This window comes from Vibrio sp. 1CM8B, assembly GCF_023161685.1.
Lineage (GTDB): Bacteria > Pseudomonadota > Gammaproteobacteria > Enterobacterales > Vibrionaceae > Vibrio > Vibrio coralliirubri.
This window is the reverse complement of the sequence record NZ_JALNTU010000011.1, coordinates 57,672-115,342: the sequence shown is the minus strand read 5'-3', so window position 1 is coordinate 115,342 and position 57,671 is coordinate 57,672. Positions and strand designations below refer to the sequence as shown.

Sequence of the window (57,671 nt, the reverse complement as noted above, 5' to 3'; positions counted from 1 at the left end):
AATTTGATCGCCAGTATAGGAAACCTGACCACCACCAACAGACGTTACGTGATCAATTGGTTGAGAAATCGTTGTGGTCAGTGAAAGCTCAGCGTTATTTCCAACACTAACAACATCGATGTCGATGCGTAATACTTCATCGGTACCTTGAACACCAATGATAGAGTTCGTCGCCGCATCATAAGTAAACGTAACGGGTTGACCACTTGAGGTAATATCACTGTTTAGCTCTGTGAGTAGCGAAGCGAGAGACAGTGCTTCTGGAACAAAAGAATCAGGGGAGAGCGCTAAACTACCAGCAATAATCGTTTCGGCAGTTGTAATAGATTGGGGGTAGGTATTGCCAGAAATGGAGCCTTCAGTGAGCACTTCATTGATTGATTGACCGCCCGATGAACGGGTTATTGTTCTGAACTCTTCTCGGTCTTCATCAACCGTTTGTTCTGCTAGACCTGCGGTCTCAAAAAATGTCGACGGATGAGTTTCGGTGTAGTTGTAGTCAATCGTCACAAAGCCAGCGTTTGCAGAACCTAATCCGCTACCCGCAGCAGTTGCTTCTAAGATTTGGGTCGGGTCGGCACCACCTAAAATGGCTTCTTGGATAGCAGCAAATTCATCATCAAAATCTCCAGCATCGGCTTGCTGCAAGTCAAAATTAACTTCTCCAGCGATCGGAGCATCAGCCCACGCTAAGTCTTGATCAACACAGCCAACACAATTACTTGCCACCTCAGTGACACCGTTTGGGGTACCTAATAAAAGCTCTGCTTGGTTGGCAGTAATAACAATCTCGTTTTCACGAATAATATCGCCAACTGAAATTTTTCGTGCGCTTCCGTCAGACTTAACCGCAATGACTTCTCCACTCACTGCCTCTACAACTGCAGCTTGGCGCGAAACTTCAATACCCATATATCCCCCGAGGTCACAAAATGCTGTATTGCTCAACATCGTGAAAATGATAGTAATAACGGTTTCAGGCTTAAATTATATTCAGAACTTATTCTCTGCATTAACAATCAATTACGTAGACTGATGTATGTGATGAGTCAGTTCCGTTTCGCCTGTTTTTTTTATAGTTTACTTAACCTTAAGCCTAGTCTTCCTTATCCGAAATGTCATGTCTGTGCGAAGTGACTTCTTTTCACAAATCTAGGCATTCACTTTAGTTTGTTCATGGACTAAGCAAAAGTTTATAGGGTGTTGATTAATGTGCAATAAAATGCACACCTTAATTACACCTCAAATTTTTATAAATATATACAGTAATAAAGTTGATAAATCATTAGGATTTATAGGCAATTAATAAGGTCGAGATATACCTAAACCCCAAAGAAGAACTAAATCCCATATTTGAGACAAGGTTCAGCACAAAGCTGATGAGAAACCGTTCAAACGCCATATATGGCGTCAATTACATATACAACTGCTAGAGTATTGAATAGGTATGCAGGGACAATGAGTAGAAGTTGCAAATGGATATTTCGAGGAATCCAAAAAAAAGCCCACTAAGTTAAACCTTAGTGGGCTTTAAAATAAGTATATAGCGTTATGCTGTTAGCAATGACACACTATTATTTAGCAAGGCGATTTGCAGTCCAGACGTAAAGCAGCTCGAGAGCAATCGTCGCACCAGCCAATGCTGTAATCTCGCTTTGGTCATACGCTGGAGAAACTTCTACAACGTCCATACCAACCATGTTGATACCTTGCAAGCCACGGATAATTTTCAGAACTTTATCTGAATTCAAGCCGCCGCAAACCGGAGTACCTGTACCCGGAGCAAAAGCAGGATCCAGGCAATCGATATCAAACGTTAGGTAAACTGGCTTATCACCGACAATGCCTTTCACTTGAGCAATGATCTCGTCCACGCTCATGTCGTTCGCTTGCATCGCGTTAATAACGTTAAAGCCGTGCCCTTCCTGCTTGTACTCTGTACGAATACCAATTTGCACTGAATGTTCAGGCGAAATTAAGCCTTCATTTGGCGCATGGTAGAACATAGTACCGTGATCGTAACGACTGCCCTGACTGTAAGTGTCAGTGTGCGCATCGAAGTGAATCAGAGCCATCTCACCGTACTTCTTGCCATATGCTCTTAACAAAGGCAGCGTAATGAAGTGATCACCACCTAAACCTAACAGAGTTTTACCACTATTTAGAATCGCATCAGCAGCCGCTTCTAAACGTTGAGTTAAGTCTTCTGCATCACCGCAATCAAACACAAGGTCGCCAGCATCAATGACTGAGGTGTGTTCAAATACATTGAAGTCCCAAGGGAATTTTTTACCTTCCCACGCCAAGTTAACTGACGCACGACGAATCGCATCCGGTCCCATACGAGCACCCGGACGACCCGATGTCGCCATATCTAGCGGCGCGCCTAACACAACCACATCAGCATCGTTATCGATTGGGTTTTGCACCAATGGACGACGCATAAACGTCATCGCATTGGAGTACAGCGAGTAATCTGGTTTCGTAAATAGATCGTTCATTAAAAATCCTCAAGATAGGTGTAACCCATCAAGCCTTGCTCTAACTCTTCAAGTACGCTTTGTTGCTCTTGTGCTGGTACTTTCGCCGTGACCAAATCTTTGTAGTTCTGACGAATCAGATCCGTATCGATGTGAACATAACGCATCATGTCTTCAACCGTGTCGCCTTCGTTGATGTAATCGATGTTCGCTTCACCGCTTTCGTCAACGTTGACCACTACGCTGTGCGTATCACCAAATAGGTTATGCATATCACCCAAGATCTCTTGGTATGCGCCTACTAAGAAGAAGCCCATCAGGTAAGGTTCGTCTGGGTTCCATGCTGGAACTGGCAACGTTGTTTCAATGCCTTGGCCGTCAACATACTGGTCGATCGTACCATCAGAATCACATGTGATATCCAGTACTACCGCGCGTCGCTCATCCGCATTGTCCAATCCACTTAAAGGCAATACAGGGAACACCTGATCGATACCCCAAGCATCTGGCAACGATTGGAACAAAGAGAAGTTCACGAAGAACTTATCTGCCAAACGTTCGCTCAACTCATCCAAAATTGGACGGTGGTAGCGGTTCTTAGTGCTCATTCGAGAGCTAAGTTCGTAGTTAATTCGCAAAGACATCTGTTCTGCCCAAGCACGGTGCTGAAGGTTCAGCATGCCTGTCGCAAATTGGTTATGTGCTTCTGCGATATCACTTTGCGTGTCGTTGTAGATCTCAATCAGCGCGCGGTCATCATTACCTGCATCTAACTCCAAGAAGTTCTTCCACATGTTGTTTAGCAACAGTGGTGCGTCTGCTTCTGGCGCTGCCATATCTTCTGGCGAGTAGCTTTCGGTACCAATCACGTTAGTCACTAGTACTGCATGGTGCGCAGTCAGTGAACGACCAGATTCCGAAATAATCACAGGCTGTGGTTGATTGTAGAGCTTACAAATATCCCCTACTGTCATCACGATGTTGCGAGCGTACTCAAGCAAGCCGTAGTTCATTGAGTTTGAAGATTGGCTGCGTGTGCCGTCGTAATCGACCGCCAAACCGCCACCAACGTCTAAGAACTTCAGTTGAGCACCGATATCACGCAGTTCACAGTAAAAACGAGCCGCCTCACTCACACCATTTCGCACATCACGAATATTCGCCATTTGCGAGCCAAGGTGGAAATGCACTAGCTCTAGAACATCCAGTTGATCTTCTGCTTTCAAGCGTTCAATAACGGTCAATACTTGTGATGCAGACAAACCGAATTTCGACTTCTCACCACCACTTGCTTGCCATTTACCTGCACCTTGAGATGCAAGACGAATGCGTAGACCTAAACGAGGTTTCACGCCAAGCGCTTTCGCTTCAGAAAGAACAAGATCAAGCTCTGACAACTTCTCTAGAACGATGAATACTTTGTGCCCTAGCTTTTCGCCAATAAGCGCAAGACGGATGTATTCTCTGTCTTTGTAACCGTTACACACGATCACAGAACTCGCTTTTTGAGCCAGCGCCAATACCGCTAATAGTTCAGGTTTACTGCCCGCCTCTAGACCTAGTTGCTTCTGCTCTAATTGAGCTTGGCTTGCTAAGATCTCGTCAACCACTTCTTTCTGTTGGTTAACTTTAATCGGGTAAACAAGTAGGTAACGGTTATCGTACTGATATTCGTCGATCGCTTGGTTGAATGCGTTACAGATATTGTGCACACGTTGATGCACTATTTGAGGAAAACGCACAAGAGCAGGCAAACCAATATTTCGCTGCTCTAACTGTTTTACGATCTGACTTAGCGGAACTTGATGATCGGTTTCGCTCGGTGAAACATACACCTCACCGTTATCATCAATTCCATAAAAACCTTGGCTCCAGTGCTTTACATTATACTCAGCACGGATGCGTTCCAAATTAACCGAATTTTCCAATTCTAGAGACCTCACACTATAGGGCCATCGACAGAAGATACCTCTTTGGAATAGCGAGGTATAACCCAACAAAAAGCGTTCAAAAACGATTTGTTGGCTGCATTAACCGATATTATTAAGAGCGAGTCCAACCATTGATATTTGTGGTGACGATTACGTTTATTTATCGACAGATCGACTTAAAGTGACAGGTAAGGAATTACAAGGTTTTAGGGTAAAAAACAGGCTGAAGCGCATTAAATATAAAGCAATTTCTCACATTAAATTAGGGAAAAAAAATGTGCAGGAACCATAAGATTTTTAGTAAATTGAGTGAGGTTAAGTCAGAGTTGTGACAAATATAAGCACTTCACTATCTGAACTCTCGCTATCACCAACACAGCTTGTATCCTGTTACCTCATACCTATTGATGAGTGTTAAATCATGTCTGAAATGTACACGACCTACGCAAAGCAATACGACTCTGCTGCTCGCGATAATATTTATAATGCCCTATTAGAACGCCCATCAACCATAGCCTTACTTGATGATGTGAATGGGCTCGACATTGTCGACCTTGGCTGTGGATCAGGTATTTACGCACAATGGTTTATTGACCAAGGTGCAAACAAAGTCACGTGCACCGATCTATCTCAAGATATGGTCGACCTAGTGAACGGAAAACAGATCCCCAATGTGACCGCATACGCGCAAGATGCTGCGCTTGGTTTACCTAAAGAAGCTGATAACAGCGCTGATGTCATCGTGTGCCCATTAGTACTGCATTATATTGAAGATCTAAAACCTGTCTTTGATGACATTTATCGCGTTCTAAAACCGGGCGGCTACATCGTGTTTTCCACTCACCACCCATTTGCGGATTTCGAGTGCACCCTTCAGGTAACTACTTTGAGCGCGAATTCATTCAAGAAGAGTGGAACACGGTCGGCACACCCGTTCAGGTAAGCTTCTACCGCCGTTCATTAACCGAGCTTTGCCAAGCTGTCAGCCAATCTGGCTTGCTGATTTCACAAATCACTGAAGGGACAATCGACGAGAAGGCCAAGGTCATCTCTGAAGAAACGTACGAGCGCCTATCGAAAAACGTTAACTTCATCTTTATGCGTTGCGAAAAAGTGTCTGCCTAGCCCGCAAGTAAATCGCGTGTGTCTTTGATTGCGTCAAAGGCACTTTTTATCTTCCTAACCATCTCAACTCAGCACCCGCTCAACTGAACAAAAAATAAACTTTTCTCGTCCATACCTTGTATTCGATTCGATCTTCTTGTAATTTCAACTGACCAACCAATCGGTCAGCCTTCGAATTTAGGGGATACTATGAGCCATAATCTAGACCTTGAACCAAACACGTCGAGCACCAACGACATGGATCAAATGTTCAACCGACAAAAAGATCACTACCGCAATAACGTTAATCCTACGCTTGAGCAGAGAAGAGAAAACCTCTCAGTACTAAAAGCGTTGTTAATGCGTTATCAAGAGCAATTGATTGAGGCAGTATCTGAAGATTATGGCCATCGAGCAAAGCACGACAGCTTGATTGCTGATATCACCCCTTCTCTTCACCAGATCAATTACAGCGTGAAGAACCTTAAGAAGTGGTTGAAGCCATCGCGCCGCAAAGCTGGTTTGATGCTAACGCCAGCAAAGATCACGGTTCATTATCAACCTGTGGGCGTTGTGGGCATCATTGTTCCATGGAACTTCCCAGTCATGCTCTCGTTAGGACCTCTGATCACAGCGTTAGCAGCGGGCAACACTGCGATGCTTAAGATGTCGGAGTTTACTCCAGCGACCAATCGAGTTTTAAAAGCGATGTTGACCGAAGGCTTTAGTGAAGATCAGGTTGCGATTATCGAAGGCGAAGCTGACGTTTCCACTAAATTTAGCCAACTGCCGTTTGACCATATCCTATTCACAGGCTCAACCGCTGTGGGTAAACACGTTATGAGAGCAGCGGCTAACAACTTAACACCCGTTACCTTGGAATTAGGCGGCAAATCTCCAACTATCATTGCCCCTGACTTTGATGTGGCGGACGCTGTTGAACGTATCCTGTTTGCCAAGAGCTTAAACGCTGGCCAAATATGTGTAGCGCCTGATTACATCTTATTGCCGCGAGAAAAATCGGACGAGTTCATCACAGCTTATAAGCGTTATTTCAAGAAGCTTTATAAAGCCGGTATTGAGAGCAAAGACTTAACCTCAGTGATCAACATGCGCCAATACAATCGCTTGAAAGGTGTCATTGAAGACGCACAAGCCAAAGGCGCGGTTATTCACACGGTAACCGAACAAGCACAGGACGATGTAAACCACAGAATGACGCCGCACCTTCTCACCGAAGTGAACGATGAGATGCTCGCGATGCAAGAAGAGCTGTTTGGTCCTATTTTGCCTATCGTGCCTTATGATTCCATCGAAGAAGCAATAAGCTACATCACAGAGAGAGAACGCCCACTGGCTCTGTACCTGATGAGCCATAATAAAGAAACCCAAGACAAGTTTTTATCAGACACGCACTCTGGCGGCGTGTGTATTAATGATTCTTTGGTGCATGTGGCAGCAGAAGACGCGCCGTTCGGTGGCATCGGCCCTTCAGGCATGGGACATTATCACGGCATTGAGGGCTTCAAGACCTTTAGCCATGCGAAAACCGTGTTGACTCGAGGCAAAATCAACTTCACTAAGTTGATGCACCCTCCATATAACAACCCAATCAAAAAAATGATGTTCAAAGTACTCAATAGATGATCACCAAAAGACAAAAAATCCTAGATGCTGCACTCCTGCTCTTCTCTCAACAAGGGCTAGAGGGCACATCTACCGGACAAATAGCGAAAACAGCCGGCGTGGCAAAAGCGACGTTGTTTCACCACTTCGAGAACAAATCTCTATTGATTGATGAGCTGTTTCGCGAGCTGAAGCTAGAGCTATTCTCGACCCTTCAACCGCACACTGATGTGGCAGTAGAAGATCGCTACCAAGCCTTTAAGTTCATGTGGATCACAGGAATCGAATGGGCATTAGAGAATCCGGTTGCGATGAAGTTCTTTACCAATGTTCATTTCGACCCAACAACTCAAACTCGAGAAGTGATTGTTTCACAGATGTTCGCATCGCTAGACGAGATCATTTTGAAAGGGCAAGAAGATGGTGAATTGATGGTGTTGGACATTAACCTTGTTAGGCACTTCATCCATAGCCACTTTCTGATTTGTGCAAACTGGCTGATTGAACAAAGCGAGTCTCCACCAGAGCAAACATCGAAGTACATCAACGATAGCTTTAATATGTGTTGGCGAGCCGTTGGTGGGCAAACCAAGTAGCTTTAGCTCTAAGCCAAAGTTCTTAAGTTCTTAAGTTCTTAAGTTCTAGACTCAACTTATTTCCAATAATGATCACTAAAGCGCCACATAGGCGCTTTAATTATTTGAACACAATTTAATCACCTCAGCATATTGACTCAGAGTACGTTCTTTCAGTACCATCCCACCATCATTTCAAAAGAGAATAACGCCATAATGAAGTACTAACATCCTGACATCCGATTTATTTTTATAAAAATCATTTGGACACTCGGGGTTAGTGGGCGTTACTTCGTCATCTATTTTCGCGACAAATCAAGCTCTTAAAGATCCGTTTTTTGACAAACAAACATCTTTAAGATCAGAACTTCAAAGACAGAAATCAGATCAGCACTTTATTTCCTATCTTTGATTGGTACGCTACCTAAGTAACGTCTTTGGCGATCTATACATAGAATTCTGTATAGAAAAAGCGCCTCACCCCTTTTACTCGTTTACACGTAAAGGGAGGTATTTCTATGCCTACTATATTAGCCAACAATCTCTCATTCCAACTCGATACTGGTGAGTGGTTATTCAAAGAAATCACCTTTAATTTGAGCACACGCCTCACCGGCTTAGTCGGAAGAAATGGGGCTGGTAAGTCATTGTTGCTTTCATTGCTCGTTGGACAAAAACAGCCCACAACAGGCAGTGTTTCGCGCCAAGGTTCAATCGGCTTTTACTCTCAGTTACCATCAAAGCTACTGGATACCAACATCACCATCGCTGACTTCTTAGGGCTCACCGAAAAGTTAGAAGCATTAAGCGCCATAGAACAAGGTAGCTGTGAACTGCAGCACTTCAATATCATTGGTGATGATTGGGATCTAGAGGCACGTACCCAGCAGTTGCTAGGTACATTAAAGATCACTAGTGATTTGAACACGCCCTGTTGCTCTTTGAGTGGTGGACAACTCGCCCTGTTACAGCTTCATCAGCTGTTCGTATCAAATAACGACATACTGATCCTCGATGAGCCTTCGAACCATTTGGATAACGATGGACGCAATTGGGTACTCGAACAGTGCCAGTTGTTTGAAGGCAAAGTGCTTGTCGTCAGCCATGATCGAAGCTTATTGAGACAAATGGACGGGATCTACCACCTCAACAGCTTGGGCGTACGTTTCTATAAAGGAAATTATGATGATTACTTCAAACAAGTGTCTAGCCAAAGCGAAGCGCTAGAGAAACAGATTGCGCATCATCAGTCCGAAAAGAAACGACTCGAGCGTCAAGCTCAAGCCAACAAGGAAAAGGCGCAGCAGCGAGAATCTCAGGGAAACCGACTCAGAAAGTCAGGTAGCCAACCCAAGATCTTATTGGATGCGATGAAAGATAAAGCAGGACAAAGCCAAGCCGCATCTGCGACAAGCCAAAGGAATCTCATTGACCAAAACCAACATAAACTTCAGTCGCTTAAAGAACAGAAGGAACGACTAAAACCACAAGCTTTGTATCTACAGCAAAGTAATAGCAGTAAAAAGAGCTCTTTGTTAACCGTTGAGAACTGCCGCCTTGTTTACGGCTCAGGTGCGCCAATCAGTTTCTCTTTATCACAAGGGGAACGGTGTTATCTAACCGGTGCTAATGGGTGTGGAAAGTCGACACTGTTAAAAGCGATTCACGGTCAACACACCAATTATCAAGGCTCGATTAAGCGCTTGGGGGCGACCGTCTATTTGGATCAACACTTTGGTTTGTTAGACACCAACGAGACGATGTTCGATAGCTTAATGACGCACAGCTTTGGATTAACAGAGAGCGACGCGCGAACCCTACTAGCAAGAATTGGATTTAGGCGAGATTCGGTATATCGAAAAGTCGTTCACCTCAGCGGTGGCGAGAAAATGAAGTTGGCGATGTTGAACGTTAGTCATAAACAGGATGCCCCACTTCTTTTGCTTGATGAACCAGACAATCACTTGGACATAGACTCAAAGCAAATATTGGCGTCCGCTTTACGTGAATACCAAGGCGCGTTCATCTTGGTCTGTCATGATAGCGATTTTGTTGAAGAGGTCGGCGTTAGCCAAAACCATATACAGCTTTAACCTTCGTAAATTCGTTCACTTAGTTTAGTTAGGCGAGTATTCTTCCGGATACTCGCCTTTCTCGATTGAGACAAGTAAACTACGCGCCTCGAACATCTATTTATAAGGCTAAGGTTTGCATACTCTAGAACAATTAAAATCGGGGCAACTCAAAGGTATTAAGCGTTTAAAACTGTCAGAAGGTCTCACCGAGTTTCCTCTAGAAATCATAGAGCTTGCAGATTCTCTTGAGATCCTAGACCTTTCAGGTAATCAGCTGTTAGACCTACCAGCCGAGTTATCACAGCTGACTAACCTGCGTATCATCTTCGCGTCGAATAACCTGTTTACGCACCTGCCTGATGTTCTAGGGTCACTTCCTAAGCTTGAAATGGTTGGCTTCAAAACCAACCAAATCAAAACCGTTAGCGAGCAATCTCTGCCGACTCAACTACGTTGGTTAATCCTGACCGACAATGAGATTGAGATTCTACCTAGCTCACTAGGTGAAAGACCGCGACTACAGAAACTGGCATTGGCGGGTAACAAGATTCGCGTTTTGCCAGAAAGCATGGAAAACCTATCCAACCTTGAGCTAGTTCGCCTGTCTGCAAACCAGTTGACTGAATTCCCTGAATTCCTTATTAAGCTACCAAAACTGGCTTGGCTAGCATTTGCGGGTAACCCGTTTTGCAAACACCCTAGCAGCTTAGATAGCGTGCCTGCTGTAAGCTCGCAATGCTACTCACTGAATCAAGTACTTGGTCAAGGTGCGTCTGGCGTAATTTCACATGCTAACTGGTTGAACAGCGATTTTGATTTCCCACAGGAAGTCGCTGTAAAAGTATTTAAAGGTGAAGTAACAAGCGACGGCTACCCACACGATGAGCTCGAAGCTTGTTTGCAGGCTGGTCATCATAACAACCTAGTGAAGTCGATAGCTCAAGTCGATGAACAAGACTACCTCGCATTAGTGATGGAGCTTATCCCAAGCAGCTATTACAACCTAGGTTTGCCCCCTACTCTCGAAAGCTGCACTCGCGATACCTTCAACGAAGGCTTTGAGCTTTCAATTACTCAGATCAATAGCATTACTGAACAGATGATTGATGTGTTTGAACACCTTCATGCCAACAAAGTCTGTCATGGTGATCTATACGCTCACAACACTTTAGTGAACCAACAAGGTCAGATGATCTTTGGTGACTTTGGAGCGGCAACTATCTACGGTTACCTAACTGAAGAGCAACAACAAGGCATTCGCCGAATTGAGGCACGTGCATTGAAGTACTTTATTGAAGACCTACTGACGATTTGTACAAAGCAAGATCAAGACAGCGAGCTTTATACTCGATTGGCGAACTTCGAAGCTTAATGGCTTAATGGCGCGTTGATTAGAAGTAATCGGTCGAATTGAAAACAACAAAGCCAACATCACTGTTGGCTTTGTTATTCTTGGAACATCACTTATTTTCATGGGCAAGCAAGCTCGGCTAAAAAGGATTAACGCTCAGCCTGCACCAATTTCAGATAGGAATGCAGCTCACCATTTTTATATTCCACTGCAGAGTGAATATTAAGGTCAGCACGAGCCACAACAGCAAACTGGTAGCGATTCTCGCCCTTCAAAATCTCGACGTGTAACAAACCATCTTTTAGTTGCCACTGCCCTGTTGTTTCAAATCGGTCGAACAAACGATATTCAATCAAAGAACCGTCAGCATTGAAGTGCACTTCAGTGATGTAACCGCCGGGGCAACTCTTCACCCAAACTCGATTCTCGATATCTCTGACCGTAAAGTTACGCTTTGTGTCACGCCACGCTAGGAAGCCTTCGCTATCATAAAGAGCAATGTCGAGATCAGTTCTAGAGATTAACGGCTGCTCATTTTGCTCACGACAATAAAGTTGAAGCAGAATTTGCTGAACTGTTTCGCTCTGTAATTCACTCATTGTGACTTCCCTTTCTCATTGCTCTGCGTTAGACGTGGTATTGATCAACCAATTCTATTTAAAGCGGGCTACACAAGCTCGTAAGAAACAACATACAGCTGAGAGATACCTGGATAGATATCTTGAATCACGTCTTTCAGTACTTGCAGCGTCATGTTCTCTTGCTGAGCATGGAACTCACCTAAGTCATCAAATAGGATTGGTTCAACGCTGATGATCTTAAGATTACAGAACACACGGCCTTGCTCTAGCGTCGATACTTCCACAACACTACCTGGCTGGTAGTCACGTTCAGATTCATCGCGAATAGTAATCGTCTTCTTGCCAGAAAGGATGTCAGTTTCAAAACGTTCGAAGAACGTCATAGTGGTCGGTGCGGTCATTTATCTCGGTCGCTTAACATTTAAAGGTTAGGTAGATGTTTATATACCAGAATGCGTGTTCAAGCGAATAAAAATTAGATGCGGAAGTTCATCTCGTCATTCCCAAGACTGACGGAGGAAGGAGTTGGGAATCTCTAAAAGAGCCAAATTACAGGCAATAAAAAAGGAGAACCGAAGTTCTCCTTTTCTTAAACCTTTAAGCTAACTCTAAATTATAGAGATGCTTTCGCTTTTTCAACTAGAACAGCAAATGCTGCTTTGTCGAATACTGCGATGTCAGCAAGAATCTTACGGTCGATCTCGATAGATGCTTTCTTAAGGCCATTGATGAAACGGCTGTAAGATAGACCATTTTGACGAGATGCCGCGTTGATACGTGCAATCCAAAGTTGACGGAATTGACGTTTCTTGTTGCGACGGTCACGGTAAGCGTATTGACCAGCTTTGGTAACTGCTTGGAAAGCTACGCGGTAAACACGTGAACGTGCTCCGTAGTAACCTTTAGCTTGTTTTAGAACTTTCTTATGACGTGCACGAGCTTGTACACCACGTTTTACGCGAGGCATTATGCTTCTCCTAAACTAAACGAATTTATAAACTAAAAAGAATTAAGCGTATGGCATCATACGTAGAACTTGAGCAACTTCACATTTAGGAAGGATCGAGTTCGGACGTAGCTGACGCTTGTTCTTAGTAGTACGCTTAGTCAGGATGTGACGTTTACCAGCGTGCTTAAACTTAATACCACCAGCAGTTTTCTGGAAACGCTTAGCAGCACCTTTGTTGGTTTTCATCTTAGGCATGATGAATAACTCCGCATTGTTGAGTTGTTAATAACATAGTAATTAGGGCGAATAAAACCCCGCAACCTGAGGCTGCAGGGTTCAATTACTTGCAAAGCCGTTAATTACTTCTTTTTAGGGGCCAACACCATGATCATCTGGCGACCTTCAATTCTCGTTGGGAAAGATTCGACTACTGCAAATTCTTCAGTATCCGCTTTCAAACGATTAAGAACGTCAACACCGATTTCTTGGTGAGCCATTTCGCGGCCACGGAAGCGAATTGTTACCTTCACTTTGTTGCCGTCTTCTAGGAAACCAGTCAGGTTGCGTAGTTTTACCTGATAGTCTCCAATATCAGTTCCAGGTCGGAATTTAATTTCCTTGATCTGAACCTGCTTTTGCTTCTTCTTCTGCTCTTTCGCAGCTTTGCTCTTCTCGAAGAGGAACTTACCGTAGTCCATCACACGACAAACTGGCGGCTCGGCGTTAGGGCTGATCTCTACAAGATCCATACCAGCTTCATTTGCAGCTTCCATCGCTTCAGCGATTGATACTACACCAACAGCTTCGCCGTCTGCGCCAGTTAGACGCACTTCACGAACGCCACGAATGTCACCGTTTAAACGGTGCTGGTTTTGTTTGGCCGGTTGTTGGCCACGTCTTCCGCCTTTAATAGCTATTCCTCCAGATTGAGCTTACGGCTTGAAACCTCAGCTTGGATGTATGAAATAAAGTCATCCACTTTAAATTTGCCAAGGTCCTTACCTTTACGTGTACGTACTGCAATTTCGCCGGCTTCCATTTCTTGGTCACCACACACAAGCATGAACGGTACACGTTTCAAAGTATGTTCGCGGATTTTAAAGCCAATCTTCTCATTTCTCAAGTCTGCTTTGACTCTAAATCCACTTTTTTGCAGTTTTTTCGTAATTTCTTGTACATATTCAGACTGTTTGTCTGTAATGCCCATTACAACTGCTTGTTCTGGCGCCAACCACGTTGGGAAGAAGCCAGCGTATTCTTCAATAAGAATACCGATGAAGCGTTCTAGTGAACCTAAAATCGCGCGGTGGATCATAACTGGCGTGTGACGCTCGTTATCTTCACCTACGTAAGTAGCACCTAAACGTTCTGGTAATGCAAAATCGAGCTGCACTGTACCACATTGCCAAGCGCGGTCCAAACAATCATGCAAAGTAAATTCAATCTTAGGTCCGTAGAACGCACCCTCGCCTTCTTGAATCTCGTATGCAATGTCCATTGCCTCTAGCGCTTGCTTAAGGTCAGCCTCTGCACGGTCCCACATTTCGTCTGAACCTACACGCTGTTCTGGACGAGTAGATAGCTTAACAACGATGCTTTCGAAGCCGAAAGTTGTGTAAGTATCGTAAACCATTTCAATACAAGCTTTAACTTCTTGTTGAACTTGGTCTTCAGTACAGAATACGTGAGCATCATCTTGAGTGAAGCCACGAACACGCATAATGCCGTGAAGTGCGCCAGACGGCTCGTTACGGTGACATGAGCCGAACTCAGCCATACGTAGCGGTAGATCACGGTAAGATTTCAAACCTTGGTTGAAGATTTGAACGTGACCAGGACAGTTCATTGGCTTGATAGCGTATTCACGGTTCTCTGAAGAAGTTGTGAACATCGCTTCAGCGTACTTATCCCAGTGACCAGAGCGTTCCCAAAGAACACGGTCCATCATTAATGGGCCTTTAACTTCTTGGTAATCGTACTCAGTCAATTTTTGACGAATAAATACTTCTAGCTCACGGAAGATAGTCCAACCGTTGTGGTGCCAGAACACCATGCCTGGTGCTTCTTGCTGCATGTGGAATAGGTCAAGCGCTTTACCGATTTTACGGTGGTCACGTTTAGCCGCTTCTTCTAGACGCACAAGGTGAGCTTTAAGTGCCTTCTTGTCGTGGAATGCAGTGCCGTAGATACGTTGAAGCATCTTGTTGTCACTGTTACCACGCCAGTATGCACCCGCTACGTTAAGTAGAGTGAAGTGCTGGCAGAAGCTCATGTTAGGCACGTGTGGACCACGACACATATCGATGTATTCTTCGTGATGGTACAGGCCTGGACGATCGTCTTTAGAAACGTTCTCGTCCAAGATTTCAATCTTGTAAGTCTCGCCGCGAGCTTCGAATGCGTCGCGCGCTTCCTGCCAGCTAACTTTCTTCTTAACAACCTGGTACTTAGTCTTCGCTAGCTCTTTCATGCGCTTTTCGATCTTTTCTAGATCTTCTTGCGTTAGAGAATGCTCAAGGTCGATATCGTAGTAGAAACCGTTATCGATAGTAGGACCGATCGCCATTTTCGCTTCTGGAAAAAGCTGCTTAACCGCGTGGCCTAAAAGGTGAGCACAAGAGTGACGAACGATTTCAAGGCCATCAACTTCATCTTTAGCTGTGATGATTTCTAGGCTTGCATCGTTTTCGATAAGATCACAAGCATCAACACGCTCGCCGTCTACACGACCAGCAATGGTTGCTTTCGCAAGACCAGGACCGATTGATAGGGCAACATCTAGAGTTGATACAGGGTTGTCAAATTGACGCTGACTACCGTCAGGAAGAGTAATAATTGGCATTATTTGTCCTTTACAGTGGTGTTGCACACCAAGCAACACATGAAAATGTTTAATATATGTCTTTCAATCAACGGGTACGCTGATTGGGGATATATGCATAATAAATATACCCACATAGAAGCAAATACAGATGCCCCACTTGTGAGTAGCCGAACATTGTAACGAAATTATATGAAATGACAATGACAGAGCGAACCCGCAAGCTCTCCAACGGCTTCGTTTGGTAAGGTTAACCATGCTGTGGTGACTTACCTACTCTTCTAATCCTCTTGATTACCAAGCTACACCGACTAAACAACTGCACCCTACCTGTTCCGAGTTAACTCATACAACTTACCTCTTACAAACGAGTTATTTAGAACTAAGCTATATAGAAGCAACGGCATGCAGATGAGGTGCATATGGAGAAACGGGCTACTTGTATATCGCTCATACGACCTTTACCGCTAATAATAGCCGCCATGTTTTCTGCGCCAAACGCATGGGCCAACAAAGATTACGGCCCCTTCATCAGTTATACCCAAGCACCACTTCAGTCGGTTCGTCTCACCCCGTCGCTCCGTTCAGGCTTTCCTCTTGAAGAGAATAAAGTTGAAGTATTTACAGCCTTAACTGCCGCGAGTATCTGGGCTCACTCCCACGACTATCATTTAGACTATTATCAAAACCAACTTCAAACAGGCCTACGATGGCAATTGACCAAAGCATGGCAAGTTGAGCTCAATTACCGCTGGTTATACGCCGCCAATAATCATCTCGACAAAATCACTATTAACTTTCACGACCTATTTGGCATCGACCAAGCAGGTCGAGACCAGAAAGACAGACACCAGTTCGACATCTATGCACCAGACCATGGCGTCAATAATCGAGACTTCTCCGGCAACACATTGACTAGCGCTTTCACGCTCTACACCCAATATCAAATCATAGATATAGAAAACCACGGCTTATCTTTTGGCGTCTCCCTTTATCACAACAACGTCAGCCACGGTGCATTTAAGGGAAACAGCACCGAACAAAGCGCTCAACTCAACTATGCATACCAACTTGACATCAATACCTTCTATACAAGCTTAGGGTTAGCGAATCAGTCCAGTAGAGAAGCAGAGAATAGCTTTTCGCATAAGAAGACGACATGGTCATGGATGGGCGGTTATCAACTCACGCTATTTGAAAACCATGAATTGCACCTTGAATACCGTTGGTATGAAGGCGCAGAAGATGGTGACACTGAGTTTTCAGAAGCCGCGAATGAAATGATGTTTGGCTATCGCTATGTGATGCAACGCTCGGCAGTTGAGATATCCATAATCGAGAACATCTTCAACATGGATAATTCCACCGATGTTGCCTTCCAATTGGCCTATCGGCACCAGTGGTAAACCAATTTCAAGACGGGACAGATAGTAGAATCAAAAAAGCCGAACGGTTAAGTTCGGCTTTAGAAATCGTATTGTCTCTATTAATAGACAGAGCGACTACTAACAGATAGATAACTACGCACTCATGATTCTTGATACAGCGTTGCGAATGTCTGAGTCGGCAGCGTTAGCAGGTAAGCTGAATGAGATGTATTGGTCGCCACGGAAGCTCATTGAGCGGTCGATTTCTGCTAGGCAGTGAACCATAGAACCATCTACGATGAATGACAGCTCGATCTCTTTGTTATTCATAAAGCCGCCGCTGCGAAATTCAATCTCTTGGTAACAGCCAGAGCGAGAAGCAAAGCTGTTGCCTTTTAAGAAGCCCTTCTCTACGTCTGCTTTCACCATTGCCATGCCCGATGCTTCCACACCTTGGATAATTTTGGCGACTGTTGGCAGTGGATGAACGGAGATAAAGTCACGGTCTTTAGGATCAATCGCGAAGCCGATATCTAGGTTGGTTTCAACCCACACATGGCATTGATTCATTTGTGCGTTCAACATGGTGACTGGCGTTTCATCATTTAACTTAAGACGAAATGGCACCAATTTGGTTTCACCCGGTTGGATCACGAAAGGCTCTACGGCTTGAATACGACCCAGTGAAAAAGTTTCGTAGCTGGTGCTGTCTTCCGTTTCGACTTTTACTTCTGTGTTGAGAACCAAGTTAATCAGGTCGATTTGTTGCTCAACGTCGCCACCAACAATGTGAACATTGCCAGACAACTCTCCACCTTGGAAAACTTCAATATTATCTAAGACAGTATCAACTTTTGCTGCACCGATGCCCAACGAGGCCTTTAATTTCTTAAACATATTATTTCCCTTTCTAATTATCTGATTTACGAATAGTTATTGCGTGACAATTTGCGACACTTGCCTCACAGAATCAAGCAATTTGCCCCATCTATGTTGAATAAGGTCACATTGCCCGAGGAAATGTTGAAATCGTTAAAAAATCCGTTACTCTATTTGTATAGTCAAATAAGGTTTCATTATGTCGAAAGCGCCGCTCTACCTTCAGATAAAACAGTTCATAGACGACAAAATTACCAATGGTCACTGGCCGGTGGGATATCAAATCACCACCGAACTTGAACTCACCGAGCAGTTCAATGTGAGTAGAATGACGGTCAATAAAGCCATTCGAGATCTTGTGTCTGAAGGTAAGCTCATTAGGAAGCCAAGGCTGGGCACTTTTGTTTGTGAACCCGACGAAAAAGCGCAATCTCCGCTGCTTGATATCAACAACATCGCGCAAGAGATCAAAGACCGAGACCAAACGTATACTAGCCAAGTTATCAAGCACGATAGCATCAAGGCTGATGAAAGCACGGCTACACGGTTAGGTGTGATGATTAACGCAGAGGTGTTCTATAGTGAAATCATCCACTTTGCTGACAACACGCCAATACAATTGGAAGCGCGTTGGGTGAATTCTCAAGCCGCTCCAAAATACCTAGAGCAAGATTTTTCAACTTCCACCCCTAATGAATACCTTTCAAAAAGCTGCCCGTTAAGTGCTATCGAGCACACGGTTGAAGCCATTATTCCAGACTCTCAAATCAGAACGTCACTAAAGCTATCTGAATCAGAGCCTTGCCTTCTTTTGAATAGAAGAACATGGAGCAAAGAACGCCTCATCAGCTTTGCATTGCTCTACCATCCTGGCTCTAAGTACAAATTAAGCTCCAAGATACTTCTAGATTAAAGAACATCATCCCGATCGCCGATCACATTTTTGCAACATCAACTTGATTCGGGTCAGCGTTTAGCCTATTTATTTGTATATACATTTAATGTTTAGCAAAGATCTAGGTGATTATGAATTTGATCCTCAAAAACGCACGAGTGGTCTCCATGAGTTCGGGAGCCGACGGTTATCAGCCCTCTTCCCCTCAAGATATCGTTATCGAAGACGGTAAGATCGTGTCTATCTCTTGTTCAAACCATGAGGCTCATGCTTATGAGGTAGAACAACCGAGCGCTGATAACTCTGCGGATTACATCACCTATGATTGCAAAAACAAGCTCGTTACCCCGGGTCTGATTGATTGCCACACTCACCTCGTATTTGCAGGCAATCGCGCCAACGAATTTGAACAGCGTTTGAATGGTGTGTCTTACACCGACATCGCCAAGCAAGGCGGTGGGATTCTGGCGACAGTCACTGCAACACGCGCAGCCCAAGAATCTGAACTGGTTGAAATGGCACTACCTAGACTCGATGGACTATTAAGAAGTGGCGTAACCAGCATCGAAGTAAAATCTGGCTATGGTTTAACGCTTGAAGATGAGCTCAAGATGTTACGTGCAGCCAAAGCGTTAGAGAATCATCGCCGAATTAAGATCACCACCACTCTCCTTGCAGCACACGCAGTACCGCCAGAATACAAAGAACAACCAGATCGTTACATAGATCTGGTTTGCCAAGAGATCATTCCTAAAGCTGCAGAGCAAGGGCTCGCCGATGCCGTTGACGTGTTTTGCGAATCTATCGGCTTCAACCTAGAGCAAACCGAACATGTCTTTGCAGCTGCCAAAGCACATGGGCTAGCGATTAAAGGCCACACTGAACAACTTTCGAATATGGGTGGCAGCACACTTGCAGCTAAATACGGTGCACTCTCTGTCGACCATGTTGAATACCTTGATGAGACCGGAGTAAAAGCACTGGCAGAATCAGGCACAGTCGCCACCTTATTACCCGGTGCTTTCTACTTCTTGAAAGAGACTCAACAGCCACCTGTTGCTTTACTTCGTGAACACAAAATCCCAATGGCGATCGCGACCGACCTAAACCCCGGCACCTCCCCTTTTGCTGACTTAACGCTGATGATGAACATGAGCTGCACCCTGTTTGGTACGACGCCTGAAGAAGCGCTACGCGGTGTAACTTGTAACGCTGCCGCTGCCATTGGTGAGTCACAAACCAAAGGCAAAGTTGAAATCGGTTATGCCGCAGATTTGGCTATCTGGAACATCGACCACCCTGCCGATCTAAGCTATCAAGTCGGTGTTCCTCATCTGCATAAACGCATTGTTAATGGCGAGGTGTGTCATGACTCAATCTAAATCCAACGGTATCCAAGAGAACGCAACAACCATGCATAACTTTGTGTGGACAGGGCGTAATGATCTTGAAGATGGCGCACTCGGTACTCGCGTTCATCACATTACCAAGCAAGTACAAAGTAGTGGCTTAAGTGACGAGCTGACTGACAGCGCTATCGCCTTGGTTGGCTTTGCCAGCGATGCCGGTGTTGCAAGAAATAAAGGACGCGTAGGCGCGAAACAAGCACCTAACTTGATACGCCAAGCTCTGGCGAATATGGCTTGGCATAGTGACGCACGCATCGCCGATCTCGGTGATATCGAATGCAATGACGATCAATTAGAAGTAAGCCAAAAACAGTGTGCATCTGTGATTGCCAATGCTCTATCAACTAACAAAGTGATTACCCTTGGCGGTGGTCACGAAGTGGCTTGGGCATCTTTTCAAGGTCTCGCTGAGCACCTAGATAACATTCAATCAGAACACAAACCTAAGATCGGCATCGTTAACTTTGATGCTCACTTTGATCTTCGTGAATTTGAAAGCGACATCGCCGATGTTAAACCGAGCTCAGGCACGCCTTTTAACCAGATAAGTGATTACTGCCACATACATCAATGGCCGTTTCATTACGCTTGTCTTGGCGTTAGCGCGGCTAGTAATACCAAAGCGCTGTTTCACAAAGCTGACCAACTGGGCGTGTGGTATGAACACGACCGCAACATGACTCAAGTGAATCAAGTCGATCAACTGGTTAAGTTGCAACAATTCATCGCTGAGTGTGATTACCTCTATCTTACTATCGACCTCGATGTTTTCCCCGCAACTACTGCGCCGGGCGTCAGTGCACCAGCGGCAAGAGGCGTGAGCTATGAAGCGCTCGCTCCTTTTCTAGAACAGATTTTCCAACACAGTGAAAAACTCATTATCGCGGACATTGCGGAATACAACCCAGACTATGACGTTGATGGCCAAACGGCTCGATTGGCAGCTCGTTTATGTTGGGATATAGCCAGTGCAATGGCCAGCGACTAATCCAGCTATACCGATAACTACAACTACAACTACAACTACAACGATATAACGTGAAACAGAAGGAATTCCAAAATGACGGAACACCACAACAGTGACCCTCGTCTCGACACGACTCGCGAAATTCGCGCACCTCATGGCACCACTTTGCGCGCTAAATCTTGGTTAACAGAAGCACCGCTGCGTATGCTGATGAACAACCTAGACCCTGATGTGGCAGAACACCCGCATGCACTGGTTGTTTATGGCGGTATTGGTCGCGCTGCGCGTGATTGGAAATGTTATGACAAGATTGTGGAAGTATTGGAGCGTTTAGAGGACGACCAAACGTTACTTGTTCAATCAGGTAAACCTGTAGGCGTGTTCCCGACTCATAAAAACGCACCTCGCGTTCTGATCGCTAACTCGAACCTTGTTCCACATTGGGCGAACTGGGAACACTTCAACGAGCTCGATAAAGAAGGCTTGATGATGTACGGCCAAATGACAGCAGGCAGCTGGATTTACATTGGCTCTCAAGGCATCGTTCAAGGTACTTACGAAACCTTTGTCGCGATTGCGAAGAAGCACTTCCAAGGTGAAGCGAACGGTAAATGGGTTCTAACGGGTGGTCTTGGTGGCATGGGCGGTGCTCAACCTCTTGCTGCAACGATGGCTGGCTTCTCAATGATCGCCGTGGAGTGTGATGAATCACGAATCGACTACCGCTTACGTACTGGCTATGTAGACAAAAAAGCCACCAGCTTAGATGAAGCGATGGCAATGATTAAAGAGTCAGGCACGCCAATCTCTGTTGGCTTATTAGGTAACGCCGCAGACGTATTCCCAGAGCTTGTTGAACGTAATATCACGCCTGACGTGGTGACCGACCAAACATCTGCCCACGATCCTCTGAACGGCTACTTGCCGCAAGGTTGGACGATGGAGAAAGCCGCACAAGAGCGCACCATTGATGAAGCAAAAGTGGTGAAAGCCGCTAAACAATCGATGGCGATTCAAGTTCAAGCAATGCTAGATCTTCAGTACCGTGGTGCTGCAACCGTAGATTACGGCAACAACATTCGCCAAATGGCACTGGAAGAAGGTGTGGAAAACGCATTTGATTTCCCAGGCTTCGTTCCCGCATATATACGACCTTTATTTTGTGAAGGCGTCGGTCCGTTCCGTTGGGCTGCCCTATCTGGCGACCCAGAAGACATCTACAAAACAGACCAAAAAGTAAAAGAACTGATTCCAGATAACCCACATCTACACAACTGGCTAGATATGGCGCGTGAACGCATTCAGTTCCAAGGCTTACCCGCTCGTATTTGTTGGGTTGGCTTGAAAGATCGCGAACGTTTAGGCCAAGCATTCAATGAAATGGTTAAAAATGGCGAACTGAAAGCTCCGGTTGTTATCGGTCGAGACCACCTAGATTCAGGCTCAGTAGCAAGCCCGAACCGCGAAACAGAAGGCATGATGGATGGATCAGATGCTGTATCAGATTGGCCTCTATTGAATGCCCTTCTGAACACAGCTGGCGGCGCAACTTGGGTTTCTTTGCACCACGGTGGTGGCGTTGGCATGGGCTTCTCGCAACACTCAGGCATGGTGATTTGTTGTGACGGTAGTGAAGATGCATCACAGCGTATTGCTCGTGTACTTCACAATGATCCAGCAACCGGCGTAATGCGTCATGCAGATGCGGGGTACGATATTGCCAAGCAATGTGCCAAAGAGCAGAAGCTTGATTTACCTATGCTAAACGAAGAACTTCGTCGCCTTTAATGTCTGGAGAGAACATGTTGAATTTATTACTTAAGCCAGGACTACTAGGCCTATCTGAACTGCGTAAAATCAGCCGTAGCCCTGTGAGCCTGTCACTGGATCCTGCAGCAATCCCTGATATTGAAGCAAGCATGCAGGTTGTCGAGCAAGTGATTGCTGAAGATCGCACTGTGTATGGCATCAACACGGGGTTTGGCTTACTAGCAAATACCAAGATTGCGCCTGAAGATCTCGAAGTACTACAGAAAAGTATCGTACTTTCTCACGCAGCGGGCATTGGCAAATTTATGTCTGATGAAACCGTGCGTTTGATGATGGTATTGAAGATTAACAGCTTGTCTCGCGGTTACTCGGGTATCCGCCTCAAAGTGATTAATGCTCTTATCGATCTTGTGAATGCACAGGTTTATCCGTGTGTTCCACAAAAAGGATCAGTAGGTGCCTCTGGAGATCTTGCTCCCCTCGCCCACATGAGTACCGTTCTGCTAGGTGAAGGCCAAGCAAGACACAACGGTAAAATCATCACAGGCTTAGAAGCAATGCAGATCGCAGGTCTTGAACCAATCACACTTGCGCCGAAAGAAGGCTTAGCGCTGCTAAACGGCACACAAGCATCGACTGCATTCGCGTTAGAAGGTCTATTCGCAGCGGAAGACTTGTTTGCATCTGCAACAGTGTGTGGTGCGATGTCTGTTGAAGCAGCACTCGGTAGTCGCCGCCCATTTGACCCTCGAATTCACCGCGTTCGTGGTCATCGTGGTCAAATGGATGCCGCGCTTGCTTATCGCCATATGCTTGATCAAAAGAGTGAGATTGGTGAATCACACACTTGCTGTGAAAAGGTTCAAGACCCTTACTCGCTACGTTGTCAGCCTCAAGTGATGGGTGCCTGTTTACAGCAAATTCGTAATTCAGCAGAAACATTAAACGTTGAAGCGAACTCGGTATCGGACAACCCATTGGTATTTGCTGAAGACGGCGACATTATTTCAGGTGGTAACTTCCACGCAGAACCTGTGGCAATGGCAGCGGATAACCTAGCACTTGCGATTGCAGAAATTGGTAGCCTTTCTGAACGAAGAATGGCACTACTGATTGATAGCGCACTAAGCAAACTTCCACCTTTCTTGGTCGATAACGGCGGCGTTAACTCAGGCTTTATGATTGCTCAAGTAACGTCTGCTGCTCTGGCAAGCGAGAATAAAACACTGGCACACCCAGCATCAGTAGACAGCCTTCCAACATCGGCAAACCAAGAAGATCATGTATCTATGGCAACCTTTGCGGGTCGTCGACTGCGTGACATGGCAGAAAACACCCGTGGCATCTTGGCCGTTGAATACTTAGCAGCAGCACAAGGCCTGGACTTCCGAGCGCCAAACCTATCGTCACCTCGAGTAGAAGAAGCAAAACAAATTCTGCGTGAAAAAGTGAGCTTCTACGACAAAGACCGTTACTTCTCACCAGATATCGAGCAAGCGAACCTATTGCTCAAATTATCAGTGCACAATCACCTAATGCCAGAAGGTATTCTGTGTAGCTTTTAAGAGAGAAACAATCTGAACAACACCCATTAGAGTGTTATATAAACAAGGGCTATTGGTTAGCCCTTGTTGCATTGTTCCAAAGACCATATTCCCCTTAAAATCGTCACATACCATCCAACGTATTCATCTAATCGATTGATATATAAGCAAAGTTAACTGGATAGACCATTAGAGCGAAGTTAGTTAGCTATAATCCACCCCAGATTTGATGACTAATAGCGATACTATGTTTCTGACACCTTACTTTTCTACTGAAGACAATCAATTTCAATTCACTCGTGAACAAGCTAGCCACTTTGCTAAAAAAGTAGCCGCTGACTTCAACCCAATTCACGATGAAGACAACAAGCGCTTCTGCGTGCCTGGCGACCTTTTGTTTGCAGTTCTTCTGCAGAAAGAAGGCATCAGCCAAAAAATGCGTTTTGATTTTTCAGGTATGGTGGGTAACGGTATTGCACTAAGCGTTGACAACAAATGTGAGAAAGAAAGCTCACTGGTTGACGAAAAAGGCAAAGAGTACCTACACATGTCTTGTGAAGGTGAAAAGAGCCACGACCAAGCATTCATCGAGCACGTAGTAACAAACTACGTTAAGTTCTCTGGCATGAACTTCCCGCACATCATGGTTCCTCTTATGGAAGAACAAAAAATGATGATCAACTGCCAACGTCCTCTTGTGATTTACGAGAGCATGGAAGTTGAATTTACTCGCCTAGACCTGTCTCACCCAGAAGTTGAATTCTCTGGCGCGACTTTTGATGTTGAAGGTAAGCGCGGCATAGTGACTCTTAACTTCGATTTCAAAGAAGACGGCGAAGTAGTAGGTAAAGGCGTGAAGCGCATGGTAGCAAGTGGCCTTAAGCCATACGACCAAGCTTCTGTCGATGACCTAGTAAACCGCTTCAACGAGCGCAAAGAGATGTTTCTAGCTCAGTTCGCAGCCGCTGCTTAATTAGCTCTAGAATAAGATCAAAAAAGCCCAGCTTGATATCCTCAAGCTGGGCTTTTTTATTTCGGTTACTAAGCCACTAAAGCCTGCACTCAAATCATCACTAAATCCAGCGTCTAACCTTTTGTTTGTAATCAACATATTCCGCACCGAATAATTGTTCTAGTGCTCGCTCTTCGGGTTTGATTTGGAAGTAATTCATGTAGATTACGAAGCCAAAGCTAAGTAGTACACTGAAGATATTCTGGAAAAAGTAGCCAAAGCAAAATAGCAGGATGAACAACCCTAGGTACATTGGGTTTCGCGTGTAGCCAAAAATTCCACTGTCCACGACGGCTGAAGCGGTTTCGACTTTGATCGGGTTAACGGTGGTTTTCTGTTTTCGAAATTCCAATATGCCGGATATTCCAATCACACCACTCAATGCGACTCCGATACCTAACACAACCACTCCATAAGGTAATGCCAGTGTCCCTTGGCTCAACTGCTGAGCGCAGAAGTATGATGCTACAAATACAATAATGAACAGTGCAACGGGTGGTACTTTTAATTCTAGAAATTTCATACTTTTCCTTATTAACATTCCTTTGTTAGTTTAGAAAAAAGCCCAGCAATTGCTGGGCTAAATGTATTAGAGAATTTTTGCTAGCGCCTGTAATGGGTGAGCAAGCTTCTCACCTTCAAAACGCTTCACTTGGCTACGGCAAGAATAGCCCGTCACCAAGCAACGATCTTTTGGTAAGTCCTGCATTTGAGGCTTCCAGCTTAAACCGTATATATCTTTCGACATTTGCAGCTTATCGACTTCGTGGCCGAAAGTACCCGCCATACCACAACAACCGACAGGAACGCTGGTTAACGCCGCACCAAAGTGTTTGAAGATAGTGCCCCACTCTTTTTCAGCGTTCGGCATTTTGGTCTTCTCAGTACAGTGAGCAAACAAGTACCACATTTCTTCACTTGCTGAACGCGCTTCGAACTCACCTAACAATGGCATTAACCATTCATGCACGGTAAGCACATCAAAGTCGCCGCGCTTGTCACCTAAGATCTCGACATATTCATCGCGGTAACAAAGCACAAGAGCAGGATCAACACCCACCAAAGGAATACCGATATCCGCCACCATCGACAAGAAATCAGACGTCGATTTCGCCTCACGTGCAAATCGATTTAAGAAGCCCTTGATGTGTAGCGCTTTACCATTCGGTTTGAACGGCAGCAGTACCGGTGTTTTGCCAAGCTTTTGAGCCAGAGTGACGAAGTCTTCAATCACCTCAGCATCATAGAAGCTGGTAAACGGGTCTTGAACGATCAGCACATGCTGTTTCTTCTGCTCAGAAGACAAGCCTTCTAAGTACTGTAAGTCGAAGAGTTGCAGCTCTTTACTCGCTAGACGATTTTTTAGCGTCGGCACCGACATCAACGGTGCATCAACATAACCGACCGTTTTAGCTGTTGCCGTTTGGATCCACTTTTGACCCAATGCAGCGTTCACTACTTTTGGCGCTTTCGCCATCAGCGGCAGCATGGTTTCAATGTTGGCAACTAAATAGTCTTTTGCTGGGCGCTGGTAACGCGAGTAGTAGATGTTTAAGAATCGAGAACGGAAACTTGGTACATCGACTTTAATCGGACATTGACTCGCACACGCTTTACACGCCAAACAACCGTTCATCGCTTCATGAACTTCATGCGAGAAATCGTACTCATGGCGTTTGTTCATCGTATTTCGAACACGCTCAATCATAGTCTTAACGGGTGTGTTGTCTTTCAACGCTTCTTGCTCAAGGTCGAGAATATCAACGCCTTGTTCAGTCAGTTGACGCAACCACTCTCTTACCAAGCCTGCGCGGCCTTTTGGTGAGTGACGTCGGTCAGCCGTAACTTTCATTGAAGGACACATTGGCGAGCTCGTGTCGTAGTTGAAACACAAGCCGTTGCCGTTACATTCCATTGCTTGCTTGAAGCTGTCACGAACTTGTACGTCGATCTGACGGTCGTAAAAACCACGCTTGGTATCGGTGACTTTCACCAATTCAGCGTCACTTTCTAAAGGCGTACAGATCTTGCCGGGGTTCATCTTGTTGTGCGGGTCGAATGCCGCTTTCACACGTCTTAATTCGGTAAACAGCTCTTCACCAAAGAAGTCAGGACCATACTCAGAACGGAAGCCTTTACCGTGTTCACCCCACATCAAGCCGCCGTATTTCGCCACCAGCTTAACCACTTCATCAGAGACTTCATGCATCAATGCTTCTTGCATAGGGTCACACAGATCCAATGCTGGACGAACGTGCAGTACGCCTGCATCCACGTGACCAAACATGCCGTAATTCAACTCTTTTGAATCGAGTAACACTCTAAATTCAGAGATAAAGTCCGCGAGGTTTTCTGGTGGTACACAAGTATCTTCAGCAAAAGCGACGGGCTTAGCTCGGCCTTTCGCCGCACCCAATAAACCCACCGCTTTCTTACGCATGTTGTAGATTCGGCCAATGCTCGCCAAATCGCTACAAACTTGGAAACCAATCACGCCGGCTTCTTCGCTTTCAACCATGGTTTCAAGGCGTGCAGTCAGCGCTTGAACTTGCTGTTCAACTTCCGCTTCATCTTGGCCTGCAAACTCAACCATGTTGATGCCAAGCATCTCTTTGTTAGGAACATCGGTCAGCAGGTCGCTCACGGTGTGCCAAACGATGTCTTGCTTCGCTAGGTTCAATACTCTTGAATCCACCGTTTCAACAGACAGAGCTTTCGCTTCCACCATGAACGGCGCATTACGCAGCGCAGAATCAAACGTGTTGTATTTGACGTTAACCAGTGTCCGCGCTTTTGGAATCTTGGTTAGGTTTAACTTTGCTTCCGTGATGAATGCTAAAGAACCTTCAGCACCACATAGAACGCGAGTTAGGTCAAAGCTGTCATCTTGTTCGTTGATTGCATTCTTTAGGTCATAGCCTGTTAAGAAGCGATTCAGCGGAGGGAATTTATCTAAGATTTGAGCGCGCTTGTCTCGACAAACCGCCTCAGTCACAGCAAGTGCATGGTGAGCGAATTCACCCTCAACAGGTAAGCCGTGTGATAAATCAGATTCTAGACATGAACCATCTGCGAACACCGCTTGCAACGACAACACATGGTCTGAGGTTTTACCGTACTTCAATGACCCTTGACCCGAAGCATCGGTATTGATCATACCACCCAAGGTTGCTCGGTTACTGGTAGAAAGGTCTGGAGAGAAAAAGTAACCATAAGGGCGAACAGCGTCGTTCAATTGATCTTTAACGACACCAGACTGAACTCTTACCCAGCCTTCTTTCTCGTTAATCTCAAGAACCTTATTCATGTATCGCGACAGGTCAACCACGACACCTTTTGTTAAAGATTGTCCGTTGGTTCCGGTACCGCCGCCACGAGGGGAAAAAGTCACGCGTTCGTAAGCGGATTTAGAAACCACTTTACCGATAAGCACAACATCTTGCGTTGTTTTAGGAAGGATGACCGCCTGCGGCAATTGCTGATAGACACTGTTATCAGTCGCCACAGCCAAACGGCTAGAATATTGAGATTCAACGTCGCCAGTAAAGCCCGCTGTTTTTAGTTCATCTAAAAAGCGTACGACAACTGGATCGACATCAGCATTGAGTTGAAGTCTTGGTAACATTTGCTTCCTGCCCCTACTTCGCTGATCCTATCAGCATTGGGTTATCTGAGATTTTTAATAATTTTCTTTGAATTTCGTCACTTTACTACTATTAAGATCATATAAAAAGGTGATCAAATCAGAATCTCAGTGCAAGAATGGAGAAATAGTCACTTTCGTCTTAATTCAGTAGCAATATACTGAATAACATTTTGTTTAAGACATCTCCACGAGCACATCACAATGAAAAAAAACAAAACAGTCACAACTGAAGATATCCTTCTTAAACTATGCCAATCAGTCTCAAGCGTACTAACTTCAGCGACGGCTTCTCAGGTGTCCTATTCAGCCATGGTTCAAAAGATCAACAAGACAAGCCTAAAGCCAGATTTTGGTTGCTTCGTTCTGTTTGACGGCGGCTTTTCTGGTCTTGTTGTTATCAATTTTACGTCCAAAGCAGCGCTAGAGATCTACACCAATTACATGCGTAATATGGGCATGCCTGAAAACGAGCTCGCTGTGCTTCATACTTCAGACGAAGTGGGTGATGTATTAGGTGAGCTGATGAACCAATTGGTTGGCGATTTCACCAATAAAATCCGCAAAGAGCTGCAAACCAACATCACACAAAACCAACCGAAAATGCTGGCTCTGAACAAGCAAGTAAACCTTTCTGTTGATACCAATCTCGATCGTCCACAAGCTCGTCGTGTGACCTTCTCTACCGCTAATAACAACATCTTCTACCTTGAGCTTGCGATGGATAAGACTGAATTCATTCAATTGGAAGAATTTGAAATCGCAGAAGACGAATGTCCAGATAGCATTCTTGAAGCGACTCAGAAAAAGATGCAAGAAGCGAACAAGCCGGCTCAAAGCTCAGGCAATGATTCTGCAGCAGATCTACTCGATGAACTGGGTATCTAGATTACTAATACTCTAGTTAATCAGGAAAATCGTGTCACTAACGCCATCAGTACGCTTGATGGCGTTTTTGTTTTTGTCGCCAACTGGGCTCATGCAGTTCAATGTTCACCACCTCACTTGTTCATCAAACCAGTTTTGCCTTTCTGTTACCCGCGAAAACATGTAAAATGTTGGACTTTTAAAAATTTGCGGTACTGATTAAATTGTCGATGGATAAGAAAAAAGCCCTAAAGAAAATTGCCAAGTGTCTTGAGCTTGGAAATTCTGCGAACGTCAATGAAGCTGCCAATGCGATAAAAATGGCGCATAACTTGATGCTGAAATATGGTCTCGAAAAAGACGATATTGAATTTATCAAGATGGGAAAAACTCAGTCCAGTCACCTGTTACCTGCAAATATCAGTTCTACACTGCTGCGTGTTATTCGCGGTATCAACACCAAATTTGGCGTAGAAGCCGTATTACTGAATCACAAAGGCCTAAAGCGTGTTGAGTTCATTGGTGAAGCCGATCGCGCGATCTTCGCAGCCTTCGCTTTCGATATAATTTATCGCGAGCTGAATGAACACACCGGCCAATTCAGAAATAGCTTTGCTGGCTCTGGCACAGGGTCATTAGAAGTGACACGCCGCGTAAACTCGTTTGTTTCTGGCTGGGTTGAAGGTGCGCTTGAAAAGCTACCAACCATTACTCCCGACGACGAATCAAACAACAAGATCAATAACTACATTGATAAAGAATTCAAAAATATCGACCGTGAAACGTTCAAGCAGCAACTGAGAGAAGCAATGAAAAACCTCACCGCCGATTATGAAGTTGGTTTGAAGAAAGGTCGTAAATTGTCTGTTAATCGACCAGTTGGCGGTACCCAGGCAGCTAAAAAGATAACTAAATCATAGAGCCACTTTACATTACTTCGACGTATTGATAAAAACCATCAATAAGATTTACAGGACTATGTTTGTCACTCGGATTCATTCGTTTGACAGAAGTACATGATGGAGAAATACGTTGAAAAAAATCACACTAGCCCTAGCGCTTACTATCGCTTTAACGGGTTGTCAGGCAACTCAACGCCAAAACGCGACAACTGGCGAATCTGAGACTAACTCTGCAACTCAAGGCGCTCTAATTGGTGCACTCGCTGGTGCCGTTGCTGGTGCTGCTACCGGTGACTCTAAAGACCGTGGTAAACGTGCACTTATCGGGGCAGCAGGTGGTGCGGCTGTTGGTGGTGGTATTGGTTACTATTTTGACCGACAAGAAGCTGCACTTCGTGAAGAGCTAATGAATTCAGGCGTTCAAGTTGAACGCGTCGGCGAAAACCAACTTCTACTTCGCCTAGAAAACGGCATCGGTTTCGATTCTGGCTCTTACGCTTTGGAATCAAGCATTCATAACACACTTCGCGGCGTTGCTCGCATCCTCGTTGAATACCCAGACACTAGCCTAGTGATTGAAGGTCATACTGACAGCACAGGCAGCGAATCGACGAACCAAATCCTTTCTGAGCGTCGTGCTGAATCTGTTCGTGCATTCTTGATCTCTCAAGACGTTGCTGCAGGTCGTGCTATTGCTCGTGGTAACGGTGAGCGTTACCCTCTATGTGACAACAACACCTCTCAAGGTCGTGCTTGTAACCGTCGCGTAGAAATTCAAATCTTGCCGCTTAAGTAGCACGATTAAAGCCCAGTCCGTCTTTATCTCTTGAATTAACCACTATATAGTTGTTTATCAATTATGTTACTCATTTAACGTGATAATAATAACCAACAACCATAAAGCGTATTCATACTGACATATCGATTCTGGGCTTTTTTACGAGACTTATCTTTTGCTGATCCTATCCAACATTCTGTCATCATCACTTCTTAGAGCTCTATTTCTAGCCCTCATTTTTTCCACGATACAGCTGTCCACTACACGTTTCGTGCACGCAGCAAGCAGTGATGAATTTTCACTAGAATCACAACCTCAAGATCCAGTTTCTCAATACCAGTTAGCTCAAGCTTATGAATCGGGTATCGACGTCCCTGTTAGCACCAGTGATGCATTGTATTGGTACACGCAGTCGGCAGAAAACGGCAACCCAAACGCGCAATTTAGACTGGGTGAATGGTACTTAGCAGGAACAGGTGTTGAACAAAGTAACAAGCTTGCTTTGGAGTGGTTTATTAAAGCAGCGTTGCAAGGTAACCAGCGAGCGCCTATCGAGGTCGCAAAGCTCTACGAATCCTCGCTAGAACAAAACCTCCTTCAACCATTAGATAAAGCGCAGCTATGGTATGAAGCAGCCTTAAAAGATAATCCACAAGCAGAAGATGGCTACAACCGCATTTTGGAAGCGCAATTCAACCAGCAACGTGCAAAGCAGATCTCTTCAATAGAACAGCTCGATGACAGCATCGACTCTGAAATAGACACCAGTCAGGGGTTATCTCAGCACGTTCAATCTGACCAAGCATCACGCTCTAACCTCTCCAGTTCTAACCTAACTAGCTCTGACTATATGATTAGTGCTGCGTTGGCCGTGTTGATTTCAATTATCAGCATTATTGCGACTCTCGTTATCTCAAGAAAAAGACAAGCTCTAAAGTTGGGTGATTCACGACAGCAACAACAATCACTTGAAGCGCAGCTTAGCTCGAAGGACCTGACGATTAAGCAGCAAAAACGTCAGCTGCACACTATGTTTCACGAGTTGAAGAAGCAGAAAAACAGCAAAGGTCTAAGTAATTTGCAAGTGGCTTGCGCGCTATTTGGCTACACGCCCAGCTCTATCCCTGACCAAAAAAGCATCAAGATCCGATACAAACAGCTATCAAAGATCTACCATCCAGATGGTCACGGATGTGACGAAGAAATGAAACGTTTGAACAATGCGCTAAAAACCATTTTACAAAATGTTACAAAACCGTAAACAAACACACATCTTCATTTTTCAAGATCTCAAAGATATCGATTTTATTGGTGTTGCAATCGATCCCCCTCTCAAAAACGGGTAACAAACTATTAACTAATAGGTCTTACTTGTGTCATAATTTGCGCCGAAAATACACCTGACTTAAACAGGTGAGGAGAGAATATGTTCACAATAGAAGGCGTTTGTGATTGGTGCAAAAAGCCAAGCCTAGTTAAAAAGCACGACTACCTAGATGGTAAGTGTCATCATGCATGTAAAGAGTGCAATGATATTGCAACCATTGATGTTCGCCAGTTCAATATTGGTGAAATGGAAATGAGAGCAAAACTCTCCCAAGCGACATTGAGATAAGCAACACCGTGAAATATAAGAAAGCGCCTAAGGCGCTTTTTTTGTGCCTGCGGTTTTAGATCTTCTCTCTTCTCTCTTCTCTCTTCTCTCTTCTCTCTTCTCTCTTCTCTCTTCTCTCTTCTCTCTTCTCTCTTCTATACAGGTGTATACAGTACTTTTCTGTCAAAACCACTGTATACACCTGTATAAAGCTCACATTTTTTCAACTTATGAGACAAAACAACAAATTCATTCAAATTTAATTTATCGAATAATTTCAATGATTTAATTGTTTTTCATCCATAATTCCAAACGAAATCGTCCAATAATCCCGCAAAAAACGCTTGATCTTATAAGCAACTAAAACTACTGTATACACATACAGCATGTATATAAGGACAGCAAAATGATTCAAGCACACGTTAAAGCACAACACTCTAGCCCGCTAGTTCACTGCGCATTTACATCAGTTTCTCGTAAAAGCAAAAATTCAAACGAGGAAGCGTTGTTTGCAAGAATGGCGTTGCTGTCCAATCAACATCAGTGGTTACTGTTTACGGCTCAAACACCAAGACCATCGGCTAAGCAGCTTAAGCAACATAATGTTTGCTGCGACCGCGTTATTCATATGAAAGCCTCTCATCAAATGACTGAGGTAGAGACTGTCGAGAAAGCCATTCGATCTAAGAATGCGAGTGCGATTGTTGCAAGTGCATCGATTGATCAGTTCAGTCAACAGTACCTAAGAACATTAGGGTTACGCTTTCAATGTGAAGTCTTCTTTATGGATGCAAATTCAGAGCGTATTCACTAGGCCACCTTGCTTAGTAACATGTTGGCTTAATAACATTTTGGCTCAAAAACATGGTCCACAAACATAGCTTAATCTTTTAGCTAACAAAGTTAACTTAACAAACAATTCGCCAAAACACAGTCCAAACATACTGCCTTCCCCTGCCCTACAATTCGCCAATTTTTTAGCGGATTGTTAGGCGGGGGTTTTTATTTAAACAATAGATTTAGCAATCGTTTGCTTTTTCTCTGGAAGCAAATAGTAGATTGGGTATAATGCCCGTCTAATCATGTGCACACCGCACTTCTCTGTATGACGTTTGATAAAAGATAGGAATGTCTAAATGAGCCTTGCTGATCAAGTTCTTGCCGTAAATGATGACCTACCAATCCGTACTGATAAACCTGTCCACAGCGGCAAGGTTCGTTCGGTCTACTGGTTAACTGAAGAAGATAGCCAACGACTAATTAAAGAGAAAGGCTACGATGTAGCACCAGATGCGCCTTTAGCAATCATGGTGATCAGTGACCGTATCTCTGCATTTGATTGTATCTGGCGTGGTGAAGGGAATCTTAAAGGTGTTCCAGGTAAGGGAGCGGCTCTGAATGCTATCTCTAACCACTGGTTCAAATTGTTTAAAGACAACGGACTTGCTGACAGTCATATTCTTGATATCCCTCACCCGTTCGTATGGATTGTACAAAAAGCTCGCCCAGTCATGATCGAAGCGATTTGTCGTCAATACATCACTGGTTCAATGTGGCGTGCATACGCAAACGGCGAACGTGAATTCTGTGGTATCGAGATGCCTGAAGGCCTTGAGAAAGACAAGAAGTTGCCTGAGCTACTGATCACGCCTTCAACAAAAGGGATTCTGAAAGGTATTCCTGGCGTTCCAGAAGCTGACGATGTGAACATCACACGTAACAACATCGAAGATAACTTCGCAGCATTCAACTTTACTCAAGCAAGTGACATCGCACATTACGAAAAACTTCTTAAAGAAGGCTTCAACGTAATCAGCCAAGCGCTAGCAAAAGTAGATCAAACCTTTGTTGATACCAAATTTGAGTTTGGCTACGTCAACGATGCTCAAGGCAAAGAAAAGCTTATCTACATGGACGAAGTCGGTACTCCAGATTCATCTCGCATTTGGGATACTCAGGAATACAACAACGGCAACATTGTTGAGAATTCAAAAGAAGGCTTCCGTCAGTTCTTGCTTAACTACTTCCCTGATGCCGACATTCTTTTGAACAAAGAACGTATGCCAGAGCGTGAAGCGTTAGCTCGTGACAATGAGCTTCCACTGGATTCTCTAATGTCTCTGTCTCGAACTTACCTTGATATCGCAGCGAAAATCACAGGTGCGGAGATCGTACTGAGCGAAAATCCTAAGCAAGAGATCATCGATGTACTACGCGCTGACTATGGTCTAATCGACTAGTCGTTTAATCGCTAATTGCTTAATTGCTTAATTGCTTAATCTCAAAATAAAAAGCTAGAAAGCTAATAAGCTCGTAAACACAAGTTTTAGATACTAAAAGGGCCTCAATATTTGAGGCCCTTTTTACGTGTACGTTTTTACTGTTCCTGAGAGAGGTTATAGGCGAACTGACGTTACAACCTAATCGTGAACTCTTCTCCAGAATTACCCGCAATCACTAAATGACTGCGCGATTCAATATACTCGATCTGCTCTTCTTCAAGCGAATATGGCATCACCACTTTGAGCTCATTGATCCCTTCTAGCTTAGCAAGCTTGAGTAAGGTAACAATGTTCGACTCATCACTTTTACGCGTCGACATTGATTTCAATGCCATCTGCCATAAACGATCCTCTGGGGTGCCCAACTCTTTAATGCTATCTCGCCAGACGGTACTGAACACTGGCGCAATTGTGGTGAGTGCTTCCAGAAAAGTCCATTTTTTACTGCATGAGGCGCCAAGAAATGTTGTGTAATCGAACTCTACACGCGTCTCTTCCTGTTTATCCATGATGTCCCCCGACACTTTGGCAACACAATATACTCAATATCTATCAACTCTTTCTTTATAGCAATAGGATATAGAAGAATAGTCTTTTATGACCTTTTGATTGGTTAAAAAGGCATATAAAAATCAAACTTGTAACAAAATAAGCACTGAAAAATCATATATGCATCTATTTGATTAATATTTTAGAGATAAAACTTATCCATCTATTTGATATCAATTATTCGACTCGCTTTTTTGTACTGAATACGCCAACCAGACCATGTCGGTAGCTCCCAACGTTTTGGCGATAACTTTCGGCTACCCGACTGATAATGGACGTAAATCAGCTTTCTTGCGGGCAAGTATTCGACATCGAGTTGCAAGTCGGCAAGGCTCAATGCAAACGGATATTTTTCCGAAAACTCTGAATAGAGCCAAGTTGGAATGCCATCGAACGGTATGTCTGCATGGTCGAACATTTCCAATTCACTCACATCAGTAACACCTAACACTTCAAGCTGCTCTATAAACCATAGCTCAAAGTTAATGTTCTCAATTTCTGGGGTGTATTGTGTTTGTTCATCGAGACCAAGTTTCACATACAGCTGCCAGTGTTTGATTTCTTGAGTGCGAACCTTTGCAAAACCCGGAAGCTGGTCTCCATTTAACACGAGGTCGACGATAGGCTTTAAGGATAGTTGCCCTTCAGCCGCGACGAGCTTGGTCGTAATCGTACGGCCTGCGTACACCAACGCCATCTCGGTAAAAACGCCATCGTCATTTACTACTGTTTCGCCTTGCTCCCACTCTCCTAGTTCAGCATCAATGATAAGCTCAAGAGGAATGGGTGCCGTGACTGTCGCTAAGGTTAGTGTCTGCTTAACACCTCTTCCCGGCAGGCTGTGAGTATCAAGCACCAACATCGCCTGTGCATTATCAGGGAAACGGTTCTGACGACCGAGCACCACCTCTAATACTCCATTAGCAAACGCTTCTTTCCTCTTCAGCCTACGCACAAACACCAGTTCAGGATGCAGATTCACAATGGTCTTGAGCAGTTCAATGCGTTGGAAACGTGACGCGACTTCTAGCTGAGGAAGTTCAAACACCTCCCGCATTTGCTTAGCCAGTCCTTGTGCTTCACTCAGTGCCTGTTGGTCTATGTCTAAATGCGGATATTCTCGACCACGCACAATTTGAATCAACAGGCTTAAATCACACCCTTCTTTCTCTTGTTGCGCGAGTGCTTCTAGGTGTTCTGCATTGTTTGGTAACTGATACAAGCGAGCAGGAACGGACAGCGCCGCTGTGAGATCGACCATCGCTTCTTTTAATGCTTTGGTTTTGATTCGAGTAACGATATCGGCATACAAAGCATCAATCGGCAACGGATACAGCTTTTTGCCATGCTCGGTAATTTGATGGTTGGCGTTAATCGCTTCCATCGTCAGCAAGGTTTGAGTTGCACTGTTAAGTGATTTTTCAGGAATAGGATCAAGGAAAGGCAAGCTCTCAAGCGGAGCACCGCAACATGCCGCGGCCAACATAGGCTCGGTCAGCTCTTCACGCTGTAATTCAGGCGGCGTGACTAACTCTAACGCCGCATGCTCACCATATAAACGCACACAAACGCCATCCATTACCCTACCCGCGCGGCCAGCTCGTTGTTTGGCACTCGCTCGTGATATGGATTTAAGCATCAGTGTGGTTCTGCCATTACGCTGAACGGTGCGTCTCTCTAATCCTGAATCTATCACCACGCCAATATCAGGAATAGTTAATGAGGTTTCCGCAACGTTTGTCGCAAGGATGACCTTTCTCAAACCATTACCTTCAGTATTATTATTACGGCCCGATAACGCTAAATCTCGCTCTTTATCACTGACTGACGCGTGCAATTTAACGACTTGGATATCTGGATTTTTCGCTAAGGCTTGTTCGCATTGCACGATCTCTTTTTTACCCGGCAGAAAAACCAACATATCGCCAGAAGAAGCGATCAACTGATGATTCACTTCTTCCGCAATGCGCTGCTCTAGATGTCGAATGTCAGGCAGTGTTCTGGATTCGTTCGCTCGGTGCTCAATCTCAACTTGATAAGTTCGCCCTTCACAGCTTATTCGATTCGCATCCAAATACTGAGCAAGGCGCTCACCCTCAATGGTAGCTGAAGTGATCACCAAACGATGACTCGCTTTTTGTTTCAGAATCGCCACCAGCAGATCAATGTCCCAGCGTCTCTCGTGAAACTCATCCACCACGATCACATCAAAGTTAGCTAATCCATCTTCTGATAACCAACGCAGCGCAATACCGGGCGTCACAAAAACAACGTCAGTTTGCTCGTTGTATTCTGATTCAAGCTTAATCGCATAGCCCACTTTGCTACCCAGCTTCTCGCCCGATTGCTGTGCGAGATATTTAGCCAGTGATGTACACGCGATGCGTCTTGGCTCCACCACCAGCACTCGCCCATGTTGAGAAGCCCAAGGTGGCAGGCGCGTAGATTTACCCGATCCGGTTTCCGCCTCTACGACAAGGTGAGAATTAGCGATTTGTTCGTGGAATACATTTTGATAAGCATCGATGGGAAGTAATGACATAAAAAGGGAGCGTCGCGAAAAAGTGTGAGCAAAGTATAACGAATTATCGTGTTGAAATTCGATAAGTGTGGGACAGAGGTAAGAATATCATTTTGTTTGCTCAGATCGCGGAGAAACTATTTACAATTGAATAACTAAACCGTTATCATTTTTCAGTTACCCTTTCTCCCATATTAGGCATCCAATGAACAACGATAAACGCCCTCTATATATCCCTTATGCTGGTCCTGCTCTACTAAGTACACCTCTTCTAAACAAAGGCAGCGCATTCTCTGCTGAAGAGCGCAGTTCTTTCAACCTTGAAGGTTTGTTACCGGAAACAACCGAAACAATCCAAGAGCAAGTAGGACGTGCATACAAACAATATTGTAACTTCGAAAGTGATATGGATAAGCATATCTACCTTCGTAACATCCAAGACACTAATGAAACGCTTTTTTATCGTTTAGTTCAAAACCACATCTCTGAAATGATGCCTATCATTTACACGCCAACAGTTGGCGCAGCATGTGAGAACTTCTCAAATATTTACCGTCGTGGCCGTGGTCTGTTTATCTCATACCCGAACCGCGATCGTATCGATGACCTACTGAATAATGCGACAAACCACAACGTTAAAGTTATCGTGGTTACGGATGGTGAGCGTATTCTTGGTTTGGGAGACCAAGGCATCGGTGGTATGGGTATTCCAATTGGTAAGCTAGCACTTTACACAGCTTGTGGCGGTATCAGCCCAGCTTACATGCTACCAATCGTGCTCGATGTGGGTACCAACAACCCTCAACGTCTTGCTGACCCAATGTACATGGGCTGGCGTCATCCTCGTATTACGGGTGCTGACTACGATGCATTCGTTGAAGAGTTCATCCAAGCAGTTCAACGCCGTTGGCCTGATGCATTAGTTCAGTTCGAAGATTTCGCGCAAAAGAACGCAATGCCACTGCTTGAGCGTTACAAAGATCGCATCTGTTGTTTCAACGATGATATCCAAGGCACAGCAGCCGTTACTGTTGGTTCTCTACTTGCAGCATGTAAAGCAGCAAACAGCAAACTGTCAGATCAGCGTATTACCTTCTTAGGTGCGGGTTCTGCAGGTTGTGGTATTGCTGAAGCTATCATTGCTCAAATGGTGTCTGAAGGTATCAGCGATGCACAAGCTCGCTCTCAAGTTTACATGGTTGACCGTTGGGGTCTGCTACAAGAAGGCATGCAAAACCTGCTTGATTTCCAACAGCGTCTGGTTCAAACCAACGAAAACACCAAAGACTGGGAAAGCGACGGCACTGGTTTCTCTCTACTAGACGTTGTTCGCCACGCGAAACCAACCGTATTAGTTGGTGTATCTGGTGCTCCAGGTCTATTCAGCAAAGAAGTCATCAAAGAGATGAACCTACACTGTGAACGCCCTATCGTGTTCCCACTGTCGAACCCAACAAGCCGTGTTGAAGCAACGCCAAACGACATTATTCGTTGGACTGATGGCCAAGCACTGGTTGCGACAGGTAGCCCATTTGAGCCAGTCGTTCACAACGGCACAACTTACCCAATCGCTCAGTGTAACAACAGCTACATCTTCCCAGGTATTGGCCTTGGTGTATTGGCTGTGAATGCTTCACGCATCACTGACGAAATGCTAATGGAATCGAGCCGTGCACTTGCGACGTGTTCTCCACTAGCAATCAATGGCACAGGCGCTCTGCTTCCACCATTGGAAGAGATCCACACGGTATCTAAGAAGATTGCTCTTGCTGTAGGTAAGAAGGCGATTGAACAAGGCGTTGCTCTAGAGATCACTGAAGAAGCACTTCAACAAGCAATTGACCAGCACTTCTGGCAGCCAGTTTACCGTCGCTACAAGCGTACTGCATTCTAATAGAGCGTACTTGTTCTCAAATACTACTCTTACAAGAGCCTCTGCAATCGCAGGGGCTTTTTTCTTTACACTGTCTTGTCTTTTTAACTGATTTTTCTCATTTTTATTTGGTATTATCGAGCACTCAAAAATTAATGCTCAGTCAAAGGACCATACCGAGAGTGAAATTTGATTCTCACATTATCCGTAGCTACATAAAAAAAGCTTACAAAAAACTGCAAGGTTTTCTGTTTGGCGCTTTCCTCGTGTTCTTAGTAGGCAGCGCTGCGGTTATTGCGATCGATTATTGGGTTTCATGGCAAGCGGAAGATCGCATCATCTACGATATTGATGACGTGCCCGAGCTTGAGGTCGCAGTTGTGCTTGGCACGAGCAAATATTTGGGTCGAACACTCAACGACTATTATAAGCACCGAATCGAAGCCGCGATTGAGCTGTTCGATCGTGAAAAAGTGGATCAATTTCTACTGAGTGGCGATAACGCTCATCGCTCTTACAATGAACCGTGGACGATGAAGCGCGACTTGTTAAAAGCGGGCGTCCCCGAAGAACGCATCAATCTAGATTACGCGGGTTTCAGAACCTTAGACTCGATTGTTCGCGCCAAAAAGATATTCGATACTGATAACTTTCTGATCATCACTCAAAAATTCCACTGTGAAAGAGCGCTATTCATCGCCAATTCTTACGATATTCATGCACAATGTTTAGCCGTTTCAGGACCAACCCATCACTCGGGAAGCTCAATACGTTTGCGTGAAGTGTTTGCGCGTACCAAAGCCTTCTTAGACTTGTATATTATGGGGACAACGCCAAAGTTCCTTGGCCCTAAAGAGCCCATTCAACCGAGTCCAAAACCAGAATCATTTCCGATCCCAAACCCTATTACTGATCCCACTGTAAACCCTGTTGTAGACCCTACAACAAGCCCGATTGCAGACCCAGCAGAGACCGATGTGTAGAAAACTACACATTTTGAATTTGTTGCCTCACACTTCCCCATTGTTAAGCAAAAACACACCAACACTCCTTTATTAACTTGAGTAACATTCTTCCAACAAAGTCCGACCCTACATCAAGCTATATACCTCGAAAATAATAAGCACGACTCAATGAAGTCGTGCACCAATAAAACGAGGATAACAAAAGGAGCGTCTTATGACGGCACTTGTTACTACACTGAAACACTGGTTGTTTACCCGCAACAGCATGATATTAATTGGTAATTTCACGCTATTTGCAGTTTTGCTCAATACCCTGCCATTCGAAGCGCAAGTGAATACAGGTTTAAGTATTCTCGTGTTCGTTGCCATTCTATGGTTAACAGAAGCTATCCACGTCAGCATCACCGCTCTGCTCGTTCCCCTATTGGCTGTCTTGTTTGGTGTATTCAACACGCCCGCAGCGCTGGCTAACTTCTCCAACCCGATCATCTTCTTATTCATGGGTGGTTTCGCATTAGCAGCCGCATTGAACAAGCAAGAGCTAGATAAAGCGATTGCTGACAAAGTACTGCTGATAGCAAAAGGCAGAATGTCGGTCGCTGTGTTCATGTTGTTCGGTGTGAGTGCGGGTCTATCGATGTGGATCTCAAACACAGCCACCACAGCAATGATGCTTCCTCTTGTTCTTGGCATCATGAACAAGGTTGACCAAAGTGAAGACCGCAACACCTACGTGTTCGTACTATTGGGTATCGCTTACTGTGCTTCAATCGGTGGTATCGCAACCTTGGTTGGTAGCCCTCCAAACGCAATTGCGGCGGCAGAAGTTGGCTTGAGCTTCACAGAGTGGATGGCACTTGGCCTACCAATCTCAATGATCTTACTGCCAATCGCGATGATTATTCTTTACGTGATGACTAAGCCAAAGCTTGACCACAAATTCGAGCTAGACCACGCTCCCGTTGAGTGGACAAACAGCAAGAAAATCACACTGTCTATCTTCCTTTTAACCGTAACGCTTTGGATATTCGGTAAACCAATCAACGCAATGATTGGCGGATTCTCTAAATTTGATAGCTTAGTAGCGATTGGTGCGATTGTACTGCTTGGTGCTTCTAGAGCGGTGGAATGGAAAGACGTTGAGAAAACAACGGACTGGGGTGTACTTATCCTGTTCGGCGGCGGTATCTGTTTAAGTAACATTCTGAAAGCGACAGGAACCAGCGTATTCCTAGCACACTCACTAAGCGGATTTTTAGAAACAGCTGGCGTACTGCTTACGATTCTAGCCGTGGTAGCGTTCGTGGTATTCCTAACGGAATTTGCGAGTAACACAGCGAGTGCGGCATTGCTTGTCCCTGTATTCGCGACTATTGCTGAAGCGCTGGGTATGTCTCCGGTTATCTTGTCTGCACTGATTGCGGTTGCAGCATCATGTGCCTTCATGCTACCAGTAGCGACACCACCTAACGCAATCGTGTTTGGCTCGGGTCACATCAAGCAAAAAGAGATGATGCGAATCGGTATGGTGTTGAACCTAGTTTGTATCCTAGTTCTGACTCTGTTCGCTTGGATCTTCTGGTAAGCACTAACCTTCTGTAAGCGCATATTTACAGGAATGCTCCCCTAAACTGGTTGAACTTCCCCCGGTTCAACCAATACAAAAATGCCCGTTCAGCTTAAGCAAGCACTGAACGGGCACATAAAAACAAGAAACGCTTTTCCCTTTTGGTGGCCCCGCGCCACCTTTTTTGTTTTTGGCTATTAGCTAAACATCGCTCTTCAGAACTACAGCGTTAAATTGCGCTTGGCACCAAACGCGTCCAACCTAGCAACAGCATCGAAGCACACAACACCCACACTAAGGTCGCTAACGAGAGCGTCGACACCAAGTTATAGCGATAACTGAACACGTACACTGCACCAAGATAAGCGGCGTATGGCACAAGCGAAAACAGCCCAAACAACGCTGTGGTGCGCAACTCCACCATGGTTTGTTCCGTGCCAACAATGTAGTGAGCAATCAGAGCAAAGGTCGGAAACAGCGGCACTAAACCAGAGATGTAGAAACTCTTACTCTTCGACAATAGCGCAATCAACAAAACCGCCGCGGCACCCAGCAGACATTTAAAGAACAGTGAGATCATTTTTTATACGTTATCCAAACAAACCAACAAAGGCTCTAGAGGGTAAACTCATCTAGCAGCCATAAAAACGCCACACGTCACATATGCACGTGTGGCTTATAAACTCATCAAAACAATTTTCAGATTAGTGACTCAAGATCACCTGATTTCGACCTGAATGCTTTGCTTGATATAAAGCTTCATCAGCGCGAGCAATGGTCTCTGTCACTCGCTCTTGCTTCATCTCGGCAACACCAATACTGCATGTCAGTGGATCGCCATGAACCCAAAGGTGCTGGCTGACTAAAAGTCGGATTTTCTCGGCCTTTCTTTGTGCTTCGCCAAGATCAGTCTCAGGGCAAAAAACAATGAATTCTTCACCACCCCATCTCACCAACTTGTCGGTAGCGCTGATCGAACTGCCCACCACCATGCTGAACTCACGTAGAATATGGTCACCCATTTGGTGTCCGTACTTGTCATTCACGCTCTTGAAGTAGTCGATATCGAGATACAACATACCCAACTTGCCATGTCCTTGCTTCACCTGTTGTGACTGCATTTTCAACCAATCACGAATCGCGTGGCGGTTTAGTATTCCGGTTAATTCATCACGATGGGCCTTTTCAGAGAACTCAAAATTTTGCTCTCTCAGTGCTCGGTTGACGTTCTTTAGATGGTTGTGTCTCTTTTCAACAATCACCATGCGTTTCCTAGAACGGTGCAATTCTGAAATCAAGAACACGGTGCCCGTCCCCACCCAAACAAACAGTAAGATTAAGAACAAGCTCTCGCCTGTGATGTAAGAGCCTTCAAACTCAATGCTACGGATAACGATTCTATGATGGCCAAGTTTCGCCCCAGACGCAGTAGCAAACTCAACCATATTAACGTTCGAGTACTCTGGAGCAGAGTGCTCTAGCGCGACATCATTGTCGGCCAACCACCACGTCATCACTTGCAGATTTTTGATCGGGATTTCAATCACACCACCATCGACTCCTGGAGAAAACTCCATCCCGTTGTACTTATGCGTGTACTCGTCATCAGGAACCGAATAAGCAGGATTATAATTACGCAGGTAAGTTCGCAAACGACCGCTAGAGTCAGCTTCCGCATGATAATCAATGTTGACTCTAAATGTGTGGTACTGGGAAAGGTCAAGACCTTCGGTAATGTCTCGGTTGATACGAATCGATAGGCCGCAATAAGGCCAAGGATATTCCGACTCTTTAAGTTCACACTCGAGAATATACTGCCCATTTTCGTAGGATAATTGGGAGGTACTGACTCCCCTATCAACTTGATCGCTGGTCGCGATAAATTCATATTTATCAGGGGTAATTGCCGTTATCACACGATTTCCGCTCACACGGTAATACTGCACAATGGCAAGTGTTGCGATAACTAAAAAGATAACAATCTTATGGATCCACTTCACGTCTAAGCTTCCGGCTTAAGGTCCCTATCGTTGGGATTTCATGATAAAAAATAACCTGAGTGGATTAGTGATATTGATACCAATAATCCACTAAAAAGCGTTATATCACGCCCGGACAAAATGTCATACCATAATTTAAACTGAGTGTTTACCATCAATTATCCATCGCAATAATCGAGCAATATTGCGTATAAATGCAGACTCTATTTGTTATACTCATCGCAAATCATCGTTAACCGTATCGCCTGTTCACAAGGCGAGCGAGTGGACGAAATAATAATCAAAATACAACGAGTAATGTCATGTCTTTATTAGCAAAAGGAACACTCAAGAAAATGAGTGCTTCCCTTGATGGTGCGGTTACTTACCGTTTACCTGTAGGTGAAGAGTTTGTAGAGCTAAACCCTCTGATTGGTAAAACCATCAACCTTACCCATACCGGCAATATTTTTTGTTGTTCGTGTGGTAAGAAAACTAAGAAAAGCTACTCTCAAGGCCACTGCTTTGTGTGCATGAAAAAGCTAGCAAGCTGCGACATGTGCATCATGAAACCAGAGACGTGCCATTACGATGAAGGCACTTGTCGTGAGCCTCAATGGGGCGAAGAGAACTGCATGGTTGATCACTTCGTTTACCTATCGAACACATCAAGCCTAAAAGTAGGTATCACTCGTCATACTCAAATCCCTACCCGTTGGATTGACCAAGGCGCGACTCAAGGTTTGCCTATATTGAAGGTAAAAACACGTCAGATTTCTGGCCTGATCGAAGTTGAATTAGCAAAGCACATTGCTGACAAAACCAACTGGCGCACGCTGCTAAAAGGCGACGGCGACGACATGGAGTTGGTAGAAAAAGCCAAAGAACTGTTGCCATTGGTTGAGGATAAAATCCAAGAGATCAGAGCGAAGTTTGGTGACGATGCAATCGAGATTCTGAGCGAAAACATCACTTCACTGAGCTACCCAGTTGATCAACATCCAGTGAAGATTGTATCGCACAACTTTGATAAGAACCCTGAAGTGACAGGCGTACTTCAAGGCATTAAAGGCCAATACCTAATCCTAGATACTGGTGTGATTAACATCCGTAAATTTGGTTCTTACGAAGTGGAAGTATCTGCATAATTTGTAGAACTAAGCGTTTCTTATAGTGAGAAGCGTTTAGTGAATAGCCAAAATGCCCTCAAGTGATGACTTGAGGGCATTTTTCGTTGTCGATTCTATTGGCCATTGGATAACGGTTATAGGCGTTAAAGCGCAACCACATCCCCGTCTACACAATTCTTACCTTTGGCTTTCGCGCGATAGAGAGACTGATCGGTTAAATTCACGAGTGCATCAATTGTGACACCGTCTTCACAGGCTCGACTATCACTGATTCCGATACTGACACTCGAATTAAATCGAATCTGTTCATCGATTTTGAACTCGACTTGATGGAACTGTTGGCGAACCCCTTCTGACACCTCGTGTGCTGTTTCAAGAGACGCATTTGGGATAAATATAATGAACTCTTCACCACCCCAACGGCCTGCGACCCCACCGACTTTCTCGGCATTGCGCTTGGTAATATTAGCCAAAGCACAAATGACCTCATCACCAACCATATGACCGTAAGTGTCATTAATCGACTTAAAATCATCGATATCTAGCAGCATACACACAAGGTAGTTGTTAGATGACATGTGCTCTCTCAACCACTCATAAATCGCTCTTCGGTTAAGTAAGTCGGTCATTTCATCGTAGTTCGCTTGGTGAACCAACTGCTTTTCCAACATCACCTTTTGCGTCACATCTTCGAGTACAACCTGAACGGCTGGCTGACCTTTCCAAGTAATCGCATTGTCGTAAATATTGAAGAACCGATGAACGCCGTCAAAGCCAATGTTTTCAACCACGGTACTCGTGCCTGACAACTCACCCGACACGATCGCGTGATAGTGCTTGCTGATGCCATCAGTATTCTGTTTTGGTACCAGTTCAAGGATAGAGTCCAACTCTAATACTTGCTCGATAGAAGCAGCGCCTTGCATGTTGACCCAAGATTGATTAACCATCAGCGGCTTGAAATCTCGGTGAACCAAGATGCCCTGCCCAGATTGCATGATCATGTCGTGATACATCTTATCTTGCTCACGCACCGCATTTTGCAGCTGAATCGCAGGGGAAAGATCGATCACCGTGACTTGCAGTGCAGGTCTTCCCTGCCACTCCGTCACATGGTCGATAGAAAACACGGTGAACTCTCTGCCATTACGATCAACATTGGTATAGGTGTGAACCTGAGGGTCGCGTTGACCACTGACCGTTTCAAGGTAATTTTGATAGGCGAGAACATGATAATCTTCTGAGATTAGATCTAGAAAGCTATCGATATTAGAAAGTAGTTCTTCGGGCGATGGGTATCCATAGATGCGAGCATAGTTAGCGTCAACACTAACTACATTCATATCTTGAATAGTTATTACACCGTACGTGGATTCGAAATTTATTGAAGACATTGCCAACTCCGCACTCTAGCTACACTTCATAAACTGGAGCATAACAACACATCCTGCCAACGCTTCCACAGAATCTATCACGCGTTAGGGACATTAATATGGTATCTAGTATATCGTACTGTTGCGGGCTTCTCTACAATTCAATCGCTAACACCAGTTATCAAAAGTAGACAAGTCTCTCATTCCTATTACGCGCGTCAAAAAACAAAAAAAGATAACGTATATCTATGTAAGCATTAGCTTTTCTGTTTTCGACCTTTAAGTAGGTAGCTAGCGCTAATCACGACTCTTTTCAAACCCGTTCATTATTCACTTCTAGCATGCTAGCTGTTCGCTTAATACTTCGTCGGTTACTCATTCCAATCCGAAAAATAAGCGACTAAGAAGTCGATCGCTAGCCGTGCTCTCTGGGGTAAAAAACGACGATTTTGATATACGACCCAACTGCTGGTTCCTGATCCCCAATACTCTTCAAGCACCGGGACAAGCTTTCCATTAGTCAGGCCGCCATTGAAACTGCTTTTGGGAAGGTAGACAACACCAAGCCCCTCTTCACATGCTTTCAGTACTGCGCTCGAATTGTTACTGCGCCAGCGCCCATGCACTCGCACTGCATTTAACGGCTTACCCTCTTTCTCAAATAGCCACTGATCACTGTTGGCGATAATGCAGCTGTGCATTTTCAACTGCTCAGGGTGAGTGGGCGTACCAAATTGCTCTATATAGTCTTTGCTGGCTGCGGCCGCCATTGGGCGATCAACGAGCTTTCTTGCCACCAAACCTGAATCGTCCAATCGGCCGTAACGAATGGCGAAGTCGATACCATCTTCGATGAAGTTAACCATCTTAGTATTGAAGTTCATTTCGATGGTGAGCTCAGGATGATCTTTAGCAAACTCCATCAACGCCGCCGCGACATGATTCTCGGCAAACGCACCTGCGGCACTCACACGCAAAGTACCGCTAAGCTGAGTTTGTTGAGAAGTCACTTGTTCATTCGCTTGCTGAAGCCCAATAACCAAGTCTTTGCACTGCTGATAATAGGTGTGACCCGATTCGGTCAGGCTTACCATTCGTGTAGATCGTGCAAGCAACGCCACACCCACTCTCTCTTCCAACCTTGAAACTTGGCGGCTGACATGGCTGGTACTGCAACCCAGTTGTTTTGCTGCTGCAGAAAAGCCGTGACACTCAGCTACCGCTACAAATTCATTAATCCCTTCAAAACTGTCCATACTTCACCTGTTTACATCTAACGAATTCACACCCGACTAATTCTCATTCGATTGTTGCTATATAGCAATAATGTTTTGTCTATTCGGCATATTATCACTCAAATGGTTTACTACTAGTATTACAGGTAACGAAACAGCGGCATCTCTCTTAAAAAAACTGATGTCTGTCTTAGAAACGCGGATGTCTAAACAACGACGCTGAAACTAAACAAACGTGCTCAAAGGGACGAATCATGAAAAAAATACTAATACCTGTAACTAACCACGCAACACTGGGCGATACAGACCAAGCGAACGGGACTTACGCGCCTGAACTGACTCATGCTTTGAAAGAGATCTTGGCTGCGGGTTTTGAGTACGACATCGCTTCTATCAAGGGTGGTAAAGGCCCGCTGTATGGAACCGATATTGAAGGGGATTCAGTAAACGCGGAGATCTTGGCTGATGATGATTTCCAAAACCGCATCAACAATACGATTCCTGTAAGCCAAATTAATGCAGAAAGCTACGATGCTATCTTCTACCCAGGTGGATTCGGTTTGCTTTCAGACCTAGCAACTAACGAGCAATTCGCTGCTATTGCGGCTAAGCATTACGAAGATGGTGGTGTGATTGCGTCAGTATGTCATGGCCCTGCGGCGCTCCTTCCGATTGTTCTGAGCAACGGCGAGAAGCTACTAAGCTCTAAATCGGTAACTGGTTTTACACGTGAAGAAGAGATCGACTTTGGCACCATCAACGACATTCCATTCCTATTGGAAGAGTCTCTTGCTCGCAGCGCAGCGCGTTTCAACAAGGTTCAACCTTGGCAAGAACTTGTGATTGTTGATGAGCGAGTGATTACAGGCCAGAACCCGACTAGCGCACACGCTGTAGGTGCAGCTCTGGTTAAGCAGCTGTCTTAGTAGACTTTACTAAACAGATATAAGTTCATGAAACAAAAAGAGCATACTTACACCTCAATATTCTTGAGAGAAGTATGCTCTTTTCTAATTCTGTCACTATTAAGTGCTAGTGGCTTCTCGCTAGTGACTACGCAAGATCCCTTCAAGCACATTGAAAAGCAAGTCGATCTCTTCAATCGAGTTGTAATGCATACAACCAATACGCACCACGCCCTGCTCTTCGATACCTAACTGCTTCACCAACCCTAGTGCGTAGAAATGACCATTCCACACACAGATATTATGCTCGCCCAGCTTCTTAGCGATGAACTCTGGAGAATGGTTTTCAAAGGTAACCGCAAAGGTTGGCGTTCTTAGGTTCGAGTCAAACTCTGCTTTCCCGTAAAGTTTTGCCCCTTCAAGATCAGACAAGCGTTTAAGGAAGTACTCACTCAGTTGGCTTTCATGCTTATTGTAAAGCGCGTAGCTTTGCTCTAAACGAGAACGCAATGAGTCAGTTGGCTCACCGAACTGCGCCAAGTAATCGACCGCTGCAATCACACCGGCAAGGCCTTCAAAACTTTGCGTACCTGTTTCAAAACGGCCTGGGCCAATGTTTGTCGCAGGCTCAACCTTGTAAGGCTTTAACGTGTGTAGCCATTGAGGCGCAACATAAGCAATGCCCACATGCGGGCCGAAGAACTTATAAGCCGAGCACGCTAAGAAATCACAATTCAATTGCTGAACATCGATCAAGTGGTGCGGTGCGTAATGAACGGCATCGACATAAACCTGCGCACCATGCTGATGTGCAAGCTCAATAACTTTTGCCATGTCGACAATAGAGCCAGTCGTGTTCGAAGCAAACGTCACCGCGACAAGTTTAGTTTTCTCGTTCAGTAACGACTCGAAATGCGCCATATCCAAACTGCAATCTGATTCGTCGACACGAACTTGGCGAACAATCGCGCCTTTGTCGTCTGCCGCTTGCTGCCAGCTCGATACATTCGAATAATGATCTAACGCCGTGACGATAACTTCATCACCCTCTTTCCAATCTCGGCTGATCGCTCGGCTCAGTTGGAAGGTCAGCGATGTCATGTTCGCGCCGAAAACAACGTTGCCAGAAGACTCCGCATTAAGCAGTGCTTGCGCCGCTTCTCGCGCTTGCTGCATTAGGCTTGTAGTCTTTTGGCTAGAAAAATAGTGCCCGCCTAGGTTTGAGTTGAAATGCCCTAGGTATTCGGTCATTGATGCTAAAACATTCTCAGGCACCTGAGAGCCACCCGGCCCATCAAAGAAAGTGACCGGCTTGCCATTATGATATTGGCCTAACGCGCTAAACTGTTGGCGCACATCATTAAGAGTGAAGGACATTGCGCGCATCCTTAGCCGTTAATACAAACACATCCATGTAGCCCATCTCGCCGTGGTCTATGGTACGAATTGGTTGTGCATTGTGCCAAAGCTTACTATCTGCAAGCATTGCCACTTCGCCATCGCCTAACACTTTTCTAAAGAATGGTGCTTCGTGGCTATCTTGATACAACATCACTTCACCACCAACGATATTGTGGCGAGTAACTCCAATGATCGCGATGTGGTCAAAACCGTCTTGGTGAACACCTTCTGGTGCAACCTGAGTTTCTTCAAAAATAGCGGCAATGCGGATCTGATGGATTTCGATTTCTTGCCCGTCTTCAAGCCCATTGGTTTCAATAAACAGTTCACACATCTCTTGCATGCCTTCGCTGCTTAGGATTTGTGCTTCAATCGGCTCGAATTGACGAACAACGTCACCTTGAAAGTGATTAATGTCTTCAGACTGAACAAAGTTATGTTTGTCTAGCTCAACGACTTGTCCATTCCTGAATTCAACCACTGAGTACCTTCTCAATCGGAACTGGCCATCCGCATGCTCTGTGCTTGGTAGCTTAGAGAATGATGGTGACAACTCCTTAACCGCGTGGTTACTGAGGTGGGTAATATGTAGGGTATTTTCGTGAGCATGTAACATCATCGACTCCTTAATGATTGTTAATTAACTTTCGATATTTAACGTTTTATTTACATAAAGGATACTTGAAGATCTTGCCAAATCAACATTAAACAATCATTTATCCCGTCAGATTTAATAATTCAGACACTAAATCCAATCGAGAAATAAAAAGCAGTGTATAACACCAGAATAAAAGATGACCAACTCTTAAAACTAGCACACTCCACTAGCTAGTTATAAATCCCTAAAAATTTAAATTTAACGATATTATTAACTAACAAGCGAGGTTTCATATTGTGTCAGCCCTTTCCTTTTAATACGCCAGCCTCCTTGCCTGAGTTCAGGCATCACACTCGACATCATTCATTTCTATGCTTTTGCACAACGAAATACGACCTACCTATCAATTGGCAAGCTATTGATTATTTACATAACAAACTGAAATTGGTTAATTTATGAGTACGCCAGAAACCAAACGCCTTTGCTTGCGCGTCTGGAACAGGTCGAGTTCGGGGGGAACTCGGCCGCCCTCAATGGTTTACTTCTTCGTGGGGTTGGATTTCACTGGTCTTCAATTTTTGAAAGCGCTTGAAGTCGAATAATGCGAAGGGAGTTTACTTAGTGTTTATTGACTGCCAGAACATAGGTAGGTGTTCAAAAATGTTAGGCGCTCTTCGCTGACACGTTTATGCCCTGAAATGAGTTAGCCCTTTTACTCATTCACACCCTGTTCATAGGCTTTTCCCCTACTAAAAGTTATCCATTCTTCTAATGCTGTTCGTTGTGAGTCCCCGTGCTGTATCACGAGGTAAATTAAACCTAACTATCAGAATTTACATGTCCTAGTTCACTGTTAGGTTTAAGTACCTCTTTAGTCATTGACACCATTAACTAATTGATTTATTGACCATTAAAGACTGTGTTAATATGCATGCATATCTTATGGGGTCATAAAAATTCAAACTATCTATAGAATAAATATAATAAATCAACTCAGATAACGCTTAATTTATAAAGCGTATAGTACTCAATCCAAAGGAAGTATTATGGCAAATTACGATTTTTCTACAATCAATGACAAAGAGTTCGAAGACTTAGTCAATGATGTCGTAGAAAAAAGAGACGGACAAACTGTCGAATCATACAAGCAAGGGCCTGATCAAGGTATAGACGGTAGAAGTGTCGACACCGATGGGAATGTTACTATCATCCAAAGTAAGCATTGGATAAAATCAGGAGTTGCTTCTTTAATAAGAGCACTAAAGAAAACTGAAGTAGATAAAGTCAGAAAACTAAATCCAAGTAGATATATTTTAGCAACATCCCTTGAGTTATCGGAAAAGAATAAAGTTGAAATTAAATTAGCGTTCGCTCCCTATATAAAAGACATTAAAGATATATTGGGAAATGAAGATATCAATCATCTAATCAGCGATAATGAAAACATAGAGTTAAAATATTATAATCTTTGGATTAACAGTACAACTGTAATTAGGAGAATGCTTAACAATGCCACTCATATCAGGAGTAAATCTACACTAGAGAACATAATTTCTAATAGTAAGTTATATGTTAAGACATCGGTTCACTCTTCCGCAGAAGATACGCTTGAGGCTAATAACATTATATTGATCACAGGTAATGCTGGTATCGGTAAAACAACTCTTGCTGAGCAAATGTGTAAAATATACACAGCCAAAGGATATGCATTTTTCCATATAGTTAATAGTATTGACGAAATAGATCAAATGTATAATGAATTAGAAAATCAGGTTTATTTTTATGATGATTTCTTAGGCAGTAACTATTTAGAGCAGATTAGAAACAGAGAAGATGTTATACTTACACATTTGATTAGTAGGATAAGAAAAGACCCTACGAAAAAGCTAATACTAACAACAAGAACTAACATTTATGAACAAAGTAAATTATTGACTGAGCTTTTTGAAAGAGTAAAAATTTCAACTCACGAAATTCAAATTAAAGCAGAAAAAATAACAAGATTTGAAAAGGCCAAAATATTATACAATCATATTTGGTTCAGCGACTTGAGTCATGATTATCGTGATGAATTAGTTAAAGATTTAAGATATTTCCAAGTCATTGATCATCAAAATTTTAACCCTCGACTTATCGAATTTATTACTGACGCGTGTCATTTAAACGATATTGCCCCTGTTAACTACTGGGACTATGTTTTGGAAACGTTACGTAATCCTAAAAACGTTTGGAGACATGTGCTTTCTAATCAAACTAATCGATTATGTAATCATCTAGTTGTTGGTATTGTTCTCAATGGTGGTGTTATGTCATCAGACGAATTATCTAGTTACTTTTATCGTTTAGTTGGTTCCGATATTCATCCCAAAGTCGATGAAAACCACGATACGACTATAAAGTTACTGGTAGGTTCATTGATAAATAGAAATATTGGATATGATAACAAAGTTAATTATTCACTTTTTAACCCATCAATTGCAGATTATATATTAGGTGAACATTCCAGCAATTCAGAATATTTATCTTCAGTTTTCTCAAAACTAAAAACTAACAAATCTCTAAATTCTCTTACCGATTATTTTTTACAGAAAATAATCAACACAGACACTTATATAAAGTGTCTAGTTTTACTATCTAAAGATCGTGATGAGTTCTCGATTTATAATAGAACCCTCTCGTATAAAATAATTAATGCCCCAAGGTTTGAACGTATACCTAGCTTTAAAGACTATTTATCATCATTATCAGAATCCATACTCGATATATCATTGGTTAATGATGAGCAGTTGTCAGTAATAATTAAGATGTTAGACAATAATATTTTAGATGTTAAAGACAAAAAATTGATAGCATTCGTAACAAATATTCTTAACAGTAGTTATGATGATACTTATTTCGTTGAATTGTCTAAGATATTATTTAGGCTTGGTTTATTAACTGATGATAATTTTGATATTCTTTGTAATAATATACATGAATATTATGAGAGTAACTTGACTGATATTGTTATCGATTCTGATTGCTGCTCTAGTTATTATAGTGAATCTGATATTTCTATCTATGGTGAAGATAAAGTACGTGAATTAATAGAGGATGATTTATCAGAATTAGTATGCCCACCATGGACTGAAGTATATGAACTAGCTTTAGAAATTGCACCTGTTTGTAATTATGAATCAATAATTGAATATAATATTGAAAGATCAGATTACAGTCCATCGTATCTTGGTAAGGGTGACAGATATTATAGTGGTTCTGATTTTTCTGAGGAAATTACGAGTTACTTTCGACAAAAAGACTAATGGCTTATGAAAGGCTTTTCAATTGTTGAAAAGTCTTGTCATGATAACAAAAAAGAGGTGATCTGCACCTGAGAAACTGGACGCTCACTAAGCGACTTTTCCATATTTAAAGTTATCCGCATTTCCCTAGTGCAAGCCAAAACATACAAGCTTCTTCAAGGTCGACTTCAAATCAACGTAAGGTAAGTTTGATTAGTAGAATGACACCTCATCTAGTTTACTAAACTCAGCCATAGCCCTCATTCCAATACCCTGAAGCCTTTGCGTGTTTTCACCGATCTTCCAGCCACGAAAACGTTTGTCTTCATTAAGTTCTAAACTATAACGATTAATTACACTTCAGCCCTTGTTTAACCTTTTATTGCCTCCATATTTTCCATACAATCCTAAGCGATTATAAATAAAAACAATTTCAATTTCGGAGTCCTCATGAGCGACGTAAAGCACTGTAATTTATTGATTCTTGGTTCTGGCCCTGCTGGCTATACAGCTGCAGTTTACGCTGCTCGTGCAAACCTAAACCCAGTACTGGTTACCGGTATGCAGCAAGGTGGTCAGCTTACAACCACAACAGAAGTAGAAAACTGGCCGGGTGATGCTGAAGGTTTAACGGGTCCAGCACTGATGGATCGCATGAAAGAGCACGCAGAGCGCTTTGAAACAGAGATCCTGTTCGACCATATTAACGAAGTCGACCTATCAAACCGCCCTTTCCGTCTTAAAGGCGATTCTGGCGAGTACACGTGTGATGCATTGATCATCTCAACGGGTGCATCAGCTAAGTACCTAGGTTTAGATTCTGAAGAAGCATTTAAAGGCCGTGGCGTTTCTGCTTGTGCAACGTGTGATGGTTTCTTCTACCGCAACCAGAAAGTTGCAGTTGTTGGTGGTGGTAACACGGCGGTTGAAGAAGCACTTTACCTGTCTAACATCGCGTCTGAAGTTCATCTAGTTCACCGTCGTGACACGTTCCGCGCTGAAAAGATTCTAGTGAAGCGTTTAATGGACAAAGTAGAGAACGGCAACATTGTTCTTCACACTGACCGCACACTAGACGAAGTTCTGGGCGACGACATGGGCGTAACTGGCGTTCGTATTAAAGATACTCAGTCTGACAAGACAGAAGACATCGAAGTAATGGGCGCATTCATTGCTATCGGTCACCAGCCAAACACTGAAATCTTCAAGGGCCAAGTGGACATGAAAGATGACTACATCATCGTTCAGTCAGGTCTTGAAGGTAACGCGACACAAACCAGCATCCCAGGCGTATTCGCTGCGGGTGATGTAATGGACCACAACTACCGCCAAGCAATTACTTCTGCAGGCACGGGTTGTATGGCTGCATTGGATGCTGAACGCTTCCTAGATGGTCTTAACGATAAGTAAATCTGAGATTGCAGATTTGATTATCTGAGCTCTCGCCTCAGTAGATGCAGGGCATCATCACAATTTGTTGTAAATCCCTAGAGCCCAGCGGTATATCCACTGGGCTTTCTTTTGTATACTACCCGCCCTCAACAAATAATAATTATCATTAAGCCTTCATAATGGATAAGAAAAAACAACGCAGCTTGAACAAGTGGCTTAAGCAACAGAGTAAGTTAGCGAAACGCTGGCTTATGATTGCGATTAGCCTTGGCGTACTTTCAAGCGTGTTTTTAATTGCTCAAGCAGCTCTTCTCGCCTCTATTCTTCACCAGCTGATCATCGAGAATGTCGATAAATCTGAACTGGTTGGTCATTTCGCAGGCTTGGCATTATCGGTCGTTGGCCGTGCTGGCTGTACATGGGGGCGTGAAATCGCAGGTTATCGCTGTGGTGAACAGATCCGTGTTTACATCAGGCAACTCATCCTTGATAAGTTACGTGAGTTAGGCCCTGCTTACATCAAAGGCAAACCCGCGGGCACATGGGCAACCCTGTTGTTAGAACAAGTAGAAGACATGCAAGACTTCTTCTCTCGTTACTTACCTCAAATGTCTTTATCGGTAATGATTCCATTCATTATTTTGGTTGTGGTGTTCCCAGTTAACTGGGCAGCGGGACTGATCTTCTTGATTACTGCTCCACTGGTACCGATGTTCATGGCACTTGTGGGTATGAAAGCAGCCGATGCAAACCGTAAAAACTTCAAAGCACTGCAACGTCTTTCTGGTCACTTTTACGACCGTTTGCAGTCAATGACAACCATCCGTCTATTTGATCGCACCAACGCTGAAACAGAGGTACTAAAAGGTGCATCTGAAGTGTTCAGAACGCGTACCATGGATGTGTTGAAAATCGCTTTCTTGTCTTCTGCTGTACTTGAGTTCTTCACGTCGATCTCTATCGCAATGACAGCGGTTTACTTTGGTTTCACCTACATTGGTGAGCTTAACTTCGGCCACTACGGCGCTGGCATTACGCTATTCGCAGGTTTGTTTATCCTTATCTTGGCGCCAGAGTTTTACCAACCTCTGCGTGACTTAGGTACTTTCTACCACGCGAAGCAACAAGCGGTTGGCGCAGCCGAAAGTATTGTCGAGTTCCTAGAAACCGACATCACTAAGGTTAAATCAGGCGACACTCAGCTCGATCCGGCTCAAGGCATCAATATTGAAGCTCAAGATCTCAAAGTGTTAAGCCCTGAAGGTGTTCAATTGGTTGGTCCTATCTCGTTTGCGCTTAACACTCGACAGTCGACTGCGTTAGTTGGCCCAAGTGGTGCGGGTAAAACAAGTTTGATCAACGCTATTCTTGGTTTCATGCCTTATGAAGGAAGCTTGAAAATCAATGGAATTGAACTGCGTGACCTAGACTTAGCCTCTTGGCGTAAAACGATTAGTTGGGTTGGTCAAAACCCGTTGCTACTGCATGGCACAATTCGTG

46 protein-coding genes and 1 pseudogene (2 of these 47 cut by a window edge) are annotated in these 57,671 nt (G+C 44.2%); 27 read left to right on the top strand and 20 right to left on the bottom strand.

Annotation, left to right across the window (positions count from 1 at the left end; genetic code table 11):
- The 3 genes from MSG36_RS18735 to speA form a co-directional block, all read right to left on the bottom strand.
- On the bottom strand, positions 1–912 hold the start of the coding sequence (locus tag MSG36_RS18735) for a retention module-containing protein (protein WP_248369270.1). The gene continues 17,043 nt to the left of window position 1, outside the view; only the first 912 of its 17,955 coding nucleotides appear in the window; the start codon lies at positions 910–912; its stop codon lies beyond the left edge, outside the window.
- A 662-nt stretch (positions 913–1,574) separates the two neighbouring features.
- Positions 1,575–2,501, bottom strand: coding sequence for an agmatinase (speB, locus tag MSG36_RS18730; RefSeq protein WP_017105806.1), 927 nt, complete (start codon positions 2,499–2,501; stop codon positions 1,575–1,577).
- A complete protein-coding gene (speA, locus tag MSG36_RS18725; protein WP_282452254.1) occupies positions 2,501–4,408 on the bottom strand; it encodes an arginine decarboxylase in 1,908 nt (635 codons plus the stop codon). The genes speB and speA overlap by 1 nt, the downstream gene beginning before the upstream one ends.
- A 424-nt stretch (positions 4,409–4,832) precedes the next feature.
- Here speA and MSG36_RS18720 point away from each other — a divergent pair.
- The 5 genes and pseudogenes from MSG36_RS18720 (at position 4,833) to MSG36_RS18700 (ending at position 11,163) form a co-directional block, all read left to right on the top strand.
- A pseudogene (locus tag MSG36_RS18720) lies at positions 4,833–5,536 on the top strand (methyltransferase domain-containing protein).
- 189 nt (positions 5,537–5,725) lie between these two features.
- Complete coding sequence (locus tag MSG36_RS18715) at positions 5,726–7,162, top strand: coniferyl aldehyde dehydrogenase (RefSeq protein WP_248369268.1); 1,437 nt, start codon at positions 5,726–5,728, stop codon at positions 7,160–7,162.
- A complete protein-coding gene (locus MSG36_RS18710; protein ID WP_248369265.1) occupies positions 7,159–7,737 on the top strand; it encodes a TetR/AcrR family transcriptional regulator in 579 nt (192 codons plus the stop codon). The genes MSG36_RS18715 and MSG36_RS18710 overlap by 4 nt, the downstream gene beginning before the upstream one ends.
- Positions 7,738–8,234: 497 nt before the next feature.
- Positions 8,235–9,809: an ATP-binding cassette domain-containing protein gene (locus tag MSG36_RS18705; protein WP_248369262.1), complete on the top strand. Its 1,575-nt coding sequence runs from the start codon at positions 8,235–8,237 to the stop codon at positions 9,807–9,809.
- A gap of 115 nt (positions 9,810–9,924) precedes the next feature.
- Complete coding sequence (locus tag MSG36_RS18700; RefSeq protein ID WP_248369260.1) at positions 9,925–11,163, top strand: leucine-rich repeat-containing protein kinase family protein; 1,239 nt, start codon at positions 9,925–9,927, stop codon at positions 11,161–11,163.
- A 128-nt stretch (positions 11,164–11,291) separates the two neighbouring features.
- Here MSG36_RS18700 and MSG36_RS18695 read toward each other — a convergent pair whose 3' ends face one another.
- From MSG36_RS18695 to thrS, 6 genes are all read right to left on the bottom strand, one after another.
- Positions 11,292–11,741: a hypothetical protein gene (locus tag MSG36_RS18695; RefSeq protein WP_248369258.1), complete on the bottom strand. Its 450-nt coding sequence runs from the start codon at positions 11,739–11,741 to the stop codon at positions 11,292–11,294.
- 68 nt (positions 11,742–11,809) lie between these two features.
- Complete coding sequence (gene yqfB, locus MSG36_RS18690; RefSeq protein ID WP_004733516.1) at positions 11,810–12,124, bottom strand: N(4)-acetylcytidine aminohydrolase; 315 nt, start codon at positions 12,122–12,124, stop codon at positions 11,810–11,812.
- Positions 12,125–12,336: 212 nt separating this feature from the next.
- Positions 12,337–12,690, bottom strand: a complete 354-nt coding sequence (gene rplT / locus MSG36_RS18685) for a 50S ribosomal protein L20 (RefSeq protein ID WP_004733517.1) — start codon at positions 12,688–12,690, stop codon at positions 12,337–12,339.
- A 42-nt stretch (positions 12,691–12,732) separates the two neighbouring features.
- Entirely contained in the window at positions 12,733–12,927 is a 195-nt protein-coding gene (gene rpmI / locus MSG36_RS18680; protein WP_004738430.1) for a 50S ribosomal protein L35, read from the bottom strand.
- Between the two features lie 104 nt (positions 12,928–13,031).
- Positions 13,032–13,583 (bottom strand): translation initiation factor IF-3, encoded by a 552-nt coding sequence (gene infC / locus MSG36_RS18675; RefSeq protein WP_076654893.1) that lies wholly within the window; start codon positions 13,581–13,583, stop codon positions 13,032–13,034.
- 2 nt (positions 13,584–13,585) lie between these two features.
- Positions 13,586–15,514: a threonine--tRNA ligase gene (gene thrS, locus MSG36_RS18670; protein WP_016768282.1), complete on the bottom strand. Its 1,929-nt coding sequence runs from the start codon at positions 15,512–15,514 to the stop codon at positions 13,586–13,588.
- Between the two features lie 461 nt (positions 15,515–15,975).
- Between thrS and MSG36_RS18665 the strand changes: the two genes are divergently transcribed.
- Positions 15,976–16,899: a DUF3187 family protein gene (locus tag MSG36_RS18665; protein WP_248369256.1), complete on the top strand. Its 924-nt coding sequence runs from the start codon at positions 15,976–15,978 to the stop codon at positions 16,897–16,899.
- A gap of 114 nt (positions 16,900–17,013) precedes the next feature.
- Here MSG36_RS18665 and MSG36_RS18660 read toward each other — a convergent pair whose 3' ends face one another.
- A complete protein-coding gene (locus MSG36_RS18660; RefSeq protein ID WP_248369254.1) occupies positions 17,014–17,757 on the bottom strand; it encodes a sporulation protein in 744 nt (247 codons plus the stop codon).
- A gap of 181 nt (positions 17,758–17,938) precedes the next feature.
- Between MSG36_RS18660 and hutC the strand changes: the two genes are divergently transcribed.
- The 6 genes from hutC (at position 17,939) to MSG36_RS18630 (ending at position 25,297) form a co-directional block, all read left to right on the top strand.
- Complete coding sequence (hutC, locus tag MSG36_RS18655; RefSeq protein WP_061038947.1) at positions 17,939–18,652, top strand: histidine utilization repressor; 714 nt, start codon at positions 17,939–17,941, stop codon at positions 18,650–18,652.
- A 113-nt stretch (positions 18,653–18,765) separates the two neighbouring features.
- On the top strand, positions 18,766–20,016 hold the full coding sequence (gene hutI / locus MSG36_RS18650) for an imidazolonepropionase (RefSeq protein WP_248369252.1): 1,251 nt from the start codon (positions 18,766–18,768) through the stop codon (positions 20,014–20,016).
- On the top strand, positions 20,003–21,031 hold the full coding sequence (gene hutG, locus MSG36_RS18645) for a formimidoylglutamase (RefSeq protein ID WP_248369251.1): 1,029 nt from the start codon (positions 20,003–20,005) through the stop codon (positions 21,029–21,031). Before hutI ends, hutG begins: the two co-directional genes overlap by 14 nt.
- 72 nt (positions 21,032–21,103) lie before the next feature.
- The gene (hutU, locus tag MSG36_RS18640) at positions 21,104–22,798 is read left to right on the top strand and encodes a urocanate hydratase (protein WP_019821879.1); all 1,695 of its coding nucleotides are present in this window, start codon (positions 21,104–21,106) and stop codon (positions 22,796–22,798) included.
- Positions 22,799–22,812: 14 nt separating this feature from the next.
- Entirely contained in the window at positions 22,813–24,345 is a 1,533-nt protein-coding gene (hutH, locus tag MSG36_RS18635; RefSeq protein ID WP_248369248.1) for a histidine ammonia-lyase, read from the top strand.
- A 226-nt stretch (positions 24,346–24,571) separates the two neighbouring features.
- On the top strand, positions 24,572–25,297 hold the full coding sequence (locus MSG36_RS18630; RefSeq protein ID WP_081231220.1) for a DUF3581 domain-containing protein: 726 nt from the start codon (positions 24,572–24,574) through the stop codon (positions 25,295–25,297).
- Positions 25,298–25,397: 100 nt separating this feature from the next.
- On the opposite strand, the gene MSG36_RS18625 is transcribed toward MSG36_RS18630, so the two are convergent.
- Both MSG36_RS18625 and MSG36_RS18620 read right to left on the bottom strand, forming a co-directional pair.
- Positions 25,398–25,859, bottom strand: coding sequence for an isoprenylcysteine carboxylmethyltransferase family protein (locus MSG36_RS18625; RefSeq protein ID WP_248369245.1), 462 nt, complete (start codon positions 25,857–25,859; stop codon positions 25,398–25,400).
- A gap of 66 nt (positions 25,860–25,925) precedes the next feature.
- Complete coding sequence (locus MSG36_RS18620) at positions 25,926–28,961, bottom strand: FAD-binding and (Fe-S)-binding domain-containing protein (protein WP_248369243.1); 3,036 nt, start codon at positions 28,959–28,961, stop codon at positions 25,926–25,928.
- 222 nt (positions 28,962–29,183) lie between these two features.
- Between MSG36_RS18620 and MSG36_RS18615 the strand changes: the two genes are divergently transcribed.
- The 7 genes from MSG36_RS18615 (at position 29,184) to MSG36_RS18585 (ending at position 35,360) form a co-directional block, all read left to right on the top strand.
- On the top strand, positions 29,184–29,867 hold the full coding sequence (locus tag MSG36_RS18615; RefSeq protein ID WP_017059770.1) for a DUF3334 family protein: 684 nt from the start codon (positions 29,184–29,186) through the stop codon (positions 29,865–29,867).
- A gap of 209 nt (positions 29,868–30,076) precedes the next feature.
- Positions 30,077–30,766, top strand: a complete 690-nt coding sequence (locus MSG36_RS18610) for a DUF2786 domain-containing protein (RefSeq protein ID WP_017059769.1) — start codon at positions 30,077–30,079, stop codon at positions 30,764–30,766.
- Positions 30,767–30,878: 112 nt separating this feature from the next.
- Positions 30,879–31,544: an OmpA family protein gene (locus MSG36_RS18605; RefSeq protein ID WP_048607125.1), complete on the top strand. Its 666-nt coding sequence runs from the start codon at positions 30,879–30,881 to the stop codon at positions 31,542–31,544.
- 157 nt (positions 31,545–31,701) lie between these two features.
- The gene (locus MSG36_RS18600; RefSeq protein WP_248369240.1) at positions 31,702–32,787 is read left to right on the top strand and encodes a tetratricopeptide repeat protein; all 1,086 of its coding nucleotides are present in this window, start codon (positions 31,702–31,704) and stop codon (positions 32,785–32,787) included.
- Between the two features lie 165 nt (positions 32,788–32,952).
- The gene (locus MSG36_RS18595; protein WP_004733419.1) at positions 32,953–33,141 is read left to right on the top strand and encodes a hypothetical protein; all 189 of its coding nucleotides are present in this window, start codon (positions 32,953–32,955) and stop codon (positions 33,139–33,141) included.
- Between the two features lie 385 nt (positions 33,142–33,526).
- Positions 33,527–33,934 carry a SulA-like leucine-rich domain-containing protein gene (locus MSG36_RS18590; protein ID WP_017055178.1) on the top strand — a complete coding sequence of 136 codons (408 nt, stop codon included), beginning with the start codon at positions 33,527–33,529 and terminating at the stop codon, positions 33,932–33,934.
- A 322-nt stretch (positions 33,935–34,256) separates the two neighbouring features.
- Entirely contained in the window at positions 34,257–35,360 is a 1,104-nt protein-coding gene (locus MSG36_RS18585; protein ID WP_017055177.1) for a phosphoribosylaminoimidazolesuccinocarboxamide synthase, read from the top strand.
- Positions 35,361–35,533: 173 nt separating this feature from the next.
- On the opposite strand, the gene MSG36_RS18580 is transcribed toward MSG36_RS18585, so the two are convergent.
- Positions 35,534–35,911, bottom strand: coding sequence for a hypothetical protein (locus MSG36_RS18580; RefSeq protein WP_050643862.1), 378 nt, complete (start codon positions 35,909–35,911; stop codon positions 35,534–35,536).
- A gap of 203 nt (positions 35,912–36,114) precedes the next feature.
- Positions 36,115–38,493: a helicase-related protein gene (locus MSG36_RS18575; RefSeq protein WP_248369238.1), complete on the bottom strand. Its 2,379-nt coding sequence runs from the start codon at positions 38,491–38,493 to the stop codon at positions 36,115–36,117.
- A 184-nt stretch (positions 38,494–38,677) separates the two neighbouring features.
- Between MSG36_RS18575 and MSG36_RS18570 the strand changes: the two genes are divergently transcribed.
- From MSG36_RS18570 to MSG36_RS18560, 3 genes are all read left to right on the top strand, one after another.
- On the top strand, positions 38,678–40,366 hold the full coding sequence (locus tag MSG36_RS18570; RefSeq protein WP_019821850.1) for an NAD-dependent malic enzyme: 1,689 nt from the start codon (positions 38,678–38,680) through the stop codon (positions 40,364–40,366).
- Between the two features lie 161 nt (positions 40,367–40,527).
- Positions 40,528–41,328 (top strand): ElyC/SanA/YdcF family protein, encoded by an 801-nt coding sequence (locus MSG36_RS18565; RefSeq protein ID WP_248369235.1) that lies wholly within the window; start codon positions 40,528–40,530, stop codon positions 41,326–41,328.
- 196 nt (positions 41,329–41,524) lie between these two features.
- Positions 41,525–42,895 (top strand): DASS family sodium-coupled anion symporter, encoded by a 1,371-nt coding sequence (locus tag MSG36_RS18560; RefSeq protein ID WP_048607137.1) that lies wholly within the window; start codon positions 41,525–41,527, stop codon positions 42,893–42,895.
- 211 nt (positions 42,896–43,106) lie between these two features.
- On the opposite strand, the gene MSG36_RS18555 is transcribed toward MSG36_RS18560, so the two are convergent.
- On the bottom strand, positions 43,107–43,457 hold the full coding sequence (locus MSG36_RS18555) for a GlpM family protein (protein WP_048607138.1): 351 nt from the start codon (positions 43,455–43,457) through the stop codon (positions 43,107–43,109).
- A 124-nt stretch (positions 43,458–43,581) separates the two neighbouring features.
- The gene (locus tag MSG36_RS18550) at positions 43,582–44,877 is read right to left on the bottom strand and encodes a GGDEF domain-containing protein (protein WP_248369233.1); all 1,296 of its coding nucleotides are present in this window, start codon (positions 44,875–44,877) and stop codon (positions 43,582–43,584) included.
- Positions 44,878–45,179: 302 nt separating this feature from the next.
- On the opposite strand from MSG36_RS18550, the gene MSG36_RS18545 reads away from it, so the two are divergent.
- Positions 45,180–46,004 carry a DUF2797 domain-containing protein gene (locus MSG36_RS18545; protein ID WP_248369230.1) on the top strand — a complete coding sequence of 275 codons (825 nt, stop codon included), beginning with the start codon at positions 45,180–45,182 and terminating at the stop codon, positions 46,002–46,004.
- A 125-nt stretch (positions 46,005–46,129) separates the two neighbouring features.
- On the opposite strand, the gene MSG36_RS18540 is transcribed toward MSG36_RS18545, so the two are convergent.
- Together MSG36_RS18540 and MSG36_RS18535 are read right to left on the bottom strand one after the other, a co-directional pair.
- Positions 46,130–47,380, bottom strand: a complete 1,251-nt coding sequence (locus MSG36_RS18540; RefSeq protein ID WP_086969608.1) for a sensor domain-containing diguanylate cyclase — start codon at positions 47,378–47,380, stop codon at positions 46,130–46,132.
- A 350-nt stretch (positions 47,381–47,730) separates the two neighbouring features.
- A complete protein-coding gene (locus MSG36_RS18535) occupies positions 47,731–48,615 on the bottom strand; it encodes a LysR family transcriptional regulator (protein ID WP_248369228.1) in 885 nt (294 codons plus the stop codon).
- 233 nt (positions 48,616–48,848) lie between these two features.
- Between MSG36_RS18535 and MSG36_RS18530 the strand changes: the two genes are divergently transcribed.
- Positions 48,849–49,520, top strand: a complete 672-nt coding sequence (locus MSG36_RS18530; protein ID WP_050711974.1) for a type 1 glutamine amidotransferase domain-containing protein — start codon at positions 48,849–48,851, stop codon at positions 49,518–49,520.
- Positions 49,521–49,640: 120 nt separating this feature from the next.
- On the opposite strand, the gene MSG36_RS18525 is transcribed toward MSG36_RS18530, so the two are convergent.
- Together MSG36_RS18525 and MSG36_RS18520 are read right to left on the bottom strand one after the other, a co-directional pair.
- Positions 49,641–50,876 carry a cysteine desulfurase-like protein gene (locus tag MSG36_RS18525; protein WP_050648601.1) on the bottom strand — a complete coding sequence of 412 codons (1,236 nt, stop codon included), beginning with the start codon at positions 50,874–50,876 and terminating at the stop codon, positions 49,641–49,643.
- Entirely contained in the window at positions 50,860–51,516 is a 657-nt protein-coding gene (locus MSG36_RS18520) for a 2OG-Fe dioxygenase family protein (RefSeq protein ID WP_248369225.1), read from the bottom strand. The genes MSG36_RS18525 and MSG36_RS18520 overlap by 17 nt, the downstream gene beginning before the upstream one ends.
- Before the next feature lie 1,028 nt (positions 51,517–52,544).
- Between MSG36_RS18520 and MSG36_RS18515 the strand changes: the two genes are divergently transcribed.
- From MSG36_RS18515 to cydD, 3 genes are all read left to right on the top strand, one after another.
- Complete coding sequence (locus MSG36_RS18515) at positions 52,545–54,800, top strand: restriction endonuclease (protein ID WP_248369222.1); 2,256 nt, start codon at positions 52,545–52,547, stop codon at positions 54,798–54,800.
- A gap of 429 nt (positions 54,801–55,229) precedes the next feature.
- Positions 55,230–56,189, top strand: coding sequence for a thioredoxin-disulfide reductase (gene trxB, locus MSG36_RS18510; RefSeq protein WP_004733400.1), 960 nt, complete (start codon positions 55,230–55,232; stop codon positions 56,187–56,189).
- Between the two features lie 161 nt (positions 56,190–56,350).
- On the top strand, positions 56,351–57,671 hold the 5' portion of the coding sequence (gene cydD / locus MSG36_RS18505; RefSeq protein ID WP_048613625.1) for a cysteine/glutathione ABC transporter permease/ATP-binding protein CydD. The gene runs 464 nt beyond the window's last position; the window shows 1,321 of its 1,785 coding nt (coding positions 1–1,321); the start codon lies at positions 56,351–56,353; its stop codon lies beyond the right edge, outside the window.

Excerpts from the sequence above, each read along its gene's own strand:
- speB (WP_017105806.1), bottom strand. The coding sequence starts at position 2,501 with ATGAACGATCTATTTACGAAACCAGATTACTCGCTGTACTCCAATGCG.
- MSG36_RS18715 (WP_248369268.1), top strand. The coding sequence starts at position 5,726 with ATGAGCCATAATCTAGACCTTGAACCAAACACGTCGAGCACCAACGAC.
- MSG36_RS18710 (WP_248369265.1), top strand. The coding sequence starts at position 7,159 with ATGATCACCAAAAGACAAAAAATCCTAGATGCTGCACTCCTGCTCTTC.
- MSG36_RS18705 (WP_248369262.1), top strand. The coding sequence starts at position 8,235 with ATGCCTACTATATTAGCCAACAATCTCTCATTCCAACTCGATACTGGT.
- MSG36_RS18695 (WP_248369258.1), bottom strand. The coding sequence starts at position 11,741 with ATGAGTGAATTACAGAGCGAAACAGTTCAGCAAATTCTGCTTCAACTT.
- yqfB (WP_004733516.1), bottom strand. The coding sequence starts at position 12,124 with ATGACCGCACCGACCACTATGACGTTCTTCGAACGTTTTGAAACTGAC.
- rplT (WP_004733517.1), bottom strand. The coding sequence starts at position 12,690 with ATGCCTCGCGTAAAACGTGGTGTACAAGCTCGTGCACGTCATAAGAAA.
- rpmI (WP_004738430.1), bottom strand. The coding sequence starts at position 12,927 with ATGCCTAAGATGAAAACCAACAAAGGTGCTGCTAAGCGTTTCCAGAAA.
- thrS (WP_016768282.1), bottom strand. The coding sequence starts at position 15,514 with ATGCCAATTATTACTCTTCCTGACGGTAGTCAGCGTCAATTTGACAAC.
- MSG36_RS18665 (WP_248369256.1), top strand. The coding sequence starts at position 15,976 with ATGTTTTCTGCGCCAAACGCATGGGCCAACAAAGATTACGGCCCCTTC.
- MSG36_RS18660 (WP_248369254.1), bottom strand. The coding sequence starts at position 17,757 with ATGTTTAAGAAATTAAAGGCCTCGTTGGGCATCGGTGCAGCAAAAGTT.
- hutC (WP_061038947.1), top strand. The coding sequence starts at position 17,939 with ATGTCGAAAGCGCCGCTCTACCTTCAGATAAAACAGTTCATAGACGAC.
- hutI (WP_248369252.1), top strand. The coding sequence starts at position 18,766 with ATGAATTTGATCCTCAAAAACGCACGAGTGGTCTCCATGAGTTCGGGA.
- hutG (WP_248369251.1), top strand. The coding sequence starts at position 20,003 with ATGACTCAATCTAAATCCAACGGTATCCAAGAGAACGCAACAACCATG.
- hutU (WP_019821879.1), top strand. The coding sequence starts at position 21,104 with ATGACGGAACACCACAACAGTGACCCTCGTCTCGACACGACTCGCGAA.
- hutH (WP_248369248.1), top strand. The coding sequence starts at position 22,813 with ATGTTGAATTTATTACTTAAGCCAGGACTACTAGGCCTATCTGAACTG.
- MSG36_RS18630 (WP_081231220.1), top strand. The coding sequence starts at position 24,572 with ATGTTTCTGACACCTTACTTTTCTACTGAAGACAATCAATTTCAATTC.
- MSG36_RS18625 (WP_248369245.1), bottom strand. The coding sequence starts at position 25,859 with ATGAAATTTCTAGAATTAAAAGTACCACCCGTTGCACTGTTCATTATT.
- MSG36_RS18620 (WP_248369243.1), bottom strand. The coding sequence starts at position 28,961 with ATGTTACCAAGACTTCAACTCAATGCTGATGTCGATCCAGTTGTCGTA.
- MSG36_RS18615 (WP_017059770.1), top strand. The coding sequence starts at position 29,184 with ATGAAAAAAAACAAAACAGTCACAACTGAAGATATCCTTCTTAAACTA.
- MSG36_RS18610 (WP_017059769.1), top strand. The coding sequence starts at position 30,077 with ATGGATAAGAAAAAAGCCCTAAAGAAAATTGCCAAGTGTCTTGAGCTT.
- MSG36_RS18595 (WP_004733419.1), top strand. The coding sequence starts at position 32,953 with ATGTTCACAATAGAAGGCGTTTGTGATTGGTGCAAAAAGCCAAGCCTA.
- MSG36_RS18590 (WP_017055178.1), top strand. The coding sequence starts at position 33,527 with ATGATTCAAGCACACGTTAAAGCACAACACTCTAGCCCGCTAGTTCAC.
- MSG36_RS18585 (WP_017055177.1), top strand. The coding sequence starts at position 34,257 with ATGAGCCTTGCTGATCAAGTTCTTGCCGTAAATGATGACCTACCAATC.
- MSG36_RS18580 (WP_050643862.1), bottom strand. The coding sequence starts at position 35,911 with ATGGATAAACAGGAAGAGACGCGTGTAGAGTTCGATTACACAACATTT.
- MSG36_RS18575 (WP_248369238.1), bottom strand. The coding sequence starts at position 38,493 with ATGTCATTACTTCCCATCGATGCTTATCAAAATGTATTCCACGAACAA.
- MSG36_RS18570 (WP_019821850.1), top strand. The coding sequence starts at position 38,678 with ATGAACAACGATAAACGCCCTCTATATATCCCTTATGCTGGTCCTGCT.
- MSG36_RS18560 (WP_048607137.1), top strand. The coding sequence starts at position 41,525 with ATGACGGCACTTGTTACTACACTGAAACACTGGTTGTTTACCCGCAAC.
- MSG36_RS18555 (WP_048607138.1), bottom strand. The coding sequence starts at position 43,457 with ATGATCTCACTGTTCTTTAAATGTCTGCTGGGTGCCGCGGCGGTTTTG.
- MSG36_RS18545 (WP_248369230.1), top strand. The coding sequence starts at position 45,180 with ATGTCTTTATTAGCAAAAGGAACACTCAAGAAAATGAGTGCTTCCCTT.
- MSG36_RS18540 (WP_086969608.1), bottom strand. The coding sequence starts at position 47,380 with ATGTCTTCAATAAATTTCGAATCCACGTACGGTGTAATAACTATTCAA.
- MSG36_RS18535 (WP_248369228.1), bottom strand. The coding sequence starts at position 48,615 with ATGGACAGTTTTGAAGGGATTAATGAATTTGTAGCGGTAGCTGAGTGT.
- MSG36_RS18530 (WP_050711974.1), top strand. The coding sequence starts at position 48,849 with ATGAAAAAAATACTAATACCTGTAACTAACCACGCAACACTGGGCGAT.
- MSG36_RS18525 (WP_050648601.1), bottom strand. The coding sequence starts at position 50,876 with ATGTCCTTCACTCTTAATGATGTGCGCCAACAGTTTAGCGCGTTAGGC.
- MSG36_RS18520 (WP_248369225.1), bottom strand. The coding sequence starts at position 51,516 with ATGTTACATGCTCACGAAAATACCCTACATATTACCCACCTCAGTAAC.
- MSG36_RS18515 (WP_248369222.1), top strand. The coding sequence starts at position 52,545 with ATGGCAAATTACGATTTTTCTACAATCAATGACAAAGAGTTCGAAGAC.
- trxB (WP_004733400.1), top strand. The coding sequence starts at position 55,230 with ATGAGCGACGTAAAGCACTGTAATTTATTGATTCTTGGTTCTGGCCCT.